The organism is Emticicia fontis (assembly GCF_054779675.1).
On sequence record NZ_BAAGXU010000011.1, the window covers coordinates 173,014 to 229,439 of the forward strand.

General features: G+C 37.4%; 54 protein-coding genes and 1 riboswitch (1 of these 55 running past the window's edge). Of the genes, 34 read left to right on the top strand and 20 right to left on the bottom strand.

The window, feature by feature from the left end; genetic code table 11:
* Positions 1-33, bottom strand: the 5' end (the start) of a protein-coding gene (gene ung / locus ACYVFA_RS07155; protein WP_460471128.1) for a uracil-DNA glycosylase. The gene continues 633 nt to the left of window position 1, outside the view; only the first 33 of its 666 coding nucleotides appear in the window; the start codon lies at positions 31-33; the stop codon falls past the left edge of the window.
* Between the two features lie 209 nt (positions 34-242).
* Between ung and apaG the strand changes: the two genes are divergently transcribed.
* On the top strand, positions 243-635 hold the full coding sequence (gene apaG, locus ACYVFA_RS07160) for a Co(2+)/Mg(2+) efflux protein ApaG (protein WP_460471129.1): 393 nt from the start codon (positions 243-245) through the stop codon (positions 633-635).
* Between the two features lie 257 nt (positions 636-892).
* Positions 893-2,293: a class II fumarate hydratase gene (fumC, locus tag ACYVFA_RS07165; RefSeq protein WP_460471130.1), complete on the top strand. Its 1,401-nt coding sequence runs from the start codon at positions 893-895 to the stop codon at positions 2,291-2,293.
* A gap of 68 nt (positions 2,294-2,361) precedes the next feature.
* Here fumC and ACYVFA_RS07170 read toward each other — a convergent pair whose 3' ends face one another.
* Genes ACYVFA_RS07170 through ACYVFA_RS07180 form a run of 3 tightly spaced genes read right to left on the bottom strand, consistent with a single transcriptional unit; the run spans position 2,362 to position 7,328 of the window.
* Positions 2,362-3,048, bottom strand: coding sequence for a hypothetical protein (locus ACYVFA_RS07170; RefSeq protein ID WP_460471131.1), 687 nt, complete (start codon positions 3,046-3,048; stop codon positions 2,362-2,364).
* Between the two features lie 60 nt (positions 3,049-3,108).
* Positions 3,109-4,590, bottom strand: a complete 1,482-nt coding sequence (locus ACYVFA_RS07175) for a DUF1501 domain-containing protein (RefSeq protein WP_460471132.1) — start codon at positions 4,588-4,590, stop codon at positions 3,109-3,111.
* Complete coding sequence (locus ACYVFA_RS07180) at positions 4,587-7,328, bottom strand: DUF1553 domain-containing protein (protein ID WP_460471133.1); 2,742 nt, start codon at positions 7,326-7,328, stop codon at positions 4,587-4,589. The genes ACYVFA_RS07175 and ACYVFA_RS07180 overlap by 4 nt, the downstream gene beginning before the upstream one ends.
* Before the next feature lie 166 nt (positions 7,329-7,494).
* Here ACYVFA_RS07180 and ACYVFA_RS07185 point away from each other — a divergent pair, with 166 nt between their 5' ends.
* From ACYVFA_RS07185 to ACYVFA_RS07235, 11 genes are all read left to right on the top strand, one after another.
* On the top strand, positions 7,495-7,812 hold the full coding sequence (locus ACYVFA_RS07185; RefSeq protein ID WP_460471134.1) for an MmcQ/YjbR family DNA-binding protein: 318 nt from the start codon (positions 7,495-7,497) through the stop codon (positions 7,810-7,812).
* A gap of 20 nt (positions 7,813-7,832) precedes the next feature.
* On the top strand, positions 7,833-8,876 hold the full coding sequence (locus ACYVFA_RS07190) for a hypothetical protein (protein ID WP_460471135.1): 1,044 nt from the start codon (positions 7,833-7,835) through the stop codon (positions 8,874-8,876).
* A gap of 31 nt (positions 8,877-8,907) precedes the next feature.
* Entirely contained in the window at positions 8,908-9,753 is an 846-nt protein-coding gene (locus ACYVFA_RS07195) for an HAD family hydrolase (protein WP_460471136.1), read from the top strand.
* Positions 9,754-9,763: 10 nt separating this feature from the next.
* Complete coding sequence (locus ACYVFA_RS07200; protein WP_460471137.1) at positions 9,764-10,378, top strand: M949_RS01915 family surface polysaccharide biosynthesis protein; 615 nt, start codon at positions 9,764-9,766, stop codon at positions 10,376-10,378.
* A 2-nt stretch (positions 10,379-10,380) separates the two neighbouring features.
* The gene (locus ACYVFA_RS07205) at positions 10,381-10,725 is read left to right on the top strand and encodes a tRNA-binding protein (protein WP_460471138.1); all 345 of its coding nucleotides are present in this window, start codon (positions 10,381-10,383) and stop codon (positions 10,723-10,725) included.
* Positions 10,726-10,794: 69 nt separating this feature from the next.
* Positions 10,795-11,238: an HYC_CC_PP family protein gene (locus tag ACYVFA_RS07210; RefSeq protein ID WP_460471139.1), complete on the top strand. Its 444-nt coding sequence runs from the start codon at positions 10,795-10,797 to the stop codon at positions 11,236-11,238.
* Positions 11,239-11,341: 103 nt separating this feature from the next.
* Positions 11,342-11,929, top strand: a complete 588-nt coding sequence (locus tag ACYVFA_RS07215) for an AraC family transcriptional regulator (protein WP_460471140.1) — start codon at positions 11,342-11,344, stop codon at positions 11,927-11,929.
* A gap of 61 nt (positions 11,930-11,990) precedes the next feature.
* Positions 11,991-12,740, top strand: coding sequence for a heavy-metal-associated domain-containing protein (locus ACYVFA_RS07220; RefSeq protein ID WP_460471141.1), 750 nt, complete (start codon positions 11,991-11,993; stop codon positions 12,738-12,740).
* Positions 12,741-12,786: 46 nt separating this feature from the next.
* Positions 12,787-15,042 carry a TonB-dependent receptor gene (locus ACYVFA_RS07225; protein ID WP_460471142.1) on the top strand — a complete coding sequence of 752 codons (2,256 nt, stop codon included), beginning with the start codon at positions 12,787-12,789 and terminating at the stop codon, positions 15,040-15,042.
* A gap of 61 nt (positions 15,043-15,103) precedes the next feature.
* Positions 15,104-16,141 (top strand): YncE family protein, encoded by a 1,038-nt coding sequence (locus tag ACYVFA_RS07230; protein WP_460471143.1) that lies wholly within the window; start codon positions 15,104-15,106, stop codon positions 16,139-16,141.
* Between the two features lie 30 nt (positions 16,142-16,171).
* The gene (locus ACYVFA_RS07235) at positions 16,172-16,522 is read left to right on the top strand and encodes a heavy-metal-associated domain-containing protein (protein WP_460471144.1); all 351 of its coding nucleotides are present in this window, start codon (positions 16,172-16,174) and stop codon (positions 16,520-16,522) included.
* Between the two features lie 102 nt (positions 16,523-16,624).
* Here ACYVFA_RS07235 and sucC read toward each other — a convergent pair whose 3' ends face one another.
* On the bottom strand, positions 16,625-17,842 hold the full coding sequence (sucC, locus tag ACYVFA_RS07240; protein ID WP_460471145.1) for a succinate--CoA ligase subunit beta: 1,218 nt from the start codon (positions 17,840-17,842) through the stop codon (positions 16,625-16,627).
* 176 nt (positions 17,843-18,018) lie between these two features.
* Here sucC and ACYVFA_RS07245 point away from each other — a divergent pair, with 176 nt between their 5' ends.
* The 8 genes from ACYVFA_RS07245 to ACYVFA_RS07280 all read left to right on the top strand — a co-directional run bounded on the left by ACYVFA_RS07245 (position 18,019) and on the right by ACYVFA_RS07280 (position 24,702).
* On the top strand, positions 18,019-18,684 hold the full coding sequence (locus tag ACYVFA_RS07245; protein ID WP_460471146.1) for an ABC transporter ATP-binding protein: 666 nt from the start codon (positions 18,019-18,021) through the stop codon (positions 18,682-18,684).
* 216 nt (positions 18,685-18,900) lie between these two features.
* Positions 18,901-20,181, top strand: coding sequence for a type IX secretion system plug protein (locus tag ACYVFA_RS07250; protein ID WP_460471147.1), 1,281 nt, complete (start codon positions 18,901-18,903; stop codon positions 20,179-20,181).
* Positions 20,182-20,206: 25 nt separating this feature from the next.
* Positions 20,207-20,848 (top strand): oxidoreductase, encoded by a 642-nt coding sequence (locus ACYVFA_RS07255; RefSeq protein ID WP_460471148.1) that lies wholly within the window; start codon positions 20,207-20,209, stop codon positions 20,846-20,848.
* Between the two features lie 162 nt (positions 20,849-21,010).
* Positions 21,011-21,505, top strand: coding sequence for an ExbD/TolR family protein (locus ACYVFA_RS07260; RefSeq protein WP_460471149.1), 495 nt, complete (start codon positions 21,011-21,013; stop codon positions 21,503-21,505).
* A 99-nt stretch (positions 21,506-21,604) separates the two neighbouring features.
* Positions 21,605-22,090, top strand: a complete 486-nt coding sequence (locus ACYVFA_RS07265) for an ExbD/TolR family protein (protein WP_460471150.1) — start codon at positions 21,605-21,607, stop codon at positions 22,088-22,090.
* Positions 22,091-22,180: 90 nt separating this feature from the next.
* The gene (locus ACYVFA_RS07270; RefSeq protein WP_460471151.1) at positions 22,181-23,098 is read left to right on the top strand and encodes a serine hydrolase; all 918 of its coding nucleotides are present in this window, start codon (positions 22,181-22,183) and stop codon (positions 23,096-23,098) included.
* A gap of 6 nt (positions 23,099-23,104) precedes the next feature.
* Positions 23,105-23,950 carry an MBL fold metallo-hydrolase gene (locus ACYVFA_RS07275; RefSeq protein WP_460471152.1) on the top strand — a complete coding sequence of 282 codons (846 nt, stop codon included), beginning with the start codon at positions 23,105-23,107 and terminating at the stop codon, positions 23,948-23,950.
* Between the two features lie 20 nt (positions 23,951-23,970).
* Entirely contained in the window at positions 23,971-24,702 is a 732-nt protein-coding gene (locus ACYVFA_RS07280) for a hypothetical protein (RefSeq protein ID WP_460471153.1), read from the top strand.
* Positions 24,703-24,747: 45 nt separating this feature from the next.
* Here ACYVFA_RS07280 and ACYVFA_RS07285 read toward each other — a convergent pair whose 3' ends face one another.
* Together ACYVFA_RS07285 and ACYVFA_RS07290 are read right to left on the bottom strand one after the other, a co-directional pair.
* Positions 24,748-26,655, bottom strand: a complete 1,908-nt coding sequence (locus ACYVFA_RS07285) for an ABC-F family ATP-binding cassette domain-containing protein (RefSeq protein ID WP_460471154.1) — start codon at positions 26,653-26,655, stop codon at positions 24,748-24,750.
* 56 nt (positions 26,656-26,711) lie between these two features.
* Positions 26,712-27,581 (bottom strand): carbon-nitrogen hydrolase, encoded by an 870-nt coding sequence (locus tag ACYVFA_RS07290; protein ID WP_460471155.1) that lies wholly within the window; start codon positions 27,579-27,581, stop codon positions 26,712-26,714.
* A 344-nt stretch (positions 27,582-27,925) separates the two neighbouring features.
* Here ACYVFA_RS07290 and ACYVFA_RS07295 point away from each other — a divergent pair, with 344 nt between their 5' ends.
* Complete coding sequence (locus ACYVFA_RS07295) at positions 27,926-29,668, top strand: T9SS type B sorting domain-containing protein (RefSeq protein WP_460471156.1); 1,743 nt, start codon at positions 27,926-27,928, stop codon at positions 29,666-29,668.
* A gap of 4 nt (positions 29,669-29,672) precedes the next feature.
* On the opposite strand, the gene ACYVFA_RS07300 is transcribed toward ACYVFA_RS07295, so the two are convergent.
* The gene (locus tag ACYVFA_RS07300; protein ID WP_460471157.1) at positions 29,673-30,743 is read right to left on the bottom strand and encodes an Ldh family oxidoreductase; all 1,071 of its coding nucleotides are present in this window, start codon (positions 30,741-30,743) and stop codon (positions 29,673-29,675) included.
* Positions 30,744-30,971: 228 nt separating this feature from the next.
* On the opposite strand from ACYVFA_RS07300, the gene ACYVFA_RS07305 reads away from it, so the two are divergent.
* The 3 genes from ACYVFA_RS07305 (at position 30,972) to ACYVFA_RS07315 (ending at position 34,023) form a co-directional block, all read left to right on the top strand.
* Entirely contained in the window at positions 30,972-32,582 is a 1,611-nt protein-coding gene (locus ACYVFA_RS07305; protein ID WP_460471158.1) for a DUF4139 domain-containing protein, read from the top strand.
* 36 nt (positions 32,583-32,618) lie between these two features.
* Entirely contained in the window at positions 32,619-33,410 is a 792-nt protein-coding gene (locus ACYVFA_RS07310; protein WP_460471159.1) for an inositol monophosphatase family protein, read from the top strand.
* Positions 33,411-33,498: 88 nt separating this feature from the next.
* A complete protein-coding gene (locus ACYVFA_RS07315) occupies positions 33,499-34,023 on the top strand; it encodes a metal-dependent hydrolase (RefSeq protein ID WP_460471160.1) in 525 nt (174 codons plus the stop codon).
* 206 nt (positions 34,024-34,229) lie between these two features.
* Here ACYVFA_RS07315 and ACYVFA_RS07320 read toward each other — a convergent pair whose 3' ends face one another.
* Positions 34,230-35,015 (bottom strand): VUT family protein, encoded by a 786-nt coding sequence (locus ACYVFA_RS07320; protein WP_460471161.1) that lies wholly within the window; start codon positions 35,013-35,015, stop codon positions 34,230-34,232.
* A gap of 169 nt (positions 35,016-35,184) precedes the next feature.
* A complete protein-coding gene (locus ACYVFA_RS07325; RefSeq protein WP_460471162.1) occupies positions 35,185-36,066 on the bottom strand; it encodes a DUF2911 domain-containing protein in 882 nt (293 codons plus the stop codon).
* Positions 36,067-36,133: 67 nt separating this feature from the next.
* Here ACYVFA_RS07325 and ACYVFA_RS07330 point away from each other — a divergent pair, with 67 nt between their 5' ends.
* A complete protein-coding gene (locus ACYVFA_RS07330) occupies positions 36,134-36,679 on the top strand; it encodes an NUDIX hydrolase (protein WP_460471163.1) in 546 nt (181 codons plus the stop codon).
* Positions 36,679-37,551 (top strand): glycosyltransferase family protein, encoded by an 873-nt coding sequence (locus tag ACYVFA_RS07335; protein WP_460471164.1) that lies wholly within the window; start codon positions 36,679-36,681, stop codon positions 37,549-37,551. The genes ACYVFA_RS07330 and ACYVFA_RS07335 overlap by 1 nt, the downstream gene beginning before the upstream one ends.
* Before the next feature lie 119 nt (positions 37,552-37,670).
* Here ACYVFA_RS07335 and ACYVFA_RS07340 read toward each other — a convergent pair whose 3' ends face one another.
* Together ACYVFA_RS07340 and mnmA are read right to left on the bottom strand one after the other, a co-directional pair.
* Positions 37,671-39,311 carry a S8 family serine peptidase gene (locus tag ACYVFA_RS07340; RefSeq protein ID WP_460471165.1) on the bottom strand — a complete coding sequence of 547 codons (1,641 nt, stop codon included), beginning with the start codon at positions 39,309-39,311 and terminating at the stop codon, positions 37,671-37,673.
* A gap of 151 nt (positions 39,312-39,462) precedes the next feature.
* A complete protein-coding gene (gene mnmA, locus ACYVFA_RS07345; RefSeq protein ID WP_460471166.1) occupies positions 39,463-40,584 on the bottom strand; it encodes an MnmA/TRMU family protein in 1,122 nt (373 codons plus the stop codon).
* Between the two features lie 125 nt (positions 40,585-40,709).
* On the opposite strand from mnmA, the gene trpF reads away from it, so the two are divergent.
* The 5 genes from trpF to ACYVFA_RS07370 all read left to right on the top strand — a co-directional run bounded on the left by trpF (position 40,710) and on the right by ACYVFA_RS07370 (position 44,784).
* On the top strand, positions 40,710-41,312 hold the full coding sequence (trpF, locus tag ACYVFA_RS07350; RefSeq protein ID WP_460471167.1) for a beta/alpha barrel domain-containing protein: 603 nt from the start codon (positions 40,710-40,712) through the stop codon (positions 41,310-41,312).
* 287 nt (positions 41,313-41,599) lie between these two features.
* Complete coding sequence (locus ACYVFA_RS07355) at positions 41,600-41,821, top strand: PspC domain-containing protein (protein WP_460471168.1); 222 nt, start codon at positions 41,600-41,602, stop codon at positions 41,819-41,821.
* 88 nt (positions 41,822-41,909) lie between these two features.
* Positions 41,910-42,383, top strand: a complete 474-nt coding sequence (locus ACYVFA_RS07360; protein WP_460471169.1) for a PspC domain-containing protein — start codon at positions 41,910-41,912, stop codon at positions 42,381-42,383.
* A gap of 116 nt (positions 42,384-42,499) precedes the next feature.
* Positions 42,500-43,504: a LiaI-LiaF-like domain-containing protein gene (locus tag ACYVFA_RS07365; protein ID WP_460471170.1), complete on the top strand. Its 1,005-nt coding sequence runs from the start codon at positions 42,500-42,502 to the stop codon at positions 43,502-43,504.
* Between the two features lie 89 nt (positions 43,505-43,593).
* Positions 43,594-44,784 (top strand): lipoprotein N-acyltransferase Lnb domain-containing protein, encoded by a 1,191-nt coding sequence (locus ACYVFA_RS07370; protein WP_460471171.1) that lies wholly within the window; start codon positions 43,594-43,596, stop codon positions 44,782-44,784.
* Between the two features lie 69 nt (positions 44,785-44,853).
* Here ACYVFA_RS07370 and ACYVFA_RS07375 read toward each other — a convergent pair whose 3' ends face one another.
* The 3 genes from ACYVFA_RS07375 to ACYVFA_RS07385 form a co-directional block, all read right to left on the bottom strand.
* Complete coding sequence (locus ACYVFA_RS07375) at positions 44,854-47,655, bottom strand: M16 family metallopeptidase (RefSeq protein WP_460471172.1); 2,802 nt, start codon at positions 47,653-47,655, stop codon at positions 44,854-44,856.
* 52 nt (positions 47,656-47,707) lie between these two features.
* Positions 47,708-48,871 (bottom strand): exo-beta-N-acetylmuramidase NamZ family protein, encoded by a 1,164-nt coding sequence (locus tag ACYVFA_RS07380; protein WP_460471173.1) that lies wholly within the window; start codon positions 48,869-48,871, stop codon positions 47,708-47,710.
* Positions 48,872-48,968: 97 nt separating this feature from the next.
* Positions 48,969-49,157, bottom strand: coding sequence for a hypothetical protein (locus ACYVFA_RS07385; protein ID WP_460471174.1), 189 nt, complete (start codon positions 49,155-49,157; stop codon positions 48,969-48,971).
* Between the two features lie 371 nt (positions 49,158-49,528).
* Here ACYVFA_RS07385 and ACYVFA_RS07390 point away from each other — a divergent pair, with 371 nt between their 5' ends.
* The gene (locus ACYVFA_RS07390) at positions 49,529-50,131 is read left to right on the top strand and encodes a DUF502 domain-containing protein (RefSeq protein ID WP_460471175.1); all 603 of its coding nucleotides are present in this window, start codon (positions 49,529-49,531) and stop codon (positions 50,129-50,131) included.
* Between the two features lie 125 nt (positions 50,132-50,256).
* On the top strand, positions 50,257-50,844 hold the full coding sequence (locus ACYVFA_RS07395) for a hypothetical protein (protein WP_460471176.1): 588 nt from the start codon (positions 50,257-50,259) through the stop codon (positions 50,842-50,844).
* A gap of 96 nt (positions 50,845-50,940) precedes the next feature.
* On the opposite strand, the gene ACYVFA_RS07400 is transcribed toward ACYVFA_RS07395, so the two are convergent.
* The 5 genes from ACYVFA_RS07400 to ACYVFA_RS07420 all read right to left on the bottom strand — a co-directional run bounded on the left by ACYVFA_RS07400 (position 50,941) and on the right by ACYVFA_RS07420 (position 56,297).
* Positions 50,941-51,972, bottom strand: a complete 1,032-nt coding sequence (locus ACYVFA_RS07400; RefSeq protein WP_460471177.1) for a homoserine O-acetyltransferase family protein — start codon at positions 51,970-51,972, stop codon at positions 50,941-50,943.
* Positions 51,973-52,092: 120 nt separating this feature from the next.
* Positions 52,093-52,209: riboswitch (SAM riboswitch) on the bottom strand.
* 104 nt (positions 52,210-52,313) lie between these two features.
* Positions 52,314-53,360: a CHC2 zinc finger domain-containing protein gene (locus ACYVFA_RS07405; protein WP_460471178.1), complete on the bottom strand. Its 1,047-nt coding sequence runs from the start codon at positions 53,358-53,360 to the stop codon at positions 52,314-52,316.
* A 1-nt stretch (position 53,361) separates the two neighbouring features.
* Complete coding sequence (locus ACYVFA_RS07410) at positions 53,362-54,114, bottom strand: Rossmann-fold NAD(P)-binding domain-containing protein (RefSeq protein ID WP_460471179.1); 753 nt, start codon at positions 54,112-54,114, stop codon at positions 53,362-53,364.
* 38 nt (positions 54,115-54,152) lie between these two features.
* Positions 54,153-55,271, bottom strand: coding sequence for a mechanosensitive ion channel family protein (locus tag ACYVFA_RS07415; protein WP_460471180.1), 1,119 nt, complete (start codon positions 55,269-55,271; stop codon positions 54,153-54,155).
* Positions 55,272-55,304: 33 nt separating this feature from the next.
* Entirely contained in the window at positions 55,305-56,297 is a 993-nt protein-coding gene (locus tag ACYVFA_RS07420; protein WP_460471181.1) for a YheT family hydrolase, read from the bottom strand.
* Between the last annotated feature and the right edge of the window lie 129 nt (positions 56,298-56,426).

Sequence of the window (56,426 nt, forward strand, 5' to 3'; positions counted from 1 at the left end):
TTCTTTCCAGCTTTCAGCGATTTTGACATCCATAAGATTAATTTAAAGTCGATTTAGTGCCCATTTAAGCCTAAAACAGTGCTTATGTCTAACAATGGCACCGTTTAGGAACTTTTTTCAAAAAAAATATTCCGTAATAGCTCCAATTATAATATAAATTTGTTACTTTACAGAGCGAATTCCCAAATTGTTAAAAAATACCCAGGCATTATGTAATGCCTATGATGAATCTACTATAAATTATGACCACAATTACGGCATCAACTGAGGGCGTAAAGGTTAGTGTGCTAACTGAGTACCAACCAGAGTATTCTAGCCCATTTCAGTCCCATTTTGTTTTTAGCTACAGAATCCGAATCGAAAATCACAGCGACAACACCGTACAATTACAAAGACGAAAATGGATTATTTTCGACTCGAATGCTACTGTGCGCGAAATTGAAGGTGAAGGCGTAGTTGGCCTTACACCCGTTTTGGAACCCGGTGAAAGTCATGAGTACATTTCCGGATGCAGTCTGAAATCTTCTATTGGTAAAATGACAGGTTCATATGTCATGGAAAGATTAGTTGATGGCAAGAAATTCAGGGTGATGATTCCTGAATTCAGTTTAATTGCCCCATTCAGGCTAAATTAATCGTATCTTAAAAGGAATGTAAATCTGCTTGGAGAAACACTGAGCGCAGCTTTTCTTGTGCTTTAGATTAACGCATTCCATATAATTACTCAAGACGAAATTAGAATACTCAGGCATATGAATGAGCACGGCTGATAGTCGTGCTTTTTTTATACATGAGTTTGATAAAAAAGCAAAAAAAACTAACAGCCTGTCTTTTTCTCATTTACTTTTGCAGCAAAATTTCTTTCAATACATATTTCTAATTCATAAAAATTATGCAATACAGAATAGAAAAAGATACAATGGGCGAAGTACAAGTACCTGTTGATGTTTATTGGGGTGCACAAACACAACGTTCTATTGAAAACTTTAAAATTGCTCAGGATATTAATAAAATGCCTAAAGAAATCATCAAGGCTTTTGCCTACCTGAAACATGGAGCAGCTTTGACGAACTTCGAATTAGGTGTGTTACCAAAAGAAAAAGCAGATTTGATTGGTACTGTGTGTCAGGAAATTCTTGAAGGTAAATTAGACAATCAATTCCCGTTAGTAGTTTGGCAGACAGGGTCAGGCACCCAATCAAACATGAACTGTAATGAGGTAATTGCGTATCGCGGACACGTATTGCAAGGCGGTGAATTGGGAGATAAAACCAAATTTTTACACCCGAATGATGATGTAAATAAATCGCAATCATCAAACGATACCTTCCCGACAGCGATGCACATTGCTGCCTATAAAATGTTGATTGAGACGACCATACCGGGCATAGAAAAACTACGAGATACACTTGCTGAGAAATCAGAGGCATTTATGAATGTAGTGAAAATCGGTAGAACTCACTTTATGGATGCGACACCTTTAACCGTAGGGCAAGAGTTTTCTGGCTACGTTTCTCAATTAAACCACGGTTTAAAGGCTATTAAAAATACTTTGGCTCACCTTTCAGAATTGGCTTTGGGTGGCACGGCGGTTGGTACAGGTATCAATACACCAGAAGGTTATTCTGAATCAGTAGCTAAGAATATTGCTAATCTGACTGGTATTCCATTCGTTACAGCAGAAAATAAATTTGAAGCATTGGCGGCACACGATGCGATTGTTGAAGCACATGGTGCTTTGAAAACAGTTGCAGTAAGCTTGATGAAAATTGCCAATGATGTAAGAATGTTATCATCTGGCCCTCGTGCGGGTATTGGAGAAATCTTTATTCCTGACAACGAACCAGGTTCATCTATTATGCCGGGCAAAGTGAACCCTACTCAATGTGAGGCATTGACCATGATTGCAGCACAGGTAATGGGTAATGATGTAGCGATCAACGTAGGTGGTGCCATGGGACATTTTGAGTTGAATGTATTTAAACCGGTAATGATTTATAACTTTCTACATTCAGCTCGCTTAATTGGTGAAGGTTGCGTATCATTCAATGATAAATGTGCAGTTGGAATCGAACCATTGAAAGAAAACATCAAAAAGCACGTTGACAACTCTTTGATGTTGGTAACAGCTTTAAATACCAAAATCGGCTATTACAAAGCGGCTGAAATTGCTCAGACGGCCCATAAAAATGGTAGTACTTTAAAAGAAACTGCTATTAAATTAGGTTATCTGACATCAGAAGAATTTGATGAATGGGTAAAACCTGAGGATATGGTAGGTAGTTTGAAATAAATTTAAAATTAAATCATATTAAAAGCCTGTCTCAATACTATTGTAGACAGGCTTTTAACTTTATGGAATTATTTATTAAAGCTTTTTTGGAATATTACAGGATACTTTATTTCACCCGTTTGATTGTCATGAGTAGCCAAAACCCTTTTTTTACCTTGCTCTGATACTTTCTCAATAATTCCATTTTCATCAATATTGTATTTTAATTTATTATGCGAAATGTAGAAATAATTCTTATTTTTAAGTGGTTTTTCTTCAAGCTCTAATGAAATCACGTACTCTATATCCACAGACATATTAGCTGTCAATTTTGAATCTACCCTACTTAAATTTACAGGCTCATTAAAAGCAATTAGTGTTTGACTCAATTTCGTTTTTGTTTGATTGGAAAAAATCAACATAAAAATTCTACTTTCCAGATTATATTTCTCCATTACAAATAAAACCGTATATTTTTCTTTATTTACCTTTCCTAAATATTCATACCAGAAAATATTTCCTAAATCCTTTAATTTTCTCTCGCTTGTAGCATTAAATATATATGCTTTGGCAAATTTTAAATCAATTATTCTTTTACCCGGGTCGCCAGTACTGAAATCTTTCTGATAAATACTATAAAGTTCATCCGACGTTTTAGGTAGTTTAATTATTGGGAAGTGCGAAAAAAATATTTCCGTTTTTGCATTCTTACTATTTTGGCTAAATGCGAATATAGATGTACTCAACATGAAAAAAACAATAAAATCTCTTTTCATTTTCGACACTTGCCTTTAGTAAAATTAATTATTTAGTCATTAGCAATTTTTCAATTTTCCTTACGCCAAAACCTCATTTATCACCTTCCCGGCCACATCAGTCAACCTGAAATTTCTACCTTGAAATGGAAACACCAGTTTTTCATGATTAAAGCCCATCAAGTGCAAAATAGTGGCCTGTAAATCATGGATATGAGTCTTACCTTTTACTCCATAATAACCTATTTCATCAGTTTCTCCATGAGAATAGCCTTTCTTTAAGCCTGCACCCGCCATAAACATCGTAAAGGCATCTACATGGTGGTCTCTGCCTTTAAACGGGGTATTATTATCTCCTGCCCTATTTTCCATCATTGGTGTTCTGCCAAATTCTCCACCCCAAACAATTAATGTATCTTCTAATAAGCCTCTTTGTTTAAGGTCTAAAATCAAAGCAGAGATAGGTTTATCTACATATTCCACATTTCTCCGTAAGCCAATATCTACGCCACTTCCGGCGTCCGTACCATGATTATCCCAACGACGGTCGAATAATTGCACTACTCTTACTCCTTTTTCCAGTAATTTTCTGGCTAATAAACAATTATTGGCAAAACTGGCTTTGCCGGGGTCCGTACCATACATTTCATGAATATAAGCCGGTTCGCCTGAAATATCCATCGTACCCGGTACTTCTGCCTGCATACGATAAGCTAATTCGTATTGAGAAATACGCGTCAGAATTTCAGGATCACCAATTTCCTGATAAGTCAGTTCATTGATTTTATTAATAGTTTCAATCGATTTCTTACGCAAATTGCTATCTATCTCACTTGGGTTATTGATGTATAAAACCGGATCACCTTTTGAACGACATTGAACGCCTTGGTAAACCGATGGCAAGAATCCATTACCCCATAAATATTTCCCAGCACTCGGCTCTGAACCCGATACCAATACGACATAACCCGGCAAATTCTGATTTTCTGATCCTAAGCCATAAGTAATCCATGAACCAAGACTTGGTCTACCTACCCTACTCGCACCTGTGTGCATAAACAATTGGGCAGGAGCATGATTAAACTCATCTGTATGCATGGCTTTCAGAAAAGTCAGGTCATCAGACAATTTAGGCAAATAGTTAAAATAATCAGAAAACCAGTTACCTGATTGTCCATATTGCTGAAAAGTAGATTGCGGGCCAAGCATCTTGGGCACTCCTTTGATAAAGGCAAATCTCTTACCCTCTAATAAAGAAGGTGGGCATAATTGTCCATCGAGCTTGGCTAATTCAGGCTTATAATCAAAAAGCTCTAATTGAGAAGGAGCGCCTTCCATGTGCATAAAAATGATGCGCTTAGCTTTGGAGCTAAAATGAGAGGGTCTAACCGCCAAAGGATTTTCATCAATCGGTGGCTTGGATGATTCGCCAAAGCAGCCTCCTAACATGGATGAAATCGCCAGACCACCCAAACCAGAAGTACATTGTTTCAGGAAATGCCTTCTCGTATTAAATTTTGCTTCGTCAAAAAAAGCTTCTTCAGATACTGATATTCTTTTCATTTTGTCAGAAATTCATCTAAGTTCATCATGGCATTCGCAGTAAGTGTCAAGGCACCTAATTCTGCTTCACCTTTTTCTTTTTTCCTTAAATCAAGCAAAGCCTCCTGATACAACTGATAGAGAAGTTTTGTCTTGTCATCAGATGGCGCTTTTTGGAAAAGATATTCATACCCAACTTTCAACTTCTCTTCTACTCTTTTGCTCGGCACCTGTTTCATTTTCAAGGCAATATTTTGAGCAGCCGCATAATAAACCGTATCATTCAGAGTGGTTAAAGCCTGTAAAGGTGTATTGGTTCTGATCCGTCGAGAAGTACAAACATTCCTCTGCGGACTATCAAAGGTGATCATAGAAGGGTATGGATTCGTTCGGCGCCAATAGGTATAAACCGCCCTTCTGAACAGGTTTTTCTTAGGCTCATTTCTCCAGCTATCATCTGTTGGGTTTGGTGGCCGAACACTTGGCCCATACATTTCTTCATTCAATAAGCGACTCACAAAAAGTGCCTGATCTCTGATTTGTTCAGAAGACAATCTTACCCGAGGTCCTCTTGCTAAAAATAGGTTTCGAGGGTCTTTCTCTAATAATTCTTTACTCACCACTTCTGATTGTCTGTAAGTTGCAGACATCACCATCAATTTCAATAGTTTCTTTACACTCCAGTTCTGTTCGTCCATAAACTTCACTGCCAGCCAATCCAATAGTTCAGGATGAGTAGGCTTTGCTCCCATCGTTCCAAAATCCTCTAAAGACTCTACTATACCATTCCCAAATAATTGCTCCCAGAAACGATTGACCATTACGCGTGCCGTCAATGGATTATCTTTACTCACCAACCACTCCGCAAAGCCTAAACGATTGGCAGGAAAATTCTTCAAACCTGGCAATGAACCCGGCATGGCAGGTTTTACCTCATCTCCATGCGCAGTCCAGTTTCCTCTGATAAAAACGTGGGTTTTACGAGCCCTGTTTGGATTCATTTCCATAAGAACCGGTATACCAATACTTTCTACTTTTGCTAATCTATCTAAAGAATCTCTGAATGCCTTCGGATAGCTGTTCTTCAGCGGTTTTTCAGATTGAAAATCTATCCAGTCTAAATGAATCAGGTCTGTCCAGAAATTTTTCCCTTTTTTATAGACCAGGTATACATCATGTAATCCTTTTGTAGGTTTTACACTCCCTGTTGAAGTGGTATAACGACTCCATCTTGACCAACCTGCATTCACAGTTTCTTCACTACATTTGGTCTCAACTCTACTAATCAACTCTCCTTCCGAACTCCCCAGACGCATTTCTATGAACAGATTTTCCGCTCCACTCTGGTAGCCATATGTAACCTGCGTTACATCTGTCAAATCCACATCTTCATATACCGTATAAGCGCCGTCAGTAGTCTGCATAATGGTTTTCTGGTTATTCCATAATTCAATATGCCTGCTGGCGCTATCAAATTCTTCGGCTTCTATGCGGTAAATGCCCATTCGCTTCAGATAATCCTGCTTTTGCTTGTCTAAAGGGATATTTGGAGAAACTGGTGAAACGTCCTTTTCAACACTTTTCAACCAGGTTAACAATTTTCTCACCTCCTGTTCTTTTTCAACATCATAGGTTTTCAGCAGAGGTTTATCATTATATAAATCTCTGTCTTGGGTATTGTTGAAGAATGCAAAAGACTGATAAAACTCTTTATGTCGGAAAGGATCATAAGGATGGCTATGGCATTGCACGCAAGCCATCGTTGTTCCCTGCCAGACCTCCCAGGTTGTTGAAACCCTATCCAGCAGAGCCATGTTTCTGAACTCTTCATCATTGGTCCCTCCTTCATCATTCGCCATCGTATTTCGATGAAAAGCTGTAGCAATCAACCTGTTTTCAATTTCTTTAGCAGTGATATTATTTGATTTTGGTAGCAAATCACCTGCTAGTTGCTGAATAGTAAACTGATCAAAAGGCATATCTTCATTAAATGCCCTGATTACCCAATCCCGGTATTGCCAGATGCTACGGTCTAAATCTTTTTCATACCCTTTTGAATCAGCATATCGCGCAAGGTCAAGCCACATAGTTGCCCAACGCTCACCGAAATGAGAAGATTTCAAGAGCCGGTCAACCTGTTTTTCATAAGCATTAGGGCTATTGTCTTTGAGAAATGCCTGCGTTTCTTCAATGCTTGGAGGCAAGCCGATCAAGTCTAAACTTAATCTTCTTAATAGTGCAGTTTTATCAGTTTCTGGCGAATGTTTTAAGCCTTCCTGATTCAATTTGTCCAGCACAAACTTATCAATATCGTTGGCTATCCATTTATCACTCACATCCGGCGGACTAATAGATTTATCAGGTTTAATGTACGACCAATGGTCTTCCCAGTTAGCGCCTTCATTAATCCACCTTTCTATTTTACTGATTTCTTCATCACTCAATGGCTCAGCCTCAAGAGGCATACGTTCTTCTGCATCATGTGATTTTAAACGCTTGACTAGTTCAGAATTACTAGCATCATGAGGGATAATGGCAAATTTGCCTGATTTGGCTTTCGCAAGTGCTTCCTCTCTGAAAAGCAGGCTAAAGCCCCCACTCTTCTTTACGCCTCCGTGGCAGACAATACATTTCTTATTGAAAATCGGGCGAATTTCTTGATTATAGCTGATTTTTTCCCGTGTAAAATGATACACAGAAGCAACGGCAATCAATACTGCGGCAAATAGACTTATCCAGGTTAATCTCTGATAATTCATTAGTTGAGTTTAATGAAAATACTCTCGAATATCCACAAAAAATGGTATGAATACAAGTTTTTTTATCATTATACGATAGGCTCTAAAAAAACTCCTATCCTCCTATCCTTTTATATCAGCCTCAGTTGAGTATATTTGGGCATATGAATCAAAATCGTTTCAGATAATGGTAGATGAAGCAACTTTCAGAGAAATGGCGCTTTCGTTTCCTGATACAATTGAGCAACCACATTTTGAAAAAACCTCGTTCAGAGCAAAGAAAAAAATCTTTGCCACTTATGCGGCTTCCGATAAACGGGCTTGCCTGAAACTCTCTGAAATTGACCAGTCTGTCTTTTGTTCTTTCAATAAAGCAATAGTTTATCCTGTATCCAATAAATGGGGCAAGCAAGGTTGGACATTATTTGAACTGAACAGAATTGAGCAAGAAATGCTGCATGATGCCTTAGAAACTGCTTATAAAGAAGTAACCAAAAAAAAATAGCCTTAAAACGACACGACTCTATGAGAATCATCGATTATCCAACCATTATAAAAATAGCCTGGGCTAATTTTGACAATTCCAAAACCATTGCTCACGTAGAAGACATCAGCGCCAAGGTTTCAACCAACCATGTTTTCAGAGTAAAATTTGATAATGACGATATAATTGTTGCCAAACTATCATATTTTGGTACGTATGAGCATTTCAAAGAAGATCACCAGATTATTCATGCTTTATCAAATAATCTGCTTTATCCTTTTGAAAACGTTTTGGCAAAATCTTTGGTAAAAGATAATGAAGTCTACACTTATCGTTTTCAAAGTGGAGCCATAGATGCCTGGGTAGTATTTTATAACCCAATCCGACATCTGCACCGCCTCCCTCGCAGATTGGATGAAGAGCATATCAGAAAATTAGGGGCAGAAATTGCCAAGTTTCATAAAGCATGTGCACGCGTCAGTACAGTTTTACCCAAAGCCTCTAAAACACTTCGCTCCGATATTCAGGATCTATTAAATATTCTGAATACAGAAGTCGGAGAATTTGAGCATCGGATGCATATTGATGATCTGAAAACACAATGTGAGATTTTTCTGGAAAATCGACAGAAACTGGTAGCAAAATCCATAGAAACTATGCCTGTTTTTATGGATTGGAATATTGGAAATTTTTCTGTTACCAAAAACTTAGAATTGTATTCTCGTTGGGATTATGATTGGTTCAGAATCAGCTATCGGGTGATGGATTTCTATTTTTTTAGCAGGGTGGTTTCTGATATCGGCGATAGAACGGTATTCAGTTATTATATTGGCCCTTTGATGGAAGACCGCTTTATTATCTTTTTACAGGAATACCATAAAGTATATCCCCTGACAGAAAATGAAGTACGATTTATGAAAGAAGCTTATCGGTTCTTTATCTTAAACTATGTTATCAAATATGGCCGATACTTCTTTCATCGTACCTATGCTACGAAACTTCAAAGAGAAGCCTACGAAATTTACCTACCTTCTATTGAGAAAGTATTTGATGCCGAAAAGATATTAAAAGCCTTGAATATTTAACGCAATTAACCAAACAAGCTATATACATTACATGAAGATTCATGATTTTAAATCTGTAATTAAAAACTATAAGGTGATTTTTTTTGATGCTTATGGTGTCTTGAAAAATTATAAAGGATTAATTCCAGGTGTAGAAAAGACTTTTGAATACCTGAAAGAAACCAATAAGGAATTCTATATTCTAACCAACGACGCCTCACGAAAACCGCAACAATTGGCAGATTCTTACCACCAGTTGGGCATTGAAGACATTGTCATTTCAAATATTATTTCGTCAGGTATGCTAGCGATGGATTACCTGAAACAAAAGGTAAAGAGTGGGAAAGTAGTATTTTTAGGCACAGAAGATTCTGCTTATTATATTGAGACTTTGGGTTTAGAAGCCGTTCCCATTAGCGAACTTGATATTGATGACCTGACAGGAATTCGGGCTTTAGCTTTTTTAGATGACGAGGGTTTTGACTGGAAAACTGATTTGAATAAAACAATTAATCTACTTCGCAGAAAGAATATTCCTGTCATTGTTGCCAACACTGATGCCACTTATCCGGTATCAAAAAAGGAAATAGCCATTGCCATGGGAGGTTTATCTGATATGATTGAGACGATTGTAGGCAAACAGTTTGTAGGCTTTGGCAAGCCAGACTCACAAATGTTCATTTTTGCTTATGAACACATCAAAAGTGCTGGTATTGAAAAAAAGGACATCTTGATGGTGGGTGATACACTGCATACTGACATTTTGGGTGGCAATAAATTCGGGCTGGACACAGTGCTGGTTTTAAGTGGCAATACCCAGGCAGAAGATGTAGAAGTAAAAATCCAGAGTTCGGGCATTATTCCTACTTATATTTGTGAATCTGCGATTGTTGAATAATAATAAACAAATGAATCGAAATATATTTAAAGCTTCGGCTAAAACGATTATCATTTTCTTAATTGGCTTTAAAGGCTTTTGCCAAAGTATTGCCGTGCAAAATATACCGGTAGAAACACTCACAAAGTTTAATATACTTGGCGTTGAAGTAATAAAAAAAGTTCAGTTTAAAGATAAAAATGGGCTAAATTATCTGATTGCTACCACAGAAGAAAACACAAAAGACGATTATACAACCAAAAAACTCTGGGTAGAACATTTCTTAGAAGATGGCTCAAAAACGCCTAAATTACTAAGAGAAATTACCGATTTTGAAAGAGATTGCCCGGTTGATAATCAACTGAGTCTTATCACAGATTCATTTACCATCGCTGATCTGGATAAAAATGGCTATGCTGAAATAATTTTTCTCTATAAAACAGGATGCAAAGGCGATGTGAGTCCGTCAGGATTAAAATTGATGATCTTAGAAAATGGCAATAAGGCTGCTATCAGGGGTAGTATGATTATCAAAGAGTTTAAGACACCCAGAGAAATGGCGCCAGACGCAGCTTTTAAAAAGTTGCCTAAGGTGATAAAGGATAAAGCCTACGCGCTTTGGAGCAAATTTGAAAACGAGTATTGATTATGGAAAAAGAGACTATCAGTTGGCAGGATTTTGAAAAAGTAGAATTAAGAGCCGGAACCATCATTCAGGTAGATGACTTTCCAAAGGCTCGCAAGCCTGCCTATAAATTATTGATTGATCTCGGACCAGAAATAGGCATCAAACGCTCATCGGCTCAGATTACATCTCTCTATACTAAAGAAGAATTATTGGGCAAGCAGGTAATTTGTGTAACCAACTTCTTACCACGGCAAATTGCTGATTTTGTGTCAGAGGTACTTACCACAGGTTTTATTTTAGATGGTGGTTCAGTAGTATTGGCAGAGTCTGAAAGAAAAGTACCTGACGGGAGCCGGCTGGCTTAAATATTGCAAGTTTATCTTGGAAGTCTCGTGGTCATTAATTACATTTGTATGTAATTCACTCATACAATAATGAAAAAAGCATTATTCAGATTGTTCAACATTATGATGGCAGTAGTTGTGTTGCTAAGTAGCACCGGCTTTGGCTTTGTTGAACATTCTTGTATTGTGAAAGGAAAAACCACTTCTCTTCACAAAAAAGGTGATTTATGTTGTGTAATAAAAGACGGAAAGCATTTCCCGCTCAATAACAAGAATGCCGTTATTAAAAAGACTTCTTGTTGTACTGAAGAAGAAAAATATGAAAATGTAGAGTACTCTTCTTCTGCCTCTCAATTGGTTGCCAAATTCACACAAAGTACATTAGATTGGTTTAAGGCTACCGTCCATGAAATGGTAAAGACAATTATTGAAACCATTTTCAAGAGTCAGAATTCTTCTTTAGCCACTACAACCTCCCCTCCTGACCTCAATGGCCGTGCCATCATCATTACCAAGCAATCATTCTTAATTTGATATTGTTAAATAATTGAGTTTCCGCAAATCAACATGATTTGTGGTTTTTGTGTTTATGTTGCCCTTCCTGCAACTAAATCCCTCATTATTTAACAGAATATTTATGCAATTATTAATCAAAAACATGGTATGCAACCGGTGTATACGTGTTGTGCGTGAAGAATTAGAAAAGATTGGCTTAAGCGTTTCAAAGGTAGAATTAGGTATTGCTACAATAAACCTCACTGGTGAAACATTGCAATATGACCTGATACAAAATATACTGCAAAAAGAAGGCTTTGAATTAATAGAAGACCATAAAGCTGCTATCATTGAGCGTATTAAGCACTTAATCATTAACGAAATACATCATCATAAAGACGAAAAGCCCACTTCACAAAACTTCTCTGATTTTCTGGTCAAGAAACTAGGCTATGAGTACTCTTACCTCAGCAATCTATTTTCATCAGTAGAAAAAACGACTATCGAAAAGTATATCATTGCGCAGAAAATTGAGCGAACAAAAGCACTATTACTCAACGGAGAAATAAGCCTATCAGAAATTGCCTGGCAAATGGATTATAGTAGTGTGGCCCATTTATCGAATCAATTTAAACAGGTAGAAGGAATTTCTCCAAGTGAATTCAAACGAAATAACCTGAATACGCGTCTTTCTATTGATTCAGTCAAAAATCATGTAAGTCTCGTATAAAATTCTGTAACGCATGGGTAGAGCATAGCCCCTACCTTTGTATCATTAACTAATCAGAACAATGACACATACATATGAAGTTACAGGCATGACCTGCGAGGCATGTGAATATAAAATTCAACACGTTTTAGGAAATGTTGAAGGAGTAAAATCAGTTACCCCTGATAAAGCCCATAATACAGCAACTGTCGAAATGGATAAGCATATTCCAGTTTCCAAATTTCAGGAAGCACTAAAGCCTTATCCAAAATATTCCATTACAGAAAAAGCTATTACACCTGTACACACCATGGTATTTGAAGAAGAACCACCAAAAAGTTGGTTCGCCACTTATAAGCCATTGTTATTGATTTTTGGATTTATTACCGGAGTGTCAGTGTTGACTTCGTTTCATGCCAATATTTTTGGAACTGAGCATTTTATGGGTATGCAATTCATGAATCATTTCATGGCAGGCTTCTTTCTGGTCTTTTCATTCTTTAAGTTTTTGAATTTAAAAGGCTTTGCTGAAAGTTATGGTATGTATGATTTATTGGCTATGAAAGTTCCGGTGTATGGCCTTATCTATCCTTTTATTGAGCTGGCTCTTGGAATTGCTTATCTGATAAATTTTGAGCCACAAGCAACTAATATTGCCACAATTGTCGTAATGGGTTTTAGTTCTATTGGAGTAATTCAAAGTGTGCTCGACAAGAAAAAAATACGTTGTGCGTGTTTAGGTGCAGTTTTTAACTTGCCTATGAGCACCGTAACCATTATAGAAGATTTATTAATGGTTGGCATGGCTGCCATAATGTTGTTCATTTATTAATATAAAACGCTAAAGAATCACAAATGCTTTCGAAAATTTGAAGCGAATGAAAAGTTTAAAAGAATATATAAAAATTATTATCTGTTTTATACTGGTTTTGCTTAATGCTACGAGTTTCGCTCAAAATGTAACCGGAACAGTACTCGACAATTCCAATAATAAAGAAGAGGCAATTGTAGGCGCCACGGTCTATTGGTTGGGCACCAAAGTAGCTACACAAACAGATACAGAGGGCAAGTTTTCAATACCCCGCACTAAATCCAATCAATTAATTATCAGTTTTGTAGGGTATCAATCAGACACTTTGCGCATTACGAGTGAAACCGATTTGAAAGTATATCTGAAATCGGAAAATCAGTTGCAGGAAGTGGTTGTGAGAAGTGGCTCTACTGCTATAGACAGAATGTCGCCGCATCAGACCGAGATTATTACTTCCAAAGCCTTAGCGAAAGCCGCTTGTTGTAATTTATCTGAAAGTTTTGAAACTAACGCCTCAGTATCAGTCAGTTATTCTGACGCCGTAACTGGAGCAAAACAGATTCAATTATTAGGTCTGGCAGGTACTTATGTACAGATGAATGTTGAAAATGTACCTTCTTTGAGAGGTCTGGCAACTACTTTTGGTTTGAATTACATCCCGGGCACGTGGGTGCAATCGATTGATGTAGGTAAAGGAGCCGGTTCTATTGTGAATGGCTACGAATCCATGACTGGGCAAATCAATGTAGAGTTACAAAAACCGGATATCTCTGAAAGAATATATCTGAATACCTATGTAAATAGTTTAGGGCGTGGTGAGGTAAACCTGAATCTGGCAAAGATTCTAAAATCGAAAAATGGTAAACCTAGATGGTCAGTTGGTTTATTGACTCATGGATCTACTTTGCAAAGTAGCATCGACAAAAATCATGATAATTTCTACGACCTGCCTAAATATACCCAAGCCAATTTTATCAATCGCTGGAAATATGAATCCGATAAAATGATGGCACAGTTTGGTGTGAAGTTTCTGCACGAAGACCGTTTAGGTGGACAGATTGTAAAAAATCCTTTATCGTTAGATGATATTATTTATCGCTTTACCAATAATACCAATCGTGTAGAACTATTTTCTAAGACTGCCAAATTGTATCCAAACAAACCTTACCGTGGTTTAGGCTTGATACTGAATGGCGTAATTCATGATTCAAAATCTCAGTTCGGATTCAGACCTTATGATGGCCGACAAAATACGGTTTATGGTAATCTGATTTATCAGGATATTATCGTCAATACGAATCATACTTATAAAACCGGGTTGAGTTTCATGTATGATGATTATCGTGAGCGATTTGCTGATACCCTCATGAAAAGAACAGAGATAGTTCCGGGTGCTTTTTTTGAATACACTTATAAATATCTTGATAAGATTACAGCAGTGGCCGGAGCCAGAACAGACTTCCATAATTTATATGGTACTATTTTCACTCCACGCTTACACGTTTTGTATAATATTAATACTGATAATGCCTTACGCATTTCGGCAGGAAAAGGCTTCAGAACCCCGAATCCATTTGCAGAATACTTTGGCAATCTGGTAAGCTCTAGAACTGTAAGATTCCTGGATAAAATCAGACCGGAAATCTCATGGAATTATGGCATTAGTTATACCAGACATTTTGGTAAATCAAGCCTGATTCTGGATGTATATCGTACTAATTTTGTCAATCAATTAATCGCTGATACTGAGCATCCGCAGTTTCTTTATTTCTATAATTCATCTGGTAGCTGGAATGCTAATCGAAACTACGCCAATTCGGCACAGATTGAGTTAAATTTAGTACCGATTAATCGACTGGAATTTAAAATTGCTTATCGCTATACCGATGTCTGGAATACTTTGGGTAAACCTTTCAATCAGGATATTACCATCAGAAAAATGTTTATTCCAAGAGACCGTGTCTTATTCAATGTAGGTTATGCCTTGCCTTATGATAAATGGAAGTGGGATTTTACCTTACAATATAATGGAACCCGCCGCGTACCCAATTTATCGCCAGCTTACCAACACGTAAGCTACGAGACTATGCCTATTCAATACGCTCCGGCATTTATCAATATCAATGCACAGGTTTCGCGTTCGTTCCGTCGGTGGGATTTGTATGTAGGCGGTGAAAACCTGAATAATTATACACAGAAAAATCCGATTGTGACACCTGACACCCCATTTGGAACAAGATTTGACGCAGGTAGTGCATGGGGGCCGATTGTAGGTAGAGTTATTTATTTTGGTACAAGATATAAATTAGGAGGGATAATTTAACGTTCGGCCAAATACCATACAAAAGGTTTTGAACGTTAAAAATGAAAAGGTAATATACTATATGATGAAGATTTATCAGGCATTTTGTTACTCACTAATCCTACTGCTTTTTTCTTGTAAACCCAAAGAAGAAATAAAAAAAGAAAATATTGATTTCCCAGCTGCTTATGTAGTAAATGGTGGCAGTAATACGGTTTCAATTATTGATTTGAATGAAAGAGTTGTTAAGAAAATCATCCAGTTAACGGATTTAGGTCGGTTTCCGCATCATATTCAGATGTCACCCGATAGAGCAAAATTATCGGTTGCCCTTCCAGAATTTGATTTTACACAAAGCCATGACTTATTGCATCAGGCAACAGACAAGAAAGGAGGTATAGCGGTAATAGATGCCTTAAATGGCAAAAGTCTATTGAAAATCCCCTTAGAAAAAGTTAATTTCAACGCGATTTTTTCACCTGATAATACTGAGATATGGACCGCCTCAGCCAACCACTCCGGAGAAATGTATGTATATGATGTCAATACAGGTGTTCTGAAAGCAACCATTCCGTTAGGAGCTGATCCATCGGAGGTTATTTTTACAAAAAATGGAGATTATGCTGTGGTAGCTTTAGGCGAAAGTAGTTTTATAGTAGCTGTCAATACTAAATTGAAGCAGGTCGAAAAATTTGTAAAAGTTGACCCCTTCCCTACTAATGTATGGGCTGTGAGCGATGGGAAAATTTACGTAGAAAACAAGAATCTGAAAACCGTAAATATAGTTGACCCTGAGACACTGAATGTCGATGAGTTTTTAGATTTAGACTTTAAGCCGGGGCAAATGGCTTATAACAAAACCTTGAATGAATTGTGGATTTGCCAGGCTGGAGATAATAAGGTGGCCTATTTTGAGCGTAAGACCGATAAATGGGTACTGAAATCAACTATCCTCACTGGTAATGATGCACATGCAATTGTTTTTTCTAAAGATCAAAAAATGGCCTATATAGCTAATCAGCAAGGGAGTTCGGTTTCTGTAATTAATACCGTCTCTCATGAAAAAGTAACTGATATTCCAGTGGGACTAAACCCCAACGGAATTGTTTTAAGAGAATAATCGTTATATTTAACTAAATAATACACAAAAATGAAAAACATCTTATTTATCCTGTTTTTTGCGACTATTTTCAGTGGTTTTACCAAAGAAGATCCACCTAAAACGGCAGAAGTAAAATTGAAAACTTCGGCTATCTGTGGTATGTGTAAAAAACGTATTGAGAGAGACTTAGGCGTAACCAAAGGCATTGTAGGTTCGAACCTTAATCTGGACGATAAAGTAGTAACAGTTACTTATAATCCTAAGAAAACGAATCCGGAGAAAATTAAAAATGCAATTTCAAAAATCGGATACGATGCAGATGAGGTAGTAGCCGATCAAAAAGCACATGACGCCTTACCAGGTTGCTGCCAGAAGACCGCAGCGGCGCATAAGGATTGATTTTATAATTGAGTGATTTAGTGATTGTGTGAATGAGTGATTATGGTCAACAATCGTTTAATCACTAAATCACTCATTCACTAAATCACTAAATAGTTAATATTACGCTTCTTTCAATACTTTCTCCACCAATTCAGCTGCTTCTTTCAGAAGGATAGCAGAGTATACTTTCAACCCTGAATCGTTGATGATTTTTGCACCTTCAGCAGCGTTAGTTCCTTGCAGACGAACGATGATAGGTACAGGAATTTCGCCGATAGCTTTGTAAGCTTCTACTACTCCATTTGCTACACGGTCGCAACGTACGATACCGCCAAAGATATTAATCAGAATTGCTTTTACATTCGGGTCTTTCAGAATAAGTCTGAAACCAGCTTCTACAGTTTTAGCATTTGCTCCACCACCTACATCAAGGAAGTTAGCAGGCTCCCCACCTGATAATTTGATGATATCCATAGTAGCCATCGCCAGACCAGCACCATTTACCATACAACCTACGTTTCCGTCAAGTTTTACATAGTTCAGGTCATTTTCTGATGCTTCTACTTCCAATGGATCTTCTTCTAATTTATCACGCATTGGAGATAAATCCGGGTGACGATACAATGCATTATCATCTAAATTAACCTTCGCATCAACTGCTAAGATTTTATTATCAGATGTTTTTAAAACAGGGTTGATTTCAAACATTGATGAATCAGACTCTACATAAGCTTTATATAATGAGCCTACAAATTTCACCATTTCTTTGTTTGCCTCACCTGTTAAACCTAGTTTATCAGCGATTTTACGTGCTTGAAATGCTTGTAAACCCACGCGAGGGTCAATCCATTCTTTAATGATTTTCTCCGGATGATGCTCAGCCACTTCTTCAATGTCCATACCGCCTTCAGTAGAGGCCATAATTACATTGCAAGCTTTTGCACGATCTAATAAAATACCCATATAATATTCCTTAGGTTCGCTGTCGCCCGGATAATAAGCATCTTCTGCCACAAGCACTTTATTAACAGTTTTGCCTGCTTCGCCTGTTTGAAGCGTAACCAAAACATTTCCTAGTAGGTTAGAAGAAATACGCTCTACATCTTCCGCAGATTTAGCCAATTGTACACCACGTTGTTCGGTACCTACAATCTTACCTTTTCCACGTCCACCTGCATGTATTTGTGATTTAACTACGGCAAACTTAGAATTAGTCATTTCGGCGATTTGCTTATAAGCAGCTACTGCCTGCTCTGGCGTTTCGGCAACTATCCCACGTTGGATTCGTACACCATAACGGCTTAGTATTTCTTTACCTTGATACTCGTGAACGTTCATGTAAAGTGATTTTAGAGGTTATAAAATTTGCGCTAATTTAGTGAACAATTATTAATTATCAATTAAATATCATTTACTTTGCTTATCGATGAACAACGATTTTCCAAATCGTTCCTAGAATATTGAAATTCATAGAAAAGGTTATAAGATTCTAAGGAATCATGCCATAAAACGATATGCTACAAGCAAAAAACATACAAAAAAGCTACGGAAATCTGCAGGTATTAAGGGGAATTAACCTCACAATCAATCAGGGAGAAATTGTTTCTATCGTTGGCGCATCAGGTGCAGGTAAAACTACACTCTTACATATATTAGGAACACTTGACAAAGCCGATTCGGGCGAGGTATTGCTTGATGGGGTTAATTATAGTTCGCTTAAAGATAAAGAATTAGCTCGTTTCCGTAACGAAAAAATCAGTTTTATCTTTCAATTCCATAACCTGATGCCAGAGTTTACAGCTTTAGAAAATGTGTGCATTCCGGCATGGATTCAGCAGAGTAGAACAAATGGAAAAGATAAAGAAAAAATCGAAAAAAGAGCCACCGAATTGTTAACCTTGCTTGGATTAGGACAAAGAGTAAACCATTTTCCATCAGAATTATCAGGAGGAGAACAACAACGTGTAGCTGTAGCAAGAGCGCTGATTAATTCGCCATCAGTCGTTTTTGCGGATGAACCTAGTGGTAATCTTGACTCAAAAAATGCAGAAGAACTGCATCATTTATTCTTTGAATTAAGAAAACAATTCAACCAGACTTTTGTGATTATCACCCATAATGAACATCTGGCCGATATGTCAGACAGAAAACTGATAATGCAGGACGGGCAGATATTGTAGTTTATGGAGTAAATAGGGAATTGGTCTTGAACTTTGATTTACCTGATTAAATGATTTCAATGATTGACTAACCATTGAGATATAAATCCAAAATTCATGCAATCATTTTCTACTTAAGATCGCTTCATTAACAATTAAAGACAATAATTTTTCACTAAAATCATTTAATCAGGTAAATCATAGTTCAAAGACAGTTTAAAGACTGGTAATTCTTTTATGAAAAAACTCCTTTTAATTACTCTCCTTTTCCCTATACAATGGCTAACAGCCCAGACAAAGCAACTTCGTTTTGAAGACACAACTTATGAGCCCAATATCAGGTCGGTACAATTATATCCCCTAGTAGGCACTGCCACTGACCCGGCTAGAAGTTTGAACCCTCCGGTTGTGCAATTGAATGATAACAATAGTCTCTGGTTAGAATTTGATGATTTAAACACTGGTTATCAGCAATATCACGTGCGGATACTGCATTGCGGCATGGACTGGAAGCAATCAGTTTTATCTGAACTGGAATTTATGCCTGAATACAACGATTTGATTATTAATGATTATCAGGTTTCTCAAAATACCAAAGTGCCATTCTACCACTATAAAATCGAACTACCAAAAATGTTGATTTCGGGTAATTATCTGGTAGTAGTATGGAAAGACCGTCGTCGGGATGATATTATGCTATCGCGTAGGTTTATGGTTTATGAAAATGGTGTCAGTTCGATGGCTACGGTGCGGCAGGCACAAAATCCGGCAAAATATAAAACCCACCAACAGATTGACTTGCAGGTCAATTATGGGGCTTATAATGTCATGTCTCCCAGGGATGAGTTCAAAATTATCATCCGCCAGAATTATAGATGGGATAAAATCGTAAAAAACTTAAAACCTTTTAGTGTTAATAACTCTACCAATCAGCTCGATTTTCGTTTCTTTGATGATGAAAATGTTTTTCCCGGGACCAATGAATATCGTTTTTTTGATTCCAGAAGTACCTATAACCGAGGACTGTTTATTGATAGAATTCAAAGGGGAAAGGAAGATGATATGTGGGTTTCTCCACAAAGAGATAGAAGCGAAACAGCTTATATAGAATCCAATGATTTTGATGGAATGTATGTCATTGATAACCGTGAAGGCACTAAAGGCGAAACTGAGGCCGATTATATTTTTATGACCTTTGGTCTGAAAAGTGAGGAATTGAGTGCCAATGAAAAGGTTTATGTAAACGGTAGTTTTAACAATTGGCGCTTAGATAAAGTCAACGAAATGGCGTATGACAATAATTTTGGAGGATATACAGCAACTATACAATTGAAACAAGGCGTTTACAATTATGATTTTGTAGTGATGAAGGATGGTAAACCAGACGAGGTGGCCTTTGAAGGGAATTTTTCAGATACCGAAAATACGTATGAAATTTTTATCTATCATAAACCAGTTGCCGCTCGATCTGAGAAATTGATAAGTTATAGAATAGTTGATTTTAATAAGAGAAGATAGTAGCTTTATTCTAAATCTCAATACTATGAAAACAGCTTTAATTGTTGGCGCTACCGGGTTAATTGGCGGACATCTGACTCAAAAAATATTGAATCATCCATCTTATTCAAAGGTAAAAGTCCTGGTTCGCAAGCCTCTAAATCTTCAACACCCAAGGCTAGAACAGATTATTATCAATTTTGATGATTTTGATAAGTTTCTGGTTACGGCCGATGATGTATTTTGTTGCCTGGGCACCACTATGAAACAAGCTGGTTCAAAAGAAGCCTTTTATAAAGTTGATTTTATCTATCCCATTGAAATAGCTAAAGCAGCTCTTGAAAACGGAGCCAAGCAATATATGATTGTGACCGCTATGGGTGCTGATGCCAAATCTTTATTCTACTATAATCGGGTTAAAGGAGATATTGAAAAAGCATTAAGCGATTTACACTATTCTACTTTATTGATTTTCCGCCCTTCGCTTTTATTAGGCGAACGCAACGATTCTCGTGCTGGAGAAGGCTTTGCGACCATAATTATGAATACATTCAGCTTCCTTATCCCTAAAAGATATAAAGCCATTAAAGGTGAAACAGTTGCGAATGCAATGCTTGATGCCGCACAGAAAGGAATTAAAGGAAGGGAAATTTTTGAATCTGCAGATATGCAAAAATATACTTCATAAAATATAATTAAGTTCCCTTCTCACTTCTACTATTTCGAAGAACCTGAGGTTTTACGCTACAAAGAAATAATTTTTCAGAATTTATTTGCAAGTCGAAATTTTATTTAGATATTTAGACATATTTCTAAATATTAGATTTCGTTCAAATAAACTCTTACAAAAATGGGTAAAATTTATCCTAATAATAATACGCCTCGTATAGATATGACACCTATGGTTGATCTTGAATTTCTGCTTATCATTTCATTTATGATTAGTAGTTACCTTGCTAAACCAAATATGATGAAACTGAATATGCCTTCGAACAGGTTTTCAGATGACGAGGTTATTGGTTGTTTCCTCCATAATCCTTTTTTGCATCTGGTTCTTGGAAAAGACAATAGAATTTTCTGGTATGATAATGAGGCAGAATTAAACTCTGGCAGGTTTAAAGAAATAAGCTATGGTTTGGCATTGAGGAAATTAATTCTTCAACGCAGAAAGGAAGCACCAGATGAATATGGATTTAAAGTTATTGTTTACGCTACTGATGCGGCAAATTACAAGAATGTAGTGGATGCATTAGATGAAATGACAATCACAAAACAAGATAGATATGTATTAGCTGATATTCCAGCTAATGTACGGCAAGTATATGAGGACAAGCTAAAGTTTTGATTATTAGTCTTAAAAGTAAAAATCTATTCAAGCAATTAATATATTATTTAGACATACTTCTAAATAATAGAATTTCGTTCAACTTAAACTCTTACAAAAATGGCAGAAATTACTACAAACTCCCGTGTAGCACGGGTAGACATGACCCCTATGGTCGATTTGGGCTTCTTGTTGATTACTTTCTTTATGATTACGACCGTCTTTAGTAAACCATTTATCATGAAGCTAAATATGCCAGATAAAAATGGTAAGCCACCCATCATGAAAGAAAGTAATACGCTAACGCTTATTCTCGGAAAGGATGATAAAATTTTCTGGCATCAGAAAAACGCTGATGCACTTAATACAAGTCTACTTAATGAAGTCAATTACGGTCTGGAACTACGGAAACTGATATTCCAAAAAAGAAAAGAAGCAAAAACAATCGAAAACTTTACGGTTATCATCAAGCCTGCAGATGACTCAAATTATAAAAATATGGTAGATGCACTTGATGAAATGGGAATAACGAATCAGAATATATACATGCTGGCCGATATTACACCAAAGGAAAAACAGGTGTATGAAGCCAAGATAAAACCTTAAATATGTTTGTGGCTGAAAAAATGTTTATCCACACAACTATATAATCAAAGCCACGAAAATTTTACTATATTCGTGGCTTTACTAAACTATATGAAACAAAAATTTTACTTCATCCTGTTATTATTTACCCTATCTAATCCTTTTCTTACTTTTTCGCAGGTATTAAAAGAAGATTTGAAACTTAAAACCAAACTACAAGAGGCTATTAAGGGTTTTAATGGTGATGTGGGAATTTACGTGCATAACCTTAAAACTAATAAATTTGTAGCCATCAATGCTGATACTATTTTTCCGACGGCCAGTATGATTAAAATACCAATCATGATTGGCACGTTTGATAAAATCAGGCAAGGGGCATTAAAGTATGAACAGGAATTGGTATACAGAGATTCTTTACATTATGACAACGGCATTGTTGGATCATTGAAAGACAGCACAAAAATACCTTTGAGCTATGTAATGATGCTAATGTGTACCATAAGCGATAATACTGGTAGTTTGTGGCTGCAAGCTTTGTCAGGTGGTGGAGTAAGAATAAACGCGATTCTGGACTCACTGGGATTTCAGGCAACAAGGATGAACTCAAGAACACCGGGAAGAGAAGCCAACCGCAGCAAATACGGTTGGGGACAAACCTCACCTAAAGAAATGGCGAATCTGTTGACCATGATCAGACAAGGTAAAATCATCTCCACTGCTTATTCTGATAGAATGTATCGGAATCTTGGTCGCCAGTTCTGGGATAAAGAAGGATTATCTCAATTACCTGAAACAGTTAAAGTAGCCACCAAAAATGGTGCTGTCAATCGTTCTCGCTCAGAAACGGCACTTGTTCATGCACCGCACGGTGAATATGTATATAGTATCATCACAAAAAACCAGAAAGATGAATCCTGGATACGAGAAAATGAAGGATATGAATTATTGCGAAAAGTAGGCGCTTTGCTTTGGCATTATTATGAACCAAAATCTGGCTGGAAACCAGTTGAGGGGTACGAAAAATTCTAGCTAAATATGATGATTCAAGCATTTCAGAAAGACCAGCAGCTGTTACAAGACATTCAGCAATCTATTCACCAAACAGAGGGTTTCAGGGTTTGGTGGCTTGGGCAAAGTGGATTCCTGATTCAATATTTAGGCAAGCATTTGCTTTTTGACCCATATTTATCAGATTCACTGACCAAAAAATATGCTGATACAGACAAACCACATACCCGCATAAGTGAGGTAGTTATTGACCCCACTGATTTGGATATGATTGACGTGGTAACCTCTTCACACAACCACACTGACCATTTAGATGCAGAAACCTTGCTCCCGATTTTTGTTAAAAATCCTGCTATTACCATGGTAATACCGGAGGCTAATCGAAAATTTGTAGCAGACCGTTTAAAATGTAAGGAGGATTTTCCGGTAGGGCTAAATGATAATGAGCAGGTAGAAATTTATCCTTTTAAATTATACGGAGTTCCTGCTGCGCATAATTCAATCGAAAGAGATGAAGCCGGAAAGCTGAAATATATGGGTTTTATAGCTGAGTTCGGCCCCTACAAAGTATATCATTCAGGTGATACACTTTGGTATGAAGGAATGGTTGATATTTTAAAGCCATTCGAAGTAGACATTGCCTTTCTCCCTATTAATGGAAACAAGCCGGAAAGAAGAGTAGCCGGTAATCTGAGTTTTGAGGAAGCAGCCAGATTGGGTAAGGAAATTGAAGCAAAACTGGTTATCCCTCATCATTATCATTTATTCGAATTCAATACGGAAGACCCTGAAAATTTTATAGCCAAAGCAGATGAATATGGCACACCTTATAGAGTTTTGAGACTGGGGGAAAGAATAGAAATTCTAAAATGATTCACCAAATCACTAAAACAATGAAAAAACTGATTATCCTTGCAACGGTATGTATTGCTCTTTTCTCTTGCAACAAACAAACTGCTCAATCAGAAACCAGCACGCCAGATAGTACAAGTACTGTATCTACTATCACAACTACACCTAAATCAGGTTTAGGTAATAGTATTTGGGTAAACGCAAAATATCTTGAAACCCTCGAAAAGACAAAATCACCATTAAAAGCTAAAATATACGCTGATACAGTTATGGTTTCGTTCAACCTAGCTGCAGATACAGCCAATCTGGTTTGGAATTTTCACGAGGGTTCTGCTTATAAAGTAAAAAATGGCGCTCAACTTGAATTATTTAATGTCTATGAACCTAAACCAACACCAGAATATTCCGGGAGTGTTGATGCGGCAACTTTAAAACTAGGAAATACTACTTTTACCAGAGTTGATACGATTGGATTCGTAGAGAAGAAATTCTGGGTTGGCAAATTTGACAATAAAGGTAAAACCGTAGAAGTAAGAGCCGACAACCAGCTATTAGGCTTTGATGGTTATGATACTTATCGCGTATGGGTTGATTATGTAACTACTCAAACCAATATTGATTTGATAGATTTCGGCAAAAAAGACAGCGATAACACCAAAACTTATGGATATAAGTTTGAAGGCAATGATATTGTATTGTATGATTTTATCTGGAAAGAAGATGGTGTGATAGGGAAAGCAGGCAAAGAAGTTTTCAGATGGAAACGGTTATAAATTTAAAATCCCCATTTCTCAAGGAAGAAATGGGGATTTTCTTTATTAGGCAATCTCCATCATTTTTGTTTCCCAAACCTCATTCAGTTTTATTAATTCTGCTTTGATTTGCTCGTAATCGCTGGTTGTTTTTTGCAAAGTATTTTTATCATTAAAAATCTTCGGGTCTGCTAGTTTTTCCTCCAGAAGTGTTTTCTTTTTCTCCGAATCAGTAATTTTCGCTTCTATTTCGCCAATTTCACGTTCTAATCTTTTAATCTCGTTCTGATTCTTCGTATTAGTCGCAACCACCGGAGCCGGTTTTTCTTCTTTTTTAACTGGTGCAGGTGGTGGCGTAGGTGCTGCCTGTTTATTATTCTTATTTTCTTCTACCCAAGTTTCATACTCATCATAAGTACCCGGATATTCTTTAATCTGGTAATCTTCAATATACCAGATTTTATTAGCTACCTGGCTCACAAAGTGACGGTCGTGGGATACTACCACATAAGTACCTTCATATTGATCTAAAGCCTGAATCAGAATATTAACCGACTGCATATCCAAGTGGTTGGTAGGCTCATCCAGTAGCAGGAAGTTTGCTTCTGAAATCAATACTTTTGCCAAAGCCACACGAGATTTCTCACCTCCTGAAAGAACCTTAATTTTCTTGAAAACATCTTCACCCTGGAAAAGGAAACAGCCAAGAACCAATCGTAATTCCTGTTCAGTCTTAGCCGAATCCGCATATTTCAACTCTTCCAGAAGAGTCTCATCCATATGTAAAGATTCTAATTGGTGCTGCGCAAAGAATGAGAAATTAACATTATGTCCCAACTTCCGTTCACCATTGATTTGCTCCGTTCCGGCAATGATTCTTAATAAGGTCGATTTCCCTTTACCATTCGCACCAATCAAGGCAATTTTATCTCCTCTTTCAATATTGATTGTCGAATCTTTCAGAATCACCTTCTCGCCATAGGCTTTGTTTATATGCTCCAGTGCCATTACATTACGTCCCGGATTCACACTAAACTTAAACTTGAAGTGTACACGTGCGTTGGCATCAATTACATCATCAATCAATTCCAGTTTGTTTAATGCTTTCACGCGTGATTGCACCTGACGAGACTTAGAAGCCTTTGCTTTAAAACGCTCAATGAAACGCTCTGTCTGACGAATCTGCGCCTGCTGGTTTTCAAAAGCACTCTTCTGAATCTCACTTCTAAGCGCTTTCTCTTCTACAAAGAAAGAGTAATTGCCCGGATACGACCACAATTTGTTCTGTGTTACCTCAACAGTTGTATTACAAACATTGTCTAGGAACTCACGGTCGTGGGATACTACCACCACCGCATTTTCGTAGTTTACAATATATTTTTCAACCCACTGGATTGACGGTAAGTCCAAGTGGTTGGTAGGCTCATCGAGTAAGAGTAGTGATGGTTTCTGCAAAAGCAATTTGGCCAGCATTACACGCATACGCCAACCTCCTGAAAACTCTTTCAAAGGTTTATGTAATTCCTCTGTTCTGAACCCTAACCCTTCTAATATTTCCTCAGCTTTCGACTGAATGGTATATCCACCTAAATGGTCAAATTCTTCTTGCAGATGACCCAGCTTATCTACCAGTTCATCGCGATAGTTGACTTCCATTTCATGAAGTACCTTATCGATTTCGATTTGCAGGTAATTTTCACGCTCAAAAGCCTGCATGGCTACTGCCAGAATTGAATCCTGAGTCTGGTATGATAATAAGTCCTGATTCAGGAAGCCGATAGTGGTATCGCCCGATTTTGAGATACTTCCAGCATCTGGCTGATATTCTCCGACAATCAATCTCAACAAGGTTGATTTACCCATCCCGTTCAGACCAATCAGTCCAACTCTATCTTTAGGCTTAATTTGTAAACTTGCGCCATCAAAGATGGCCCTTCCACCAAAATAAAACGATAAATTATTAATTGTAAGCATCTAAAACTTTATTAAATCATCGGAGTTCCGATGTAATTTTCTTTGGATATGTTTGGTTATTCGTCAATATATCTTTTCAGAATCGGGCCATAGCTATCGATTCTTCTGTCTCTTAAATATGGCCAGGTAGTACGGTATTTATCTGTTAAAGCTAAATCTATTTCCTGTACATGCACCTCTTCTTTATCATGTGATGCCAGATACAATAGACTGCCAAAAGGATTGGCCACAAAACTACCACCCCAGAATTGTTGGTCAGCCTCACGCCCTACCCTATTAACCGATACGACGTGTAGGCCATTAGCTACCGCATGGCTACGCTGAATGGTTTGCCAGGCATTGTATTGCTCAATATTAGCTTCGTTTTCCGTTTCATTGGTATCCCAACCGATAGCGGTAGGATAAAACAGTATTTCAGCGCCCATTAGAGATGTAATACGGGAAGCTTCAGGATACCACTGATCCCAACAGATAAGGACCCCAATTTTGGCGAATTTTGTATCAAATACCTTATAGCCTAAATCTCCCGGTGTGAAGTAAAACTTCTCATAATAACCCGGATCATCAGGAATATGCATTTTACGATACTTACCTAAGTAAGTACCATCAGCATCTATTACGGCTGTGGTATTATGATATAATCCGGCGGCACGTTTTTCAAACAATGAGGCGATAATGACTACATTATTTTCTTTGGCTACTTCTGCCAAAGTCGTAGTAGTAGGCCCCGGAATCGATTCAGCTAATTTAAAATTGTCGTGGTCTTCTACATCACAAAAGTAGAGAGAAGTGAATAGTTCTTGCAGACAAACAATGTTTGCTCCATTTTCAGCTGCTTTCTTTATTCCTGCAATGGCTTTGTTTGTATTTTCGGTCACATCGGCCGAACAAGACATCTGTACTAAGCCAACCTTAACTTTCTTCATGCATTATGAGTTCTGTGAACTGCAAAATTACGAAAAAAATATCAGATTATTTCAGTTCATCTAATGGTTAAGCAATCTTCTGAAAACAATTATTCGTTGTTAAAATCGCACATTCTTTAATTATAATCAATTCTATGGATTGTAGCTTAAGAATTGAATTTAATCCGTTCAATGTTTTTACATTATAAGAAATTATTATTTTTACAAAAAACAATTGAGAGCCAACGTATTACACACATTATTCGTCTATAACAATACCAACCCTTATACTAAAACACTCCTTTAATTTTTAAGAATAAAAACACTGTATGAATTAAGAATTTTAGTCTAACAGATACCCTGCCATGAGAAGAATATTACCCTTATTATTCTTTATTCTGTTTATTAATCCGCTAAGCAATGCTCAAATGATCGATTGCTCGAATATTGGTTTTGAATTAGGTAATACAAATGGTTGGGTTATGTCTTATGGGAGTGTTTATGATTTTAACGAGAAATTCTTTTACGGCGTTGATAACCCAGGCACAAGAGGGAAAGAACATTATATTACCAGTGCAAGTGATGGGAATGACCCCAAAATAACTTCTTTTCCTATACCGATGGTTGCTCCGGGCAGTACTCACTCAATCAGAATCGGAAATACAGAAACCGGCAATACTTTTTCAAGAATCAGCACTTCATTTCGGGTTACCGCAGATAATACCCTATTTCAATATAAATTTGCTGTTGTTCTTGAAAATGACCAATCTGGTCATACCGCTTACCAAAAGCCAGGCTTTACCATAATTATCCGCAACCAAAGTGGTCAGGAATTAGTCTGCAATTCTTTTGATGTACAATTATTATCTAATGGCACAGCCGACGGGTTTAATTCGCAGGGTTTTTATCAATTCAAAAACTGGACAACCGGAGCAGTGGATTTACGGAATTATCTCGGTCAGATTATTTCAGTGGAAGTAACCTCTCATGGATGCACTAAACGCTCTCATGAAGGTTATGCCTATTTTGATGCCGAGTGCTTAAAATCTGAAGTTAAAGCTACCTCCATCTGTCCTGACCCGGATGGGAATCTGATTCTAAAGGCACCTGACGGATTCAAAAAATATACATGGAATACAGGCGAGACCACGCCAACTATTAAAGTAAAAGCCAAATTAGGTGACCAATATCATGTAAAAGTGGTGCCTTTGGGTAGTATTAGTGATGATTGTGAGCTACAATTGGATTATACAATAAAATATCAGGATGGTAAGAGCGAATTACATATTTCTATTTGTGATGGTCAGAAATTTACCGTTGAAGATCAGGATTATACAACACAAGGACAGTTTATTAAGAATATTAATCGCTTTGGTATTTGCGATAGTACAGTTACGCTTAATCTGACGGTCAACCCCTTGACTTTATATACCCAGAATAAAATCATCTGTCAGGGAGAGGTACTGAAAGTAGGTACTATGAACTATTCCACAGCAGGGACTTATGTCACGAGAGTTTCTAATCCCTCAGTTTGTGATAGTATCATCACTACTCACCTCATAATCAGGGATTTTAATTTACCAGTTCAATCGCACGACCTCAGTATGATGTTAGGAGATAGTGTTGAATTACACGCCTTAGCCAGCCCGGCAGGGAACTATATCTATGAATGGTCGCCGGATGACAATACCGTAATTTGTACAAATTGCGCAGAAACATGGGTAAAACCTACAGACAATACAACTTATAAGGTAACTGTGAATGATGATTTATGTAAGAAAGAAGACTCTTTTAATGTAAAAGTGAACACTTGTAGCACAGTTTACGCCCCACAGGCTTTTTCACCCAATGGCGATAGTGTTAATGATATTTTTTTTATTTATGGAGCAAAATGTGTCAGACAGATCAAAGAATTAAGCATTTATGACCGTTGGGGAGATGCCATTTTTATCAAAGAGAACATTCCACCATCGAATGCAGAACATGGGTGGAATGGGACGTATCATGGGCAAAATGCTCCGTCGGGGCTCTATACTTATAAGGTTTTGATAGAGCTAAGCGACGGAACATTTGTGAAGAATCTGGGTTCGGTTACACTATTAAGGTAATTCTTTAAAATTTCACCTGAAATCTATCTCCCAATCCTTTTAAATCTTCAATTACTTTTTCATTTAATGGGATTCCATCAGCTCTTCTGATTTTTTCCAATTCTCTTTCTGGGTCGCCCGGAATCAACACAGGATTTCCGCTGATATGTTTAGCCTCTCTGAAACGCTTAATCCATGTATCCATGCTCTCCTTAAATTCTTCCTTCGGACGGAAACCATCAATACGCATAGCGCCTAAAAAATGGCCTGTACCATTACCCACTTGCTCAGCCGCAACTCCATGAAAACCTGCCGTAGCAAATGGAGGCACCCAAGGCCCGAAATTAGCCCCAGACAAAACACCTGAAAAAATATCAACGATAGCCCCCAAACCATAACCTTTGTGGCTGCCATGCTCACGGTCTCCGCCTAAAGGTAAAAGTCCTCCCCCATTTTTGATTGCGTTCGAATCATCAGTTGCACCACCATTAGCATCCTGTACCCAGCCGATTGGTGCAGGTAGCCCTTTGCGCTGTAGAATTTCCAGTTTACCATAAGCAACAGCTGTAGTGGCAAAATCTGCCACAAATGGTGGTTGTTTTCCGGCTGGAACTGATACGGCTATTGGGTTTGTTCCTAGCATTTTTTCAGTAGCAAAGGTTGGAACTACTAATGGAGCAGCATTGGTCATTGCCCAGCCAATCATATCATTTTGCAAAGCAAGCATCGAATGATAACCTGCAATACCGAAATGATTGGAGTTTTGTACCGAAATCCAGCCTGAACCATATCTTTTAGCCTTTTTCATCGCTACTTTCATGGCAAAGGGTGCTACGACTAACCCTAATCCTTTATCTCCATCAATAACAGCCGTTGAGGGTGTTTCGTGTATGATTCTAATTTGAGGTGTTGGATTTAAGCGACCATGGTCGTATAATCTCACATACCCTGCCAAACGAGCCGTTCCGTGCGAATCTACGCCTCTTAAATCGGCTGATACCAATACATCAGCAGCAAGTCTGGCATCTTTCGATGAACAGCCAATGGCGGTGAATATTTTTTCTGTAAAACTTCTTAATTTTTTCTCTTTAATCATCTTACCAATCAGTAAATTCAGGCAATCTCTATCAAATTGCTTTTAAAGAGCGATTCTGTATATAGATTACCCATTTATTATTTTTCAGCAAAGGAAAATAAAAAACGGCAAAGCGAATATTTTTTCTTAAAATTGTCTTCAAAATTGATTAAATTTTTAGTCTGTAAAATCGTTAATGGAATAATTAAATATACCATTCAACCACCTTTGTTTCTAAACCTATTTATTATGAAAAAATCTTTTTTCAGAGGTTCTCCTTTTTTCATCGTTTTTTTGCTTGGCATGCGAATCTTTGTTTTCTCTCAGAATCAGGTTCGCGTAGAGGCTGAAAACCAACACATTACAGTATTCCTGAATCGGGCTCAGATTGATGCAAAAGTAAAAGCAACAGTTCAGGCAGGCACTACTAAGTTGATTATCAGCAACGTAGCTTCCACAATCGACCCAAGTAGTGTTCAGGTAGGTGGTAAAGGTGATGTGGTAATCATGGGTGTAAAATTCAAACATAATTATCTGGGCAACAAAAAACGAAATGTACTGGAAGATTCCATCAGAATTATCACTACGGAGGTTCAAACTATTGATATGCTGATAAAAGTAGCAGATAATGAGCGGAATATGCTGATGGCGAACGCTAATATCAAAAACGAAAAAGATGGCGTAACACCAGAAGATTTGAAAGAAATGCTTGATTTTTTCCGTACGAAACTGACTGAAATAGGTACCCGTCAGATGCAGTTGGCTCGCCAGGCAAAAGAAGCAAACGACAAATTGACGCGCCTGCAAAATCAGTTAAACTCACAAGGAGGTAATTTGAATCAGCCTGCCGGAGAAATAGAGTTAACAGTATCTTCAAAAGCCAATGCCACTTTAGAAATCAATTTAAGTTATGTAGCAAATGCAGCAGGATGGTCACCAATTTACGATATAAGAGCAAAGGATACGCGTAGTGATATTGCATTAGCTTACCGAGCTAATGTATTTCAGAATACTGGTATTGATTGGAAGAATGTAAAGCTGACGCTTTCGACCTCTAATCCATCAGAGGGCGGTACAAAACCGGAATTAAGTGCACAGTACGTCAGTGTTTATGAGCCAATGCCCGTACGAATCAGAGGTGCATCTAGTCAATTCAATAAGATAAATACGGAGTCTGCATTAGCTGCTCCTGCTCCAATTGACCAGGACAAATTGGCTACGACGGCTGATTTCGTAAGTACAGTCCAAACTACTTTATCAGTCAACTTCGACATTTCAATGCCTTACTCAATTATTTCAGGCGGAAACCCTGAAATGGTTGATATTCAGAATTTTAATTTACCTGCTACTTATAAATATTATGCTGTTCCAAAATATGACAGAGATGCCTTCCTGACAGCTATTATTACTAATTGGGAAAAATATAATTTGCTTCCGGGGAGTGCAAATATTTACTTTGAAGGCACATTTGTAGGTACTTCAGATATTGCTAATAGTGATACTAAAGACTCTTTATTGATTTCATTGGGTCGTGATAAGAAAATCATTACTAAACGAGAGACTGTTGAAGCCTTTAAGTCGAGAAGAAATATTGGTTCAAATGTAAAAGAGTCTTTTGGTTATAAAATTACATTAAGAAATACCAAGAGTGAGCCTATTGATATTGTGATTGAAGACCAGGTTCCTATCTCACAAGATAGCAGAATTGAAGTGGAAACCGAAGAGTTGCAAGGAGCTGATTATAATAAAGAAACCGGTAAACTTATCTGGCGTTTAACGCTTCAACCATTAGATAATAAGGAGATTCTTTTAAAGTATAACGTAAAATATCCGAAAGGGAAGAATATACAAGGTTTGTAAATATTATGCGAGCAGGAAGCTCGCGCCAAAGAAAATATGAATTTAGAAAAAATCTGTCAGGAGGTAATTCTTGTAGCACAAGAGGCAGGGCAGTTTATCGCCACTGAAGCAAAGAAATTCAGCACAACCTCTGTTGAATACAAAGCAGTAAACAATGTAGTATCATACGTTGATAAGGAAACTGAAAAACTAATCGTCAGCAAATTAGCAGAGATTCTGCCGGAAGCTGGGTTTATTACCGAAGAAGGCACTGCTGAAACCAATGATATAGCCGGGCTTAACTGGATTATTGATCCATTGGATGGTACTGCCAACTTTATTCATAGTTTGCCCAATTATTCAGTAAGCCTAGCCTTGGCAAAAGGAAAAGATGTATTGGTAGGTGTAGTTTATAATGTCTGCACGCAAGAAACCTTCTCCGCTATTAAAGATGCTGGTGCTTTTAGAAATGGTGAGAAAATCAGTGTCTCCCCTAACAAGCACTTAGGAGAAAGTCTGCTGGCTACCGGGTTCCCCTATTATAAATTTGAGAATCAGGATAAATATCTTAAAATTCTGGAATCGCTGATGCAGAAAACGCATGGTTTACGCCGTATGGGTTCTGCAGCTATTGATTTAGCTTATGTAGCTTGTGGCTACTTTGATGGATTCTATGAATATAATCTGAACTCATGGGATATGGCAGCAGGTATTTTATTGATTACCGAAGCAGGTGGAGTAGTTACCGATTTTTCAGGAACTGACGAACATCTTTTCAGAGGTGATGTAGTAGCAGGTTCAGCTGTTCATGCAGAACTTTTGACCGAAATACAACAATACTGGAATTGATAGATATTAATCGAATTCATGGCATAAATTATCACAAGTATTTACGCCGATTACAATTAACACTCACTATATAATCTAAACCTGACTCATGACTCTTGAACAATTGAAATATCCGATTGGTGACTTTGTATATGGCAATAAATATACTCTGCGTGATACCAAGGCACATATCAAAGTTTTAGAAAAACTCCCGCAACGCTTAAAAGTATTGACTGCCCAACTGAGTGATGCAGAATTAGATACTCCTTATCGCCCTGAGGGTTGGACAGTCCGTCAGGTAGTACATCATATCGCAGATAGTCATATAAATATGTTCACGCGAATTCGTTTTGCTTTAACTGAACAAAATCCGCCAATAAAAGGTTATGATGAAGCAGCATGGGCACAATTGCCCGACCATCAACTGCCTATCAAACCTTCTTTACAAATTATAGAGGGTGTGCATAAGCGGATGGTGTTTTTGTTCAGGAGTTTGGATAAACAAGCTTTAAAAAAGACTTATTACCACGGAGGTTATCAGAAGTCTTTTGAGATTCAGGAGGTTATTGCTTTGTATGCCTGGCATTCAGAGCATCATTATCAACACATTTTACAAGCCTTAGGAAGAAGATGATAGAGAATATTGTAATCGGTGTCGTATTTTTAGGAGCTTTAGCTTATCTCGGAAATACCGTAAGAAAACAGTTCGCGGTCAAAAATAATGCAGGATGCGCAAAAGGCTGTGGTACTTGTCAGGTCGATATGTCGAAATTTCCAACAATAAAAGAGCAGTAGTAAACTGCTCTTTTATTGTTTTAGAATTGTTCTTCCACCTCTAGCTTACATGGGCGTAAATGTAGCTTCATCAATAATTTTATGCGCATGCTCTTTGCCTAAATATCTGTCAATCAGATTATGTGCCAGATATATAACCGGCGTCAATAACACCGCTACTGCAAATTTATAGATATAGTTATTCGTACCTGTGGTAAATACCTCTGTCAACGTCCAGTTATTGAATACATAAAAAGCAATAAATACTACTACATAACTATCAATTAACTGTGACACAATCGTTGAGCCAGTTGCCCTTAGCCAAATCATTTTATTGTTTGTATATTTTCTTAGCCAGTGAAATACTGTGGCATCTAAAATTTGCCCTACCAGAAAGGCAGTAATCGAGCCCAAAATAATTCCCAAGCCTTGTCGGAATATAATTTTATAAGCATCATTGATATTCAATGGATTACCTGATAAATCTTTATTATTATGGTTAACCCAGAATTCGGCAGGCATAACAATCGTTGAAAGATAGATGATAATAAAGGCATATGCTATCAGAATGGCCGTCAGATAGGAGATTTTCCTAACCCCGCTTTTACCAAAATATTCATTGATAATATCAGAAGTAATAAATACAAATGGCCAGTTGAGTACCCCAGCCGACATATTAAAATCAAATCTCTGACCAAATAGGGGTAATTGCATGGGAGAAATTCCTAATGTTTGTTCAACTGAGAATATTTTTGAGCCGATAATTTCTGCCACAATCGCATTCGTCAGGAAAATGCCGCACAGGATTATATAAAGCGTTTGTTTTTTAGAATTAATAGAGTCTGTTGACATGGCTAGTATTTAGTGATTGAGTAATTGTTAAAATTAATTGTAAATCTCTTTTTCTCAAATAATCTCGTAATTTTTATTGGCTTATAGAGGTGTTTTTTAATATTCAAATAAAACAAAAATCCCAAACGGAGTAAACTTCGTTTGGGATTTTATATACTGAAAATAGCAATTATGCTTTCTTTTTCTTTGCTGGTGTAGTTACTGAAGGCGCAGCTACCGGAATTTTCGCTTTCATATCAGCGATTCCTTTTTCGATACTGTCTTTGAAGAATGGATAGACCCCATCGCCATTACCTAGCGTTTGTGCTTTTAAAGCAAAGCCTAGCGCTTCAGATGGTTTTCCTAATTTATCAAGGATCTGTGCTTTAATCCAGTTATTACGGAAGTTTTCGCGTAAGGCCAAAGATTTGTCAACCAAAGCTAAAGCTTTGTTTAAATCCAAGCCTTTTGCAACCATATATTCCGCCGCTTGTTGGAAAGCATTGGCAGTTTCATTATTTTTTTGATCTAAAGCCACATCCATGGCAGAAATATTATCTACTGTAATAGCCAATGAAACTTTTGTTTTCTCCCACGAGATATTCAAATTAGCTGCATCATCTTTTACATCTGAGAAATCAAAAGTAAATGATTCAACAGTTGGAACTGATTGCACCGGAGCAGTAACTCTCAATACATCATTTGATTGGCTATAACTTTGCTCACTTACGTTCAGGTCTTTGCTGAAAATAACTGTCCAGTTAGAGGCACCAGGGATAGACATGATAGCATATTTACCAGCTTTCAAGGCTTTTCCTTGTACATTAATATCAGACGATATTTCGATTTTTGTAGAAGAGTTGGCACCTGTACGGTACACTTTATCAAAAGGAATTAATTTTCCGAAAATTTCGCGGCCTCTTAACATTGGACGAGAATAATCGATTGAAATTTTTGAAGTACCTACTACCTGAGAAACCGAAGCACCAGGACTTGGAGCAGGAGCTACCTGAGCAAAAGTATAAGTTGCTGACAATAAACAACTTACCAAGAGACATGCAATTTTTTTCATTTAATTGTGATATTTCGTTGTTTTAATAAACTAATTTTCGCCGCAAATTAATAATAATTGTTGAAGTATGCACCGAAAAAAAATACTTGAATTACTTAATAAACATATTGGCATCGACTCAAACGAGCAATCAATGACACAAAAAACCATTGACTTCGTGAATACTTATACGAATTGTTTTGACAGAGAATTATTAATTGGGCATATAACGGGCTCCGCCTGGATTTTAGATAATTCCGGACAATTTGTTTTAATGATGCATCATCGGAAACTTAATAGATGGTTTCAACCAGGAGGGCATTGTGACGGAGACAGTGATGTATTTGCAGTTGCCTTAAAGGAAGCCTTAGAAGAAACTGGAGTAAGCGATATTCAGGTAGTAAATGAGAGCATATTTGATCTGGACATTCATACAATTCCTGAACGCAAAGGTATTCCTGAGCACTTTCATTATGATATACGCTTTATGTTTAAAGCTAATAAAGATTTACCTTTATTAATTAATGAAGAGTCAAATGATTTAGCATGGATAGAATTAGCTAAAGTGAAAGAATTGAATAGTGAGGAATCAATGATAAGAATGGTTAGAAAAACAGGACAAATAACAATCTGATGAAAGTTACAGGATTTACCATCGTTCGGAATGCAATTAAGTATGATTACCCAGCCATTGAGGCCATCACTTCAGTATTACCCATGTGTGATGAGTTTGTGGTTGCGGTGGGTAAATCAGAAGATGATACGCTGGCATTGATACAATCCATTAAGTCGGATAAAATACGAATCATTGAAACTATCTGGGATGAGTCTTTAAAAACAGGTGGAAGGGTTTTAGCTGTTGAAACCGATAAAGCTATTGCGGCCATCAGCCCGGATACAACCTGGGCATTTTACATTCAATGTGATGAAGTAGTGCATGAGAAGTACTACGATACCATCCGGCAAGCGATGCTAAAGTATGAACATGATTTAAAAGTTGAGGGCTTACTTTTTAAATACACTCACTTCTACGGCTCTTTTAATTATGTAGCTGATTCAAGAAAATGGTATCGGAATGAGATAAGAATTATCAGAAATACGAAAACTGTAGCCTCCTATCGTGATGCTCAGGGGTTTCGGAAACTGGACAATACCAAATTAAATGTAAAACCGATCGACGCCTATATCTATCATTATGGGTGGGTAAGACCTCCAAAAAAAATGGCTGAGAAAGTCCGCAATTTCCATGCCCTATGGCATACGCAGGAAGAAATTGATAAAATGCAACTAGATGAGGTGGACTTTGATTATTCAAAAATAGATTCGCTTCGTATTTTTGAAGAGACCCATCCAAAGGTTATGCAAAAGCGGATTGAACTAGCTAGCTGGAATTTTATATTTAATGTAGCAGAGAAGAGGTATAGCTTAAGAAATAGAATCCTGCTCTTTATAGAAAGCCTTACGGGCTGGAGACCCGGAGAGTATAAGAATTATAAGATTATCTAGAAATTCAGAGTTGTCCTGCAAGATATAGAGTGTAAAATTGAGTACTTTGTGAACATTGTGGCAAAATCTTTAAGGCACAATGTTCACAAATGGCACTAAGTTTGGCAATCCAATTAATATTAATTCCTTGCAACTTTAGTAGTAAAATTAAGGTTATCAGAAGTAACCTTTAAGATATAATTCGTTTGCCAGTAGTCAATCTTAGTAGGTAATGAAATATTTTTATCTGTGGTTTCCATCGACCAGATTACCTTGCCTGTCATATCAAATAATTTATATTCAAAGTTCTTTCCGGCATCATCTTTCAATACCCACACTTTCATCGGGTCATTCTGGGTATTAGATGGATTCGGAAATACCACCACATCCTTTCCTTGTTTTTTCAAGCTATTTATTAACTTCTCTAATTCCGCGATCTCATATGCCTTTTCAAAATCAGGAATACCAAAACCTATTCTATTGTCAGGGTTTTCATACTGACTAGCCGAACGAATCAGATAATCTCTCACCTGCATATTAGTCAGCTCAGGAAATGCCTGCCAGAAACCCGTTGCAAAACCAGCCATTAAAGGCGATGAAAACGAAGTTCCATTACTATATCCTGTTGTATTACCAGGTGTTCCTACCAATGTTCCCTGACCTTGTGCGGCCAATTCCGGTTTAATTCTTCCGTCTGCTGAAGGTCCATAAGAACTAAAAGTAGCTACACTTCTATTACCTGTTACAGCGCCTACTGCAATAATAGAATCGGCGTCAGCCGGTGTACCTATATATTTCCAGGTATCACTTCCTTCATTTCCTGCTGAGGCTACCACTAGTATTCCTACTTGCGCTGCCCAGTCTGCTGCTCTCGTGGCCAAGGCACGATCTCCATTCATATCAGAATATTTATAGTCCTGAGCCGCATTATCAAAAGTAGAATAGCCCAACGAAGTATTAATCACATCAACCCCTACGCTATCTGCCATTTCAGCGCCAAAAAGCCAGTTGGCTTCTTCACGTTTAGTTTCTGAATAAACATCTTCAGTACGTAATAATAAATAGCTGGCTTTATAGGCAGTTCCTACAATTCTTCCGCTTTCATAAGCTGCCATACAAGAGAGTACGCTTGTTCCATGCGTATGATCGTTATAAACGTTTAATTCTCTATCTACAAAATCAAAAGTGCCAATCACTCGTTTATCTGCAAATAAATCTTTAAAGAAGCTTAATTGATCCGCGTTCTGAAAACCTGAATCTAAAACACCTATCAGCATCCCCTCTCCTTTGAAACCTTTTGCATGCATTTTATCTGCTCCCAGCATAGCTAATTGGGTTTGAGAAAAACCATTATCTGTAAGCTCTTCCGAACCAAATTTATTTCTTGTAGTTTTATACTCACTGCCTTCACCGATGCGTGCGTTTCTAATATCTCCAGCCCCCTCTAATCCTTTTACGAACGAAAGTTTTAAAACCTGGCTTAAAACAGCAGGTGTTGCCTGAATCAAGGCTGCATTCAGCCAACGGGATTTATACAAAATCTTGGCTCCGGTTTTGCTTACTTCACTCAGATAAGCAATATTGGGAGGTAAATCGCGCTCAGTAACAGCTATCTTTTGCTTAGCACGTCGTTGAATAGAACGGTCAGAAAGGAATTGTTTCGGATTAGAAACAGAATAGGTTGAATTAGCTTTGTCTTTAAACACAATCAAATATTGGTTCTGAGCCAAAGCCGGCAATTGAAGCAAAAGCAATAAAATTACAAGTAAATTCTTCTTCATAGACTATACGGATAATACTTCAAATATAACGATAGGGGCTGATATTTGTTACTTCCAGATATGAAAAAAGTGCCAATCCTTTGAAAAATTGGCACATCATTATTTCTCTATTAATTGATAAAAATTTTCAGAAGTTAACTAAACAACCAAATCATAGAAAACTTTCGGCTGATTGCTTAAAACTCTTCAAAATCCAGCCCCCTCCTACTACATCATCTCCTTCGTAGAAAACTGCCGCCTGACCTGGTGCTATACCTGTCACTGGCTCATGGAAAATGACTTTCATTTTTTCGCCTTCCTGCACAATTTGTGCTGGTGAGCCTTCATGTTTATAACGTACTTTGGTAACTGTTTCCAGAGGTCGGTCAATCAGGTTTTCATATTTCTGCATCACCAGTTTACCTACCATCATACCGTCTCTTTCCAGGTCTTTTTCTTCGCCCAATACTACTTCATTGGTATCTTTTCTGATTTCTGTTACAAAAACTGGTTTGCCTAAAGCAATTCCTAAGCCTTTTCTTTGCCCGATAGTATAAAAAGGATAGCCTTCATGTTGGCCAACTACTTTACCATCCTGCATTACAAAGTTTCCACCTCTTACTCTATCCTCCAGTCCCTCGACTCTGCGTTTTAAGAAACCTCTGTAATCATTATCCGGCACAAAACAGATTTCATATGATTCAGACTTATTAACCAAATCAAAAAATCCTTTTTCGGTAGCCATTGCTCTGATTTCTGTTTTTTTCAGATGCCCGAGTGGCAATTGCGTGCGGGCAAGACTTTCTTGTGATACCCCCCATAATACATAACTCTGGTCTTTCCAGGTATCAACGCCTTTGGAAATGATATGTCTTCCGTTTTCCTGTCTTATATTTGCATAATGCCCTGTAGCTATAAATTCGCAATCCAGTTTATCTGCTCTTCGTAAAAGAGCATCCCATTTAATGTGGGTATTACATAAAACGCATGGATTAGGGGTACGCCCCTCCAGGTATTCACCAGTAAAATGATCAATTACATAATCACCAAATTCATTTCTGATATCAAGAATATAATGCGGGAAGCCCAGGTTCACTGCTATGTTGCGGGCATCATTAATAGAATCAAGGCTGCAACAACCTGTTTCTTTTTTGTTTCCACCTGATGAAGCATAATCCCATGTTTTCATGGTCATACCAATTACTTCATATCCTTGTTCGTGAAGAAGAACAGCTGCAAGAGAGCTGTCAATACCGCCACTCATGGCGACTAAAATTCGTCCGTGTTTGCTCATGTATATAACTGTCGCAGATTCAAAGTCTGCCGTTTTAGTGAATTAATATGCAAAATTAGTGAACAGAATTTGATTCTGAATAGTTCTGAACTAATTTTGAGGCTCGTTTTCAACAAAATTTCAGAATGGCACTACAAACACTCGTTAAAGTAAGTAATATCACCAATTTATCTGATGCACGATACTGTGCAGGTATGGGCGTAGAATTAGTTGGTTTTGTGATGGATAAATTTTCGGATGACTATATGCCAACTGAAAAACTGAAAGAAATTAAATCGTGGTTGGCGGGTGTACAAATTGTCGGAGAAACCCAATCATCAGATTATGATGAAATCGCTGCACTATTACAAACTTATGAAATAGATATACTTCAAATTGCTGACCCTGCCTTATTACCCAAAATAACCAACCTGGGTAAACCCATTATTCTGAAACTGGATGCTGACAGTGCGTATCTTGAAGATTACCTGAAACTCTACAATTCTTTTATTACCTACTTTTTGATTGATGGGCAGGAAATGACTGATTTCTTTCTCTATCATTTAAAAGAATACGCCTTTGATAATCCCGTTATTTTAGGATTTGGCGTTACACCAGATAATGTTCAACAGATTTTAGAAGAAACTCATTTGAAAGGCATAGCGCTGAAAGGTTCTCACGAAATACGCCCCGGTTATAAAGATTATGATGAATTGAGTGAAATCCTGGAGCAATTAGAGGTAGATTAAATCTTGTTTTTAAATTAGATTATCTATAAATATAATCAATTAGCAATCATCAATCAGCTCTCAATCATTGCGATTTAAGCTTATATTTGCTTTATATGTGGTTTAAAAGGGAATTTTAGGATTTAGCATTGATAAATCGTCATACAATTTATCCCTTTGACATTGAAAATTTCCATTCATGTAGTTTGCTATACATAGTACCGTCTTTCGCCTATATCTTTGTTTCATCAATCACACAGAAGTGGTTGAAATGAAAAGAAAAACAAAACATATAAATATTTAAAAAAATGAGAAAGCAATTGTATAGAATTAAAAGTAGCAAAATGTTAGGTGGTGTAGCTTCCGGTTTTGCTGAATATTTTGATATAGATGTAACTTTGGTTAGATTACTATTTGTGATAGCATTTTTTGCACCCATCCCTTCAGTTATTCCTTACATCGTTTTGTGGGCTATTATGCCAACGAAAGAGTCTGTGATGGCAAATAACAATATCGTGGTCAATCCATAAGTGAGGGCCACACGAGGCAAAGTGGAGTAGATGATTCAAAATATCTCAACGAGGCAAACAGCTTGTTTGCCTCATAACCAACAAAAAAATGCAAAAGAGACTATATCGTATCAAAAACAATAGTACCTTAGGTGGAGTAGCACAAGGATTAGCCGAATATTTTGAAATAGATGTAACACTTATTCGCGTACTTTTTGTATTATTATTATTCACACCGTTCCCATCAGGTTTAACTTATATTATTTTATGGATAGTATTACCTGTAAAGGACTCATACGGTTATGCTAACGCAACAATAAACGAAACTATTAATTCTGAAACCTCAAACTTTACAACTATGCGCAATCGCAATCAAAACAACAATTTGGTTGGAGGAGCTGTCCTCATCATTCTAGGTATTATATTTTCTTTCAAAACTTTCTTTCATATTAACCTATTTAGATATATCGGTCAGATGTGGCCTTTAATCCTGGTTGGTTTAGGTGTTTGGTTAATCGTGAGAGACCGCAAGGATGATAATTTTCCAAATTATCCAAAAAATGATATAGACACAAATCTTTGATAACCCATATCTCCCTACCCTTTCTCGTTCCGGTTCAACCCAAAATGGGGAAGGGTTTTTATTATCATAGCATCAGGCAAATGTGTAATATCGGGGAGTTCTAAACTCTTAAAAAAATGGAAAGAAGAACAAGTAATATTTTCTGGGGTGCCGTTCTTATTGTGATTGGCTTCCTGTTCTTAGGAACAAATCTCGATTGGTTTGATTTACATTGGTCATTCGGCGGAATCGCCCGTTTCTGGCCACTTCTCCTGATTCTAGCCGGTGTTTTTGCCTTCCTGAATCGCAGCCGTACTTTATACAATGCCACGTCTGCTTTATTAATCGCCTTTGCTATACCTCTAGGCATTTTCACATGCGTGGATGATGGCGTAAACGATTGGAAAGATGATATGAAACATGATTGGCACGTTGATTTTGATGACGACGATGATGATGACTACGACCATAATTCGTCAAGTTCGGATAGTTCTGATGGAGACGGCTACAAAAACTTCTACTCTGTTCCCATGGCATCGGGTATCACCGAAACCAAATTAAAAATAGGTGGTGGTGCCGCTGAGTTTGACCTGGAAGAATCAACAAATAACCTTTTTGAGGCATCTACGCATCTTCAATACAGAAGTGGATATGTACTTACAGAAGACCTGGCGAATGGCGTAAAAACCATTGAGTTTGAGCAAAAGGGTAAAAAAGGAAATTTCCATTTTGATAGTGATAATAATTTCAATAATGATGTAGTTATCAAATTGAACAAAGGCACTATCTGGGATATTGATTTAGGCATTGGCGCAGGCGAAGTTGACTTCGATTTCAGCGATTATAAAGTCAAAAAGCTAAACATGAACTCAGGTGCCGCTGATATTGATGTGAAATTAGGGGATAAAGTTGACAATGTAGAAGTTGATATTAATTCAGGTGTTACCAGCGTAAAATTGAGTGTTCCTCAAGGTGTAGGCTGCGAGTTCAGAATGGATGGTGCATTAAGTTCAAAAGATCTGGACGGTTTTGATAAAATGGGAGATGGCGTATGGAGAACACCAGGCTATGATAATGCTACCAAGAAAATCAAGGTTGATGCAGATACAGGTCTATCATCCATCAAGATTGTCCGTTATTAATAATATTTAACAGTAGTAAATTGGCGCACAGGTTTTGAAACCTGTGCGCTTTTATTTTACCTTTGCAGCAAAAGAAAACACTATCCTGCATGAAAAGATACGCCCTGCTTATACTCTTTGCCTTTATTTCTCTTCTTTCTTCGGCTCAAATGCTTTCGCCTTATGCAACTGTCAGTTTATTAACCATCGCTCCCGGCGATGCTCTATATTCTACGTTCGGGCATAGTGGTATCAGAATCAAAGACCCTATGCAAGCACTGGATATTGTTTATAATTATGGGGCTTTTGAGTTTAGAACCAAAGGATTTTATCTGAAGTTTCTGAGAGGTACCTTGCCTTATAAAATCAGCGTCGATTATTATGAAAATGAGATTTATGGATGGAGTTATGAAAATCGTCTGGTAGGTGAGCAAGTATTAAATTTATCGCAACAGCAAAAACAGGATATATATGCTTTTCTTATAAAAAATCAGTTACCAGAAAACAGATTTTATTCTTATAAGTTCTTTTATGATAACTGTTCAAGCAGATTAAGAGATGTGCTGAAAACTGTTTGCGGAGATAGTCTGACATTTCCAAATAATGTGCATGCAGATAGCAGTTATCGACAGTGGATTGATGTATATGCCCGGAAAAACAATAAACTATGGGCAGATTTTGGGATGGATTTAGCTATCGGAGAACCCTCTGACCGTATAACTGGTGCCAGTGGTGCGATGTTTTTGCCGGATAATCTGCGGGATGCTTTCGATAAAGCTAAAATCAAAAGAAATGGCGTTTGGCAACCTCTGGTTTCTCAAAAAAAAGATTTAAATCCTGAGGTTCTCAACGGTGTGATTAAAGAAAAAGAGACCATCACCCCAAATATACTTTTCTGGGGACTTTTTGTGTTAGCAGGTGGGCTTACTTTCCTTCAATTAAAGAAATATAACAGCAATTTCTTATTTGATAAAATTTTATTTACCATAACGGGTATTGTAGGTTGGGTAATCGTTTTCTTATGGTTCTTTACCAATCATGGCGTTACCGAGTACAACCTGAATATCATCTGGGCTTATCCCCTCTTATTCCCAATTGCTTTGCTTATCAAAAAAGATACTTCGCGCACCTGGTTAGCAACGCATTTTATGGCTTATGGTGTCATTCAGATATTATTATTATTAAGTTGGGCTTTTCTGCCACAAGAAATTAATAACTCTTTGATTCCGGTAGTCCTGATTTTAGCCATGAGGTCTTTCTTTGTCTGGTGGAGATTACGAAATAAATTGAGTACGTTTTAAAAACAGACCTTATAATCAAAAAGCCAAATCTAAATGATTTGGCTTTTTGATATGGACTTATTCAAGAACTTATTTCTTCTCAGGCAACAATACGAATTTAGCGAAATTATCCCCCAGGAATTGATTAGCTGCCTTCTTCACACTTTCTACACTTATTTTATCAATCATTTCTTTACTGTAACGATTGATAAAATTCAAATCATCACCATAAAAATACTGGTCTGACAGATACGAATTCCAGAAGCTATTTTCTTTCACCTGCAATTCTGTCGAGCGTTTTTCTTCGGCTTTCACCTTATCAATATCTACCGATTCTGGGCCGTTGGTTTTGATTTTCTGAATTTCATCTAAAGCAATTTTAGCTAGTTTTTCAGCATTGGCAGGCGAACAACCAAAAGAAATCGTCAGATTGTACTTTGGACTTGGCAATTTACTATAAGAAGCGCCGATGCTTGGTGAGTAAACACCAGCCGCCTCTTCACGAAGTTTTTCTGTGAGTTTAATGTCCAGTACTTCCGCTAAGGCATCCAGATTTAACCTTTCTTCCTCAGTATAATTAAATGTTCCATTAAATTGTAGATTCACAGAAGCTTTATCTTCCAGGCCTTTATAAACTGTTTTCTCTACTTTGCCTTTTACTTTATCAATGTGCAGATCTTTATACGATTCAACACGTTTGGTTGATGGTAGCCCGCCAATATACTTCTCTAACAAAGGTTTTATCTTTTCTACTTCGAAATTACCCACGAATACAAAGGTAAAATCACTTAAATCACTGAAACGGTCTTTATAGATTTCAAAAGCACGATCCAGATTTACTCTGTCAATATCTTCCGGTTTGGTTGGGATACGTCGGAAGTTCTTCTGATACAAAGTTGTAGTAATGGTATCACTGAAAACCTTTTCAGGTGTTAATGTTTTAAGTGAATTGGCAATCAGTTCTTTCTGATTCTTAAGGAAGCTTTTTACTACTTCATCGTCTCTTCTGGGTTGTACAATATAAGCGTACATCAATTGCAGAGCCGTTTCAAGATCAGTCGGTGTCGTATTACCGGAAACGCCTTCATTGAGCTCGTCAATATAAGTATAGACACTCACAACCTTACCCGACAAGAATTTATCTAGCTGAATATCAGACAGTTTGCCTACTCCTCCCTGCGAAACAGCGGTGGAAGCCAATTCGGCTGAGTAATAATCTGCGTCTGAATATAATGATGTACCACCTTTACTCACACCAGAAAACAGAATCTGGTCATTTTTGAAATTAGTTGGTTTTAAGGCAACTTTAATTCCATTACCAAATGTCAATTCTGTTACCCCGATCTCATCGATTTTCTTTTCTGACACTACTTTAGTGCCTGTTGGGATCTGCTCCAGAATTGCCGTAGCTACTGTTTCATCTTCATAAGGCTTCAAATCCGGGCTTTTATACTGTATCAACTCCAGAATCTTCGCTTCTGACGGCAGCTTATCTTTATCTTTTTCAGAGCCGATTACCATACCAATGCGGTTATCTTCTTTTATTACCTTTGTCGCAATTGCATTTACTTCTGCCAGCGTGATACCATCCAGATGTTTTTTTACGAACTCATACCTAAAATCAGCATTGGTATAAGGCGTGCCTTGCAGATAATTCTGAACCAGACCATTCACAAATGCTGCCGATTTGGTTTTATCTTTCTCCTTATAACCTTTCTCTATAGTTACCATATAATCTTTTTTGGCTCTTTCCAATTCACCTTTAGAGAAGCCAAATTTCCTCAATCTTTCCTGCTCATCCATTACCGCTTTAATGGCAGTTTCCAGACCATCAGCATTTTTTGGTAGAGTAATCACCTGAAAAGCATTTAGTCCGGCTAAAAATGGGCTATAAGCCATAATAGCAAATACAAACGGCGGATTAGGTTTCTTGGTGATTTCCTGTAAACGAGTACTTATCATCTGATTGAACAGGTTTTCAACTACGTCAGTCCGATAATCAGCCTGTGTTCTGGTTTTCTCCTGCGGCATTCTGGTATACAACTGAAAAACTGTCTGAGGAATCTCCTTATCCACCAATAATGCTGACTGCGTACCCTTTGAAGGAGCGATTTCATACTTGACACGCTTCGGGCCGCTCTTGTTTTCAGGAATATTACTGAATTTCTCTTTGATCAAGAACTCTACCTGTGCAGGGTCAAAATCACCCACAGCAACCACTGCCATTAAATCCGGGCGATACCAATCCTTGTAGAATTTAATAATTTGTTCAGGTTTGAAAGATGTCAGAATATCTACTTTCCCAATCGGAATACGTTCTGCATATCTTGAATTATTCAATAAAAGCGGAAGCAGTTTTTGTTGAACACGTCCTTGTGCATTTTTAAATCTGGCTCTTTCTTCTTCTAGTACGATGCCTCTCTCGTTATTGATTTCGGTCGTATCAAGGGTAGCATAGTGCGACCAATCTGCTAAAATCTGGAAGGCACGCTCAAATAACTTAGCAGAATCCGTTGGCACTTGCAATTGATAAATCGTTTCATCGAAACTGGTCGAGGCGTTCAAATCCGCACCAAATTTCATCCCCGATTTTTGAAGAAAATCTACCAACTGGTTTTTAGGAAAATCTTTCGTACCATTGAAATTCATATGTTCCATAAAATGGGCAAGACCTAATTGCTGGTCAGTTTCAAGGATTGAACCTGCATTGACTACCAGACGAAGTTCCATCCGGTTTTTAGGCTCTACGTTTTTCAGGATATAATATTTAATCCCATTTTTCAATGTTCCGGTTTTTACGGCAGGGTTATTCGGAATCGGGATGTTCAGGTTCTGTGCAAATGTCTGTGAAGTCACGAGCAAAAGCAGGAGCAGATTTCTCATCTTTTTCATAATGATCATGAATTAAAATTCGGTTTTTATATGTAATTAAGGTTTGTTAACTTCAGGAATACAGCAAATATGGTTGGATGTTTCCTTTCCAGTTTTTTGCAAGAGTAATACTTTTTATCTCTTCTTCAAAATCTTTTAATGGTAATTCAAATAATGACTCACTATAAGGAATTCCTAAAAGTAAATCAAGATGTTTGGTTCCTGTCGGGTTAACGTTTGTAGGATAGGGTTTCCATGCAAAATATTCCGGATGCTGATCTTTTATTAACTTGATTAGCATTAATCCATTAATGAGCGTATTAAATCCTGCAAAATCCTTTACATGAAAATTTATACCGCTACACACTTCACTTTCATATTTGCTTTCAGTTGGCACAAACGTAATGGGCTGCATTTCCAATTTCGAATTAAATAACTTTTCTGACAGCAAATTATTGTTTAACCAGGGTGCCCCAATGATAGTAAAGGGCATTTCTGTACCTCTACCTTCGCTGATATTAGTCGCTTCCAGCAATCCTAATCCGGGATATAACAATGAGGACTGAAAACCTCTCATGGCTGGAGAAGTTGGTACAAAGGGTATTTCCCAATCAGGCTGGTATGTATTCCTTTGCCAGTTCTCACACCGAATAACCTCAATATTCGCATTTATTCCTTTCGATTCATTAAAATACATTGCTAATTCTCCCAAAGTACAGCTATGTCTTAAAGGAATACCCCATCGGCCTATGAACGAAGAACAATGGCTCTCATCAAGCATCACTCCTTCTGCCCTATCTAAATTCGCTGAGATAGGATTAGGTCTATCAGCAATGATTAAACATTTATTAAATTTACCACAGGCTTCTAAAACATAAGAGAGTGTCCATAGATAGGTATAAAACCGGCAGCCAATATCAGGAATATCAAATAGCAGAATATCTATGTCAGCTAAATCCTGCTCATTGGCTATTAATTTTTCTCCATATAGACTGATAACTGGTAGCTGGGTCAGTGGATCAATACTATCATACATTTTTGCACCATCTGCTCCTGTGGTATCTAAACCATGCTCGGGCGAGAATAATTTGACTATATTAAACCCATTTTCAAGCAAGGCTTGCCTTGAAGGTTGTAAATTATTCGTTGTCGCAGCGTGGTTAGTTACGAGACCAATATTTTTACTTTTCCAATGAGGATTTTGTCTTAATAGTATATCAATTCCGAATTGAATCATATTTATTCTAAATAATTAAGCAAGTGTAAAAAGCCAATACTACTACCTTCAGCATTACCTGATTTTCTGGAAACCATCCCTGTGCTGCTTTCCTCTTTCAAAAAGGTTTCGACCATATGGGCCAATTTTTGGTTTCGTTTGTGTAGGTGATACGCTGATATTCCGAAACTACCTGCTCGTAACGATAGATAATCGCTATTTTAAACCGATTTCCGGCTAGCTTCATATCAGCAAGTGCTTTCCCTCTTCTCATAAACTCCCCAAAAACTGGATATATCTTTGCCATTTTTTTATAATTGTAGAAAATAATTCCTCTATCCGGGTTGCAATGTAAGCCTACGCTTCCCTGACTAGGTGTCTCCGACTGTGCTTCCCCTAAATTTCCGACTTAAATTAGTGTTTTCAAAAGATTGTGAGAGCTTTTTGCTATAATCATACTGGTAAAACCAATATAATATAAGTTGTTAATAGTAATTTTAACAAAAGAAAAGAATGAATCATTCGTAGCAAATATCAAGAAAGTATGCTACCCTTTTCAATCAGAAAAACAATATTTAAACTTGCCCTTACAAACTTTTACTTTGACATTAGCGTTTCAATTAATAGCTACGTCTTAATCTTACAGGCATTACCTTATATTACTAAAATTCCTTTTCTATGACCGGCCGAACTATTCTGAGTCGTTTGTTTTCCTATTTTATACGTGGATTACTTTTTGTTGCTCCTCTCGGATTTACCTTTTTTATTTTACTAGGCGCTTTTGATTTTGTTGATAACCTTATTCGTATCAGAATTCCAATAGGCGACCCCGATCGGGAATTATTTATTCCGGGTTTAGGCTCTTTAATTATCATAACCGGAACTATGCTGATTGGATTTGTTTTTTCGGTACTACTCCCACAAACCATTCAGAATATAATCGAAAATGCGATTAGTCATTTACCTTTAGTCAGGATTTTTTACTTTGCTTTTAAAGATTTAATTTCGGCTTTTGTTGGCGATAAACGTAAATTTAATCAGGGTGCGATAGTACTCATCAATAAAGAAGCACAAGTTTATAAAATTGGCTTTATTACACAAAATGATTTGAGTAATTTAGGCGTTAGTGACTTAGTGGCAGTCTACTTTCCGCATAGTTACGCCTTTTCGGGAAATCTGATATTAGTACCCAGAGAAAACGTACAAATGCTCGACTTACCAATTGCTGAAATCATGAAGCTAATTGTTTCAGGAGGTGTGTCTGTGAATGATAAGCTTTAAAACCATACTGACAGACACCAAACAACATGAATCAATGCTTGCCATTTGAAAGAAGCAACACATATCAATAAAAATATCTATTTATCCCGCAACGGAATACGATTCCGTGCTACTATATAAATCCTATGACTCGATTAAGACCATATTTACTGCTATTTTTTCTTTCTCTGACACTTGGCTGCTTTGCACAAGACATACATCAGCGTGAAGCAAAATCAGTAGAAGAACTCATCTACCGAAAAGACCCTTCACAGGCAAGGAGTATGTTTAATAAAGATAAATATCTGGTTTTAGAAAAAGTAAGAACCGGTAGACGTACAAAGTTTTATAAAGGTGATGTTTTCAGATTCAAGACCAAAGATGATATGGTTTATGAAGACAATCTTTATGACATTACTGATTCGTCATTCGTGATTACTTCATTGAATGAAGTAATGAATCGCTATGAATATGTTGAAGTCAAGATTAAAGATGTAGCTCGTATTTATAAGCACCCTAAAAGGCCCATTCGATTTGGAATTGCCAACTTCTCCCCTTTTTCATACATTCTGATAGAATGGGCAGCATGGGGGGTAAATCCTGTAACAAACCCCAAATTAATTCTGGCAGCCGGATTAACGGCAGCTTCTCCTCTATTTACTGTTTTGCAGAATGCTTTGAGAAGTAAAAAGCTAACTGAGAATTACCGTTTGAGGGTTTTTCAGAGTTTTTAGCAATCTAAGTGTAAGGATTAACCAAGGAGTTACACTAAGTTGTGTACAGAGTTTCACTGAGGTTTAAATTAATCACTAATTCACTAAATCGCTCATTCACTCAATCACTAAATCAGCTTTGCCCCAATTCCGAATCGTATCCGTCATGGCTTCGAACTCTATTAAGAAGCCATCATGGCCGTAGAGCGATTCTATTAAAGCATATTTTGCTTCAGGAATATGCTGTGCAATAAATGCTTGCTCTTCCGGTGGGAATAAAACATCTGAAGAAATTCCAATTACCAGCGTTTTTGATTTGATAGTCGCAAGAACCTCCTCTACTTTACCTCTTCCTCTACCCACATCATGTGAATCGAACATTTTAGAGAGAGTCCAATACGAAAAAGCATTAAAGCGTTTACCTAGTTTCTCACCCTGATAATTCTGATAGGTATTGGCACGAAAAAAATCTATCTGCCCTTCGTCTCTGGATTGAGTACGGTTATACGTAGCATAGTTGCGATAAGATAATAAGGCAATTGAGCGGGCTACTTTCATACCAGTCATACCGGCTTTCGGGCTTCTTTCTGTCCACGATGGGTCGGCAGCAATAGCCATGCGTTGAGATTCATTAAAGGCAATTCCCCAAGGAGAATGAATAGCATTCGTTGAAAACAAAATCAGGTTTTCAATCAGATCTGGTTGTAGCAATGCCCATTCAAGGGCCTGTTGCCCACCTAAAGAGCCGCCTAAAAGAGTATTAATTTTATAAATACCCAGTTGTTGACGCAGCAAGTCTAAGGCTCTTGCCACATCGCGTATACTGATAAAAGGGAAATCATGATAATAAGGCTCACCTGAAATCGGGTTTTTACTAAGCGCATTAGTTGAGCCATAATGAGAACCAATAATATTGGCACAGATAATAAAATGTTCGGTTGGGTTATATAATCTTTTTTCACCTATTAAACCATTCCACCAGTCAGTCGGATTCGCATTACCTGTAAAAGCATGACATACCCATATCACATTATCCATTGCGGCATTGGGTTTTCCGAAAGTAGTATAAGCCAGCTGAAATTCAGGTAACCATTGGCCTGATTCTAATTTGAATGGTTCGTCGTAGCGAAATATCTGTTGGTTTTCCATTGTTTATGAGTACAAAATCTTTAGCCTAATCTCTGATGTACAGAAAATCAGGTGACACAAAACGCATACCCCTCGGTAATACGGTAAACAAAACCAATTTTAAAACGATTGTCTATGATTGGTTTATAAGTCCGAATGGTCTGACCCTTTCGGTAGGTTTTGGCACCTTATCGCAAGTAGCGGGACAGGTTGCCCGAGATTCACAGAGCCTATTCTCTCCTCTCGTCTGTATAAATCAATCCATTAGCTACGGAAAGTATCTGTTTGAATTGATGATGCAAATATGGAACTTGAATTTGTAGAAAACAAGATTTTGAATTCCTTTTTTATTGACGCCGACACTAGAAGTATTTAAGATAGTACTCATTGATGTCCTTAATATCGTCGGGCAAATACTTTCTGTTTACTGATATACCGTGCAGGTGAAGCTCTTCCATCAGGTCTCTGGTACCTGTTTGTCCGGCAGTATCATTATCAAACCATATCCAGATATTGAATTTTCTAAAGAGTTTTATCCATTCCTTTTTAAAGGTTTTGGCACTACCAAGACTCACGGCAATCATCCCGTGTTTAACTAAAGTCATGCAATCAAATGCACCTTCTGTCAGGTAGACTTCCGCATTTCCTCTCAGATTCTTCAAAGAATCAATATTGAAAACAGTTCTCGGGATACCTGTTAAGAACTGATATTTATTTGTACCCTCTGGTGGATTGTCTATGGTTCTACCCTGTAAATAAACGATACGACCATTCTGATAATAAGGGATAATAATAGGATGCTTGAAGAAAACCAGATTTCCCCTTTCATTGACAATACCACTCGCGATCAGGTCTGCTGTGGTATATTTTTCTTTGAGGTAATCGTTAGCTAAGCCGTAATTTTTGATCACAAACAATTTAAAATAACGGATTGTCCAATCATCTATTCCCCTTCCCCGCAAATACTCAGCAGCTTTTCTTGCTGATTCAGTTGCAGGTTGGCTTATACAAAACTTCTGAAAATCTTCGTAGATATCGCTGAATTTTTCGTGAAATACAAAAGTTTTTTCTTCTACCGACTTTCGGGTATAAATACTTTTAACATCAATCTTTCGTGTTTTTTTTGAGCCAGTGCCATCATAATTCGGGATATACCTACTAGCTAACTCTTCCAGAGCAGTCTTGAAATCTATCTGGCAAACATTGGCATACAAATTAATTACATCACCGCGTTTGCCACAGCCGAAACAGTGAAATTCATTTTGTGGAGGCGGATAAAAAACCAGCGAGGGAGTATCTTCTACATGAAAAGGGCATAGCATACGTCGGGTTTGAATCACATCAAATCCCAAATCTCTCGCTACCTGCCTGATGTCAATTTCTTTAACCCTTTGTAATAAATCGTTCATGCTATTTTCTATGAATCACCGTTGGTGCCGATTGCGCACCGGCATATAAAACAATATCAGCAATGGTTACCCTTGGTGGTGTATTAACCGCATATAAAATGGCATCAGCTACATCTTCCGGTTGTAAAGGGTCAAACCCTTCATATACTTTTTCTGCCCGTTTTGCATCACCTTTAAATCTTACCAAAGAAAACTCTGTTTCAACGGCTCCCGGAGCGATATTGGTTAATTTTATACCATGTTGTGTTAAATCCAGTCTCATACCTTCGCTTAAAGCTTCCACTGCTGCTTTTGATGCACAATAAACCGCTCCATTCGCATAAGTATATTTTCCGGCTACCGAACTCAGGTTCACTATATGACCCTTCTCACGTTCCACCATGCCTGATATTATGGCCTTTGATACATATAGTAAACCCTGCACATTACCGTCAATCATCATGTCCCAATCATCCACATCACCATCCTGAATGGGTGACATTCCATGAGCATTGCCTGCATTATTTACTAGAATATCAATACTCTTCCATTCATCCGATAAAGAATTAATGGCGTTGAAAACTTCTACTTTATTGGTAACATCAAATTTCAAAGTAGTAACCAATACCTTCTTAGAGAATTGTTCCTGCAAATTATCTAATCGCTCTTGTCGGCGACCACATAAAATAAGATTAATACCATTGTTGGCAAAGGCTGATGCTGTTGCTTTACCAATTCCGGAAGTTGCGCCGGTGATAAGTGCTATGCGAGACATATCTTGTTGCTAAGGTTTAGTTTAATAACTGATTATCATTAATAATCATTATCTATATTTTTATCATCTGTTAAACTAAAAAGTGTGGTAGCTGGTTGTGCTAATTCTACCTGATTTTTTTCGAGTATATGCAGAATTGCTACATTCACTTCTTCTCTGATACTTTTACTCTCCCAATAATCGGCCGTAGCAGCCATAAATACTACCAGGATATTGATTGAATAATCTCCGATGGCATCCAGTTTTACATGACCGCCAGTGCTGATTCTTTCATGATTATCCAATATCGTTTGCACCTCTTCAATTATCTGCTTAATCTGCCGGATTGAAGCTTCTATTTTTAAACGTATAAAAAACTTGTGCCTGCGTTCCATCCGTTCAGAGATATTGTTTAATGATTGTGAGACAAGCATCTGATTTGGAACAACAACCAGACTCCCATCTACATTGCGGATACGCGTGCTGCGAAAGCCCACTTTTTCAATTTTACCTACCATTGTACCTAATTCTATATCATCGCCTACAATAAATGGTTGCTCGGTAAAAAGTGTAAATGACGCGAATAGATTTTCTAAAGTAGCACGAGCGGCCAGAGCTAAAGCTACCCCACCAATACCCAAGCCAGTGATAAGACTGATAACATCCTGCTTAAAAACAAAGCCAAGAATCAGAAAAAAAGAAGAAAAGGCAATCAGAACGATGATAATATCCCGGAAAAAAGGTACTAACTGTTTTTCTTTATTAGATTCAGTTTCTTCTGCTTTTTTGAGGTAGACCAAGGCAAAAAAGCGGATCAGCCGGATGATAAGCCAGGTAATACCTGCTACAAAAAGCATATCCAAAGTACGGTCGACGAAATCAGCAAAACGCATCTTTCCGAAAGGAATAATACGCCATTTACGTGGAAAAACAATTTCGTTAACTGCACCATATATGATTAATAAAGCTAAAAGAAACTCTAATGGACTTCTCAGTAGATTTACGAAATCAGCTACAGGAACACCTTGAGTCTCCTTTTTCATGATTCGATACACTATCCGGCTTACCGTCACTGATAAAATCCGTTTGAATAAAAAACCGACAATAAGTATTCCGAAAAACCAGAGCCAGTTTTCGGCAGTATTATAAAAATAAGTAGTTCTGAGAAATTTATCCATTATAAACACAAATTACGAGCCCATTTTCAGGGGCTATATCAAAGTTTGAATACCATTCTGCACAAAATCAAGTACTCTTCTTTCCACCCATGTTTCATTCGAATCAGGCAACATAAAGCCTACATGGCCACCAAAATGTAATAATTGCAGATATACGTGAGGGTTCAGTTCTGCATCCCCTAAATCCAGACATTCGGGTGAAAGAAAAGGGTCATTTTTTGCCTGAACGATTAAAGTAGGCTTCAAAATATTTTTCAGATAAGGCTTTGCTCCTGCCTTCTTATAAAAATCATGTGCATCTTTAAAACCATATAGCTTGGCTGTATAGCGATTATCAAACTCTTCAAAGTCTTTTATCTTTTCATAACCCTCATGATTCAACAAAGGATTATTCGGATGCTGAACAGCCTTCTGCTTGATTTTCTTACCCAACTTATTGATAAACCGAGTCATATAAAAGCGTCGTCCGGGCTTATATAATTCATACACAGAAGTAAATAAATCGAGTGGGACAGAAACTGCTATTCCGCATTTTACCTGTTCCGGCAATCTGTCAGGCTGGTCGCCTAGTAATCTGATAGTCATGCTTCCTCCCATGCTGAAACCTACCAGAACCACTTCTTCGTATTGATGTTTCTGAATGGCATATTCCACTACAAATCTAATATCCTCAATATCACCATGATGATAAAACCGAGGTAGACGATTCATTTCTCCACTGCAACTGCGGCAATTCCAACCAAGTCCATCGTAACCATTATCGTTAAATTTCTTTATCATTCCAGTTACATAATGGCGCGTTGAATCTCCCTCTAAGCCATGTGTAACAATCACAAGTTTTTTAGATGGCTGCTTGCCGGCATAGGACCAATCCATATCCAGAAAATCGCTATCTGCTAATTCAACCCGCTCGCGTTGATAATTAACTGGTATTTTTCGGAAAAGACTCGGGTAAATGGTTTGAATATGGGCATTAAACTGCCATCTGGGAGGACGGTAATCGGTATTAACTGGTAAAACTGGCATAACACTAAAGGTAATTTGATAAGTCTTGCTGAATAAGAATCAGCAATAGTCTTAATACAATAACATCATTTAGAACATGTTTAAAAATTATATTTGTTATAATTCATAATCGATTTAGAATAATTTGGC

Coding starts and splice junctions, on each gene's coding strand:
- apaG (WP_460471129.1), top strand. CDS start 243: ATGACCACAATTACGGCATCAACTGAGGGCGTAAAGGTTAGTGTGCTA.
- fumC (WP_460471130.1), top strand. CDS start 893: ATGCAATACAGAATAGAAAAAGATACAATGGGCGAAGTACAAGTACCT.
- ACYVFA_RS07170 (WP_460471131.1), bottom strand. CDS start 3,048: ATGAAAAGAGATTTTATTGTTTTTTTCATGTTGAGTACATCTATATTC.
- ACYVFA_RS07175 (WP_460471132.1), bottom strand. CDS start 4,590: ATGAAAAGAATATCAGTATCTGAAGAAGCTTTTTTTGACGAAGCAAAA.
- ACYVFA_RS07180 (WP_460471133.1), bottom strand. CDS start 7,328: ATGAATTATCAGAGATTAACCTGGATAAGTCTATTTGCCGCAGTATTG.
- ACYVFA_RS07185 (WP_460471134.1), top strand. CDS start 7,495: ATGGTAGATGAAGCAACTTTCAGAGAAATGGCGCTTTCGTTTCCTGAT.
- ACYVFA_RS07190 (WP_460471135.1), top strand. CDS start 7,833: ATGAGAATCATCGATTATCCAACCATTATAAAAATAGCCTGGGCTAAT.
- ACYVFA_RS07195 (WP_460471136.1), top strand. CDS start 8,908: ATGAAGATTCATGATTTTAAATCTGTAATTAAAAACTATAAGGTGATT.
- ACYVFA_RS07200 (WP_460471137.1), top strand. CDS start 9,764: ATGAATCGAAATATATTTAAAGCTTCGGCTAAAACGATTATCATTTTC.
- ACYVFA_RS07205 (WP_460471138.1), top strand. CDS start 10,381: ATGGAAAAAGAGACTATCAGTTGGCAGGATTTTGAAAAAGTAGAATTA.
- ACYVFA_RS07210 (WP_460471139.1), top strand. CDS start 10,795: ATGAAAAAAGCATTATTCAGATTGTTCAACATTATGATGGCAGTAGTT.
- ACYVFA_RS07215 (WP_460471140.1), top strand. CDS start 11,342: ATGCAATTATTAATCAAAAACATGGTATGCAACCGGTGTATACGTGTT.
- ACYVFA_RS07220 (WP_460471141.1), top strand. CDS start 11,991: ATGACACATACATATGAAGTTACAGGCATGACCTGCGAGGCATGTGAA.
- ACYVFA_RS07225 (WP_460471142.1), top strand. CDS start 12,787: ATGAAAAGTTTAAAAGAATATATAAAAATTATTATCTGTTTTATACTG.
- ACYVFA_RS07230 (WP_460471143.1), top strand. CDS start 15,104: ATGATGAAGATTTATCAGGCATTTTGTTACTCACTAATCCTACTGCTT.
- ACYVFA_RS07235 (WP_460471144.1), top strand. CDS start 16,172: ATGAAAAACATCTTATTTATCCTGTTTTTTGCGACTATTTTCAGTGGT.
- sucC (WP_460471145.1), bottom strand. CDS start 17,842: ATGAACGTTCACGAGTATCAAGGTAAAGAAATACTAAGCCGTTATGGT.
- ACYVFA_RS07245 (WP_460471146.1), top strand. CDS start 18,019: ATGCTACAAGCAAAAAACATACAAAAAAGCTACGGAAATCTGCAGGTA.
- ACYVFA_RS07250 (WP_460471147.1), top strand. CDS start 18,901: ATGAAAAAACTCCTTTTAATTACTCTCCTTTTCCCTATACAATGGCTA.
- ACYVFA_RS07255 (WP_460471148.1), top strand. CDS start 20,207: ATGAAAACAGCTTTAATTGTTGGCGCTACCGGGTTAATTGGCGGACAT.
- ACYVFA_RS07260 (WP_460471149.1), top strand. CDS start 21,011: ATGGGTAAAATTTATCCTAATAATAATACGCCTCGTATAGATATGACA.
- ACYVFA_RS07265 (WP_460471150.1), top strand. CDS start 21,605: ATGGCAGAAATTACTACAAACTCCCGTGTAGCACGGGTAGACATGACC.
- ACYVFA_RS07270 (WP_460471151.1), top strand. CDS start 22,181: ATGAAACAAAAATTTTACTTCATCCTGTTATTATTTACCCTATCTAAT.
- ACYVFA_RS07275 (WP_460471152.1), top strand. CDS start 23,105: ATGATGATTCAAGCATTTCAGAAAGACCAGCAGCTGTTACAAGACATT.
- ACYVFA_RS07280 (WP_460471153.1), top strand. CDS start 23,971: ATGAAAAAACTGATTATCCTTGCAACGGTATGTATTGCTCTTTTCTCT.
- ACYVFA_RS07285 (WP_460471154.1), bottom strand. CDS start 26,655: ATGCTTACAATTAATAATTTATCGTTTTATTTTGGTGGAAGGGCCATC.
- ACYVFA_RS07290 (WP_460471155.1), bottom strand. CDS start 27,581: ATGAAGAAAGTTAAGGTTGGCTTAGTACAGATGTCTTGTTCGGCCGAT.
- ACYVFA_RS07295 (WP_460471156.1), top strand. CDS start 27,926: ATGAGAAGAATATTACCCTTATTATTCTTTATTCTGTTTATTAATCCG.
- ACYVFA_RS07300 (WP_460471157.1), bottom strand. CDS start 30,743: ATGATTAAAGAGAAAAAATTAAGAAGTTTTACAGAAAAAATATTCACC.
- ACYVFA_RS07305 (WP_460471158.1), top strand. CDS start 30,972: ATGAAAAAATCTTTTTTCAGAGGTTCTCCTTTTTTCATCGTTTTTTTG.
- ACYVFA_RS07310 (WP_460471159.1), top strand. CDS start 32,619: ATGAATTTAGAAAAAATCTGTCAGGAGGTAATTCTTGTAGCACAAGAG.
- ACYVFA_RS07315 (WP_460471160.1), top strand. CDS start 33,499: ATGACTCTTGAACAATTGAAATATCCGATTGGTGACTTTGTATATGGC.
- ACYVFA_RS07320 (WP_460471161.1), bottom strand. CDS start 35,015: ATGTCAACAGACTCTATTAATTCTAAAAAACAAACGCTTTATATAATC.
- ACYVFA_RS07325 (WP_460471162.1), bottom strand. CDS start 36,066: ATGAAAAAAATTGCATGTCTCTTGGTAAGTTGTTTATTGTCAGCAACT.
- ACYVFA_RS07330 (WP_460471163.1), top strand. CDS start 36,134: ATGCACCGAAAAAAAATACTTGAATTACTTAATAAACATATTGGCATC.
- ACYVFA_RS07335 (WP_460471164.1), top strand. CDS start 36,679: ATGAAAGTTACAGGATTTACCATCGTTCGGAATGCAATTAAGTATGAT.
- ACYVFA_RS07340 (WP_460471165.1), bottom strand. CDS start 39,311: ATGAAGAAGAATTTACTTGTAATTTTATTGCTTTTGCTTCAATTGCCG.
- mnmA (WP_460471166.1), bottom strand. CDS start 40,584: ATGAGCAAACACGGACGAATTTTAGTCGCCATGAGTGGCGGTATTGAC.
- trpF (WP_460471167.1), top strand. CDS start 40,710: ATGGCACTACAAACACTCGTTAAAGTAAGTAATATCACCAATTTATCT.
- ACYVFA_RS07355 (WP_460471168.1), top strand. CDS start 41,600: ATGAGAAAGCAATTGTATAGAATTAAAAGTAGCAAAATGTTAGGTGGT.
- ACYVFA_RS07360 (WP_460471169.1), top strand. CDS start 41,910: ATGCAAAAGAGACTATATCGTATCAAAAACAATAGTACCTTAGGTGGA.
- ACYVFA_RS07365 (WP_460471170.1), top strand. CDS start 42,500: ATGGAAAGAAGAACAAGTAATATTTTCTGGGGTGCCGTTCTTATTGTG.
- ACYVFA_RS07370 (WP_460471171.1), top strand. CDS start 43,594: ATGAAAAGATACGCCCTGCTTATACTCTTTGCCTTTATTTCTCTTCTT.
- ACYVFA_RS07375 (WP_460471172.1), bottom strand. CDS start 47,655: ATGAAAAAGATGAGAAATCTGCTCCTGCTTTTGCTCGTGACTTCACAG.
- ACYVFA_RS07380 (WP_460471173.1), bottom strand. CDS start 48,871: ATGATTCAATTCGGAATTGATATACTATTAAGACAAAATCCTCATTGG.
- ACYVFA_RS07385 (WP_460471174.1), bottom strand. CDS start 49,157: ATGGCAAAGATATATCCAGTTTTTGGGGAGTTTATGAGAAGAGGGAAA.
- ACYVFA_RS07390 (WP_460471175.1), top strand. CDS start 49,529: ATGACCGGCCGAACTATTCTGAGTCGTTTGTTTTCCTATTTTATACGT.
- ACYVFA_RS07395 (WP_460471176.1), top strand. CDS start 50,257: ATGACTCGATTAAGACCATATTTACTGCTATTTTTTCTTTCTCTGACA.
- ACYVFA_RS07400 (WP_460471177.1), bottom strand. CDS start 51,972: ATGGAAAACCAACAGATATTTCGCTACGACGAACCATTCAAATTAGAA.
- ACYVFA_RS07405 (WP_460471178.1), bottom strand. CDS start 53,360: ATGAACGATTTATTACAAAGGGTTAAAGAAATTGACATCAGGCAGGTA.
- ACYVFA_RS07410 (WP_460471179.1), bottom strand. CDS start 54,114: ATGTCTCGCATAGCACTTATCACCGGCGCAACTTCCGGAATTGGTAAA.
- ACYVFA_RS07415 (WP_460471180.1), bottom strand. CDS start 55,271: ATGGATAAATTTCTCAGAACTACTTATTTTTATAATACTGCCGAAAAC.
- ACYVFA_RS07420 (WP_460471181.1), bottom strand. CDS start 56,297: ATGCCAGTTTTACCAGTTAATACCGATTACCGTCCTCCCAGATGGCAG.